The organism is Acinetobacter sp. WCHAc060033 (assembly GCF_004209125.1).
Classification (GTDB): Bacteria; Pseudomonadota; Gammaproteobacteria; order Pseudomonadales; family Moraxellaceae; genus Acinetobacter; species Acinetobacter wuhouensis.
The window spans coordinates 1-57,671 of record NZ_SGSW01000002.1; the positions used below are offsets into that span (position 1 = coordinate 1).

Consider the following 57,671-nt stretch of genomic DNA (forward strand, 5'->3'; position numbering starts at 1 on the left):
CCTTTGAAGTCAAAATTTATTTTTTTATTGATGCTATGTAAATTAATTAAAGAAAAATTTTCAATATATTGTCCTTTCATGAAAATCTCCTTTAATAACGCAGTTCGTGCTTCTTTACTATATTCATTATTTAATAGTAGTAAGATGAAAATTGAAGAAATTATTGATTTTTTATTAGTATTAATAATGTCTGAATGTGTATTTCGATCTAATTTAATTAATTCCTCTAATAGAATTTGTAAATCTAATTTAAATTTCTCTATATCATCAATTCTGTCTTTTAAATCTTCTACAAAATCATTATCATAGTTGATGTAATCTTTTAGAATATCAATTAAATAAGAATCGAGGTTAGACAGCTTAACATCATTTTTCTCAAAAAATATACACAAGGATAACTCTTTAAAATATTCTTCAAAAAAGTCATATCTAAAGCTTAAGATACCATCTAATTCCTTTAATAGGGGATGTGCATTAAATTTAGTTAAGTTTTTTTGAGAGAATTTTTTTGATAGCAATTCTTTTAGTTGTAATTGATTTAAAGTTCCAGAATAACGAAGTGCCATATCCATGAATAATTCTAACTGTTCATCAATATTAGTATTATCCAATTTTTTGACTTCTCGTTCACAAACTTTTCCTATTAAAAAGTCATGTTTATTTCTAGAAGATTTTAATAATTTGCTATCAAAGCGGGCTTTACCTAAACCCTCCTCATCAGAAAAAATAATTTCTTTAATCATATCGAGTATGTAGGGGACATAGCTACCACCAATTTCATAATCATGAGCCATATTTATGGCTTTTCTTTGCTTACTAGCATCAGCAAATATTTTTTGAAAGTATTGTTCAGTAAGATCTTTATTAAAAGGTAATATTTCAATTTCACTGATATTATTTAATTCAACTAAGTCATTACTCCAAAAACTATCTCGGCAGGTAATAATAATTTTTGTTTTTCCTAAACTTCCTAAATATTCTGTTGTGATTGAATTCATTAGTTTTACTATATCAAAGTCACTGCCTTTTTTAGCAATAACTTCATCAATACCATCTAAGACAATGACTAAATTACCATTATCTGCTGAAAGGCTAAATGTATGCCTATTAAATCTTTTTTTAGTATTATGTACTTCTGCTAAGACCTGATAAAAGTCATATAAATCATTTATTTTTCCTGAGGACATTAATTCATTAATGATTCCATGTGAGTTAATGAATAAGTATTTAGTATCATTTTCATCCGATATTAAAGTTCTATTATTCTTATGAATTTTGTAGATGAATTGTCTAGCAACTGTTGTTTTACCAACACCGCCAGGACCTTTAATAACTAGAATTGGACTTTCATCATTTTTTATCCACTCATCAAAAAATAAATCTGATTTTATTTTTTCTTCGTTAGTTTTTTTTATATCAGGCGAAATATAAACATTATGAGATGAAGGTTTTTCAATGGAAAAAATCTCTTCTAATAACTCCTCTTTATAAATTCTACTAATAGAAAAATTTTCTAAGTATTCAACTTTTATAATTTTTTTACACTTCTCAAACTTGTCTTTAAATAATTTTTCTATTCTATCTAGATCAATAGTACCTCCAACCCTATTTTCTTTATCTACTAAAATAAAAATATTTGAAGCTTCTTGTAAGTTTTCTAAATAGTTGGAATGAATACTGTTGACTGTTTTTTCTTGGCTTGTGAAAGAGGTAATATAGATAAAAACTTGAGCAGGGTTAAATTCTGAAAGAACTTCAAATAGTTCAAAATATATACCAGATTTATTTCTATCTTCTTTTACTAACTGAACTGTAGCAGATGGAAAGTGTTTAGTTTGAAATGCTTGGACAATTCTCCTAATACTTCTTTTTTCTCGTTTTTGAATATTTTTACTATTTTTTTCAACGATTTCTATCAAATTATTAATCTGATTACTTGGTAATATTGAATTTCTTGGTGAACTTTGTTTAATAGAGCGTACTGGAATAACATTTTCTTTCATGCCATCTGATAAATCTCTTTTTAGCGTGATGTAGAATGGAGCATGATGTAATGTTAATAATAATAATATTTTCCCTTCAATAGTGATGGTTTCAAATTCAAAAAAATCTTCGATATTGATTATTGTGTCATCGGAGTTAGCTGAATAATTACATGTGTTTTCTAGTCGATTAATTAATTCTAATTTTAAATTTTCTAAATTTAATAATTCTGTTAAATCCATACCATCTTGGTTCGTGAAAAAATTATTTTTTTCTTTACTTTTTTCATCAAATCCAAAAATAAAATATCTAGGAGAGTCTTTACAATCATATGTGTTAAACATTGAAATGAAATCTTTTAAGAATTCATTCCAACCTCTTTGTTTTAAATTATCTTTTTCTAGCTTCCAATACCAAAATGATTTAAACTCTAAACATAAATTCTCATCTTCTTGCAATAGTTTTTCTACTAAATTTTGGTATTCCATTAATAAAATCCATTATAAAAATAAGGGTAGTCTTCTAATAAATAGTTAGACATAAAATTGAAGATAAAATTTGTGATGACTTATCTTCAATGGTTTGGCGTTAAGGTTTGTATGTAATTGTAACTCAAGGATTAATATTTTGCATTAACTTGTATCCTTGCTGATGCACTTGAAAGATCTTTATTTAGCCATAAGAAATATGCAACTACCTTATAATATAAAGATTGATGCTTTGTATGTTTGTTGAATTCATTAGGAAAGATTAAGAGTAAATTAGTCGGTTTTAGGAACTTATAAATAATTTTATACCTAAATATTAGCTGGATTCTAATTTTTTTATAATTATATCTGCAAATTTTTCGATAGTTCTATTTTTATGATGTCTTGTTGTTATACGTCGTAGCTCAGGCATTATGCTTGTTGAAGGCCAAGAGTTTTTTATAGCTGTAGCTTTTAAAAATTTTGATAATTCGAGCTCATCAAGTTTTATTCTTGTATCATTATATATTGTTAAAGTGCTTTGTCCCGTTTTTTGATCTCCACCATATTTTCTTTCAATTTCTATCAAATAAAAAAAACAGGTTAGAGTTTTAATTTCAAAGATAGCGATAGTTCGTGGTGTCATTGGCTCTTGTGTTATTAAATGCCAACTTGAGCAAGGTGGTAATATTTTTGGAAAAAAAGTCAGAAAATCATCGCTTTCATCTATTCTTTTTATGCGCCCATTAAATGCTGAAACTGATTGAATGTCCCATTGTTTTCTTTTTAATCTGATTAAATTAACCATTTTAAGAAACGTAATTAAATCTGTTTCAAGTTCTTCTGAATTAATGGTTTCGATTTCTACTCCTGTTTCATTTTCTTTTATTGAAAGTGCTCCTGTATTTGTTTCATTTGAATGCGTTCCATCACCTGTTCCAAATTGTTCAAAAGGAATTTTTTCAACTGGAATACGACTTGTAGTTTTATATTTCTGTGTTTGTTTTGGCTTTTCGTGAAGCCATTTGCTTTTTAGTGCTGTGAATCTGTCTTTGTAATTGATATTGAACTCTAGTGGGATTGAAAATTTTGGTTCCTCCTCATTTGTTACATTAGCTGTATCATCACTTTTTTCATCTACAATTGCTTCTTTTTGGTGGGGCGGCGGAACTTTTATTAAGGAAGGGTCGTTTGAATTATCCCCCTTTCTTGGGTCTAAATCTCTATCTATAGAAAGAAAATCAAATGGATACGGTGCAGAGCAAGACTCTATTCCGAGTACTAGATGAACCCATTTTTTTTGCTTGTTGCAAAGACTGGTTAACTGAATAGGCTTTGCATAGGCTTGTAATTCAGTGATGCCAAGAAAAGGAAAACTGATGTCTATGTGGTTTTCATATAAATTTTTTTGTGAAAATGACCCTGCATTATTAATGTTATTAGTAATTAATTTACGATGGAAATTTTCTATTTGTTTAGCGCAATTAGGGTCAAACAGCCATCTTGAAAAGAACCAAGCATCATTAGAGTCACATTTGTGCTTTAAGTTTAAGAAAGCTTCTCCGTAGGGTTTTAGTGAAGAATCATTCTTATCAATGTATTGAGAAAAATCATTTTTGAATACAGCTTTAGTTACTTTTGTTGAACATGAATAGTAAAACCTAAATAATTCGAAAGTTGGAATAATCAAGGTTTGATCTGAAGTTAGGCTATTAATTATTATAAGTTGTCCTTTAGCGCACTCTTTAAAGTTAGTACCAATGTCAAAATAGATTTTGGGTATAGGTTTGTAAACAAAATTATCTATATTAATTTGACCAGAAAAAGTTGTTTTTCGAACAGTATTTGTATCAATTGTGACTTTGATTGATTTTAATGGTAATTGTGAAGGAAACCGTGGTGATTGATAGCCTGGATAATTTAGACAATAACCTTTGTGCCAAATAGAGCCAATTCTAAATAGTGGGAATTGTCCTATTCCTAGCCAAATTTTTTCTGTATTTCCTGTTCTTGATTTTGAGTGAAGGGCATTTCCTTCGTAACTAGTTAGTTCGCTAAAATGAACTAGAACTTTCGGCTCACTATCAATATTTTCATTTCTTTCGACGGTTGAAACCCAGTCTAATCTCCAAAAGCTTTCATTTTGTGGAAATTTTTTGAATTTCACATATGTGATTTTTGCCATATTATTATTTAGTTATTCGCAATAATTAACTAATAATCGCATTTATTTATGTATATTCGCAAATATTTTTATTCTTTACAGGTAACATCAGTTGGTGTTTTGCCATTTGACATGCCATGGCAATAGTAAGTGTTCCTGTGACAGGTCTTAAATGACCATCAAGTGCCAATTCACCAATAAATTCAAAATCATCAGTCACCCCTTCAGGCAGTTGACCTGTGGCAATCAATATTCCTAGTGCAATAGGTAGATCTAAGCGTGAACCATCTTTAGGCAGATCTGCGGGTGCAAGGTTGATCGTCAGGCGTTTGGTTGGAAACTGATAACCGCTATTGATGATGGCAGATCGAACACGATCCTTACTTTCTCGAACAGCAGCTTCCGCCAGTCCAACAATGGTTAATGAGGGAAGACCAGCACTAACATGGACTTCAACTTCAATGAGTGGCGCATGCAACCCGAGTAGTCCTCGGGTATAAATTTTGGCTAAAGACATTCTTATTGTTCCATTTTGCTTTATTTTTAATCATTATTTGTGGTTTTTGCACTAAAAATGTGCAAATTTGGATTATTTTTTATTCTTAATCAATTCTTCTAAAGCTTGAACCTGTTGTTGAAGTTCAGTGAGTCGAAGATTGGCATTATTTAGTGCAGTTTTTTGACGCTCAATTTCATCTTTGGACACAATATCCATTTTTGCGACGGCTTCATTTAATAAAGCACGTAAGTTGTGTTCAATGTCTTTCTTAGGTTGGTCGATTTGTTCCAAAATTGCTTGTAGTAGTGTTTCAATCATGAGGAATCCAAAGGGTTTAGTTGCTTGGGTTAGTGTAACATCCTGTCTTTATTTTTACTCAAGTTAATTTAGCTGATCATCGGCAAAGGATACCGATAGAAATAAACAATTAAAGTTAAAAATTGATGATTATTGTGAGTTTTTTTAGCTGGCAACTTCACCTGAGTATATACAATAGGTTATAAAGGCATTACATGCGAATTGATTTAACAACCCCAACCGTTAATGAAATTGGCATGAAAATTGAACATAAAACCTTACTGGTGAAATAAGCCGAAGGAAAACAATATGAAGCTCGTAACTGCAATTGTAAAACCGTTTAAATTGGATGACGTGCGTGAAGCACTTTCTGATATAGGCGTTCAAGGGATTACCGTAACCGAAGTGAAAGGTTTTGGTCGTCAAAAAGGGCACACTGAACTGTATCGTGGTGCTGAGTATGTGGTTGATTTTTTACCTAAAGTAAAAATTGAAATCGCAATCAGTGATGACATGGTGGATTCAGTGATTGAGTCGATTACTCGTGTTGCGAGTACTGGCAAAATCGGTGATGGCAAAATTTTCGTAACGAATTTAGAACAAGTGATTCGTATTCGTACAGGTGAAACAGGCCCAGACGCTGTTTAACTTGGCACGAAGGTTGCTAGTTATGTATATCGATACATAACTCAAAAATTTGGTTGGGGGATACGAATGAAAAAAATGCTATTAGCGCTCAGCCTGTCTGGCGCACTTCTTGGCGGATCAGTTGCGTGGGCAGAAGAAAACGTAGCTGAACCTGCTTCTTCAGTTGTAGCAACAGCACACGAAGCTACAGCTGTTACGACTGAACCAACTGCAACAGTGGCTCCTGTAGAAGAGGCTGCACCTGCGCCTGCCGAAGAAGCTAAGGCTGATACAGGTGATACGGCTTGGGTTTTAGTGTCTACAGCACTGGTTTTATTGATGACCATTCCAGGTTTGGCTTTGTTCTACGGTGGTATGGTACGTAAGAAAAATGTTCTTTCCACAATGGCACACAGTTTTACAGCTGCGGCGATTGTGAGTCTTGTTTGGGTCGTGATTGGTTATTCACTTGCATTTGGCTCTGGTAATGCTTTTATCGGTGGTTTAGATAAAATCATGCTCTCAGGGATTACCACAGATGCACTCAGTGGCACGATTCCTGAAATTCTCTTTGTTATTTTCCAAATGACTTTTGCGATTATTACCGTTGCCATCATCAGTGGCTCTGTGGCTGATCGTATGAAGTTTAGTGCTTGGATTGCCTTCATTACCATTTGGGTGGTTGTGGTTTATGCACCAATCGCGCACTGGGTATGGGGTGGTGGTTGGCTCATGAATGATGGTGCGCTTGATTTTGCAGGTGGTACTGTGGTTCATATTAACTCAGGTGTAGCAGGTCTTGTCGCTGCATACTTACTGGGTAAGCGTATGGGGCTAGGCAAAGAATCTATGGCGCCACACAACTTAACTTTAACTGTATTGGGTGCAAGCCTTGTATGGGTCGGTTGGTTTGGTTTCAACGGTGGTTCTGCTTTGGGTGCAAATGGTTCAGCAGCCTATGCATTGGTGACTACACAAGTGGCAGCAGCTGCGGCAGCGATTGCATGGCTCGTGGTTGAAAAGATTGTTCGTGGTAAAGGTTCAGTCCTCGGTGCTGCATCAGGTGCTGTAGCAGGCTTAGTGGTGATCACACCAGCAGCAGGTTTTGTGACTGTCGGTGGCGCACTTATCATGGGCTTAATTGGTGGTGTGGTATGTTTCTGGGGGATCTCAGGTCTTAAACGCATCCTTAAAGCAGATGATTCTTTAGATGCTTTCGGCTTACATGGTGTCGGTGGTATCGTCGGTGCAATCTTAACAGCGGTATTTGCAAGCTCATTCATCATGGGAGACAAAGCGCCTGCAAGCATGACCCACCAATTATGGGTACAAGTAGAAGGTGTCTTGGCAACGATTGCTTACTCAGCTGTAGTGACCTTCATCCTACTTAAAATCATCGATGTAGTAATCGGCATCCGCGTGGAATCAGATGATGAGCGTATGGGGCTAGATTTGAGTCAACATGGCGAACGCATCGAATAATCAAATGGATATGAAAATTTAAAATCAGAATAATAACTATATATAGTATGAAACAGCCCATAAGGGCTGTTTTTTTTCCATATCTTGCGAAATGCTCAACAAAATCTAGTTTTTTTGCTACACTAGGTAAATTCATCAATTTTGCTCAATTAAACCACTATGCATTGTCCATTTTGCAACGCCGCAGATAGTAAAGTGATTGATTCGCGTTTGGCTGCCGAAGGGAGTCAGATTCGTCGACGTCGTGAATGTATTAGTTGTGGTGAGCGTTTTACCACATTTGAAAGTTATGAGGTGGTGATGCCTCGTGTGACCAAGTCTGATGGTAAAAATGAACCGTTTGATGAAGCCAAATTACGTCGTTCATTAATGCATGCTTTGCAGAAAAGACCAGTCACGCAAGAGCAGATTGAAACAGTGATTAATGATATTCAACTACAAATTCGCCGTTTAGGGGAGCGTGATGTTCGCTCACGTACCATTGGTGAGATTGTCATGAAATCATTGTTTGCATTGGATCATGTGGCTTATGTGCGTTTTGCTTCGGTGTATCAAGATTTCCAAGATATCAATGCGTTCCGTGATCAGATCGAACAAATGCAAGATCATGGTAAAGATCATTGATGTAGGAAATTATTGTTAATATTGCCCTTTACGATTGTTGATCGATATTCATTAGGAATTATATGTCTGAGTATGCGCTAGATTCTAAACACAATGATGCCTTAAGTGAGGATCAGGTTTGGATGCGTCAAGCCATTGCTGAGGCTGAGAAAGCAATTTATCGAACTCGCCCTAATCCTGCTGTCGGTTGTGTCATTGTTAAAGATGGTGTGATTGTTGGACGTGGTGCAACAGCCCCTGTCGGTGGCTCACATGCAGAAGTGTTTGCGATGTGTGAAGCAGGTGAATTGGCTCAAGGTGCGACTGCTTATGTGACTTTAGAGCCTTGTGCGCATTATGGGCGTACGCCGCCATGTGCCAAAGGTCTGGTTGAAGCAGGTATAGCTAAAGTTGTGGTGGCATGTGCAGATCCAAATCCGCTTGTTGCAGGAAAAGGCATCGAAATTTTGCGCCAAGCAGGGATTCACGTTATTACAGATGTGTGTACTGCCAAAGCAGAAGTGCAAAATAAAGGCTTTTTAAAAGCGATGGCATGTAATATGCCTTATGTGCGCTTAAAAGTTGCATCAAGTTTAGATGGTCGTACTGCAATGGCTTCTGGTGAATCTAAATGGATTACAGGTGCTGAATCTCGTCAAGATGTGCAACATTGGCGTGCAATTTCAGGGGCAGTCATTACAGGAATTGAAACTATTCTTGCAGATGATCCATTACTCAATGTCCGTTCATTGTTTGATGCTGATGGAAAAGTAATTGATCTTGACACTATTGTTCAGCCGAAAAGGGTGATTTTAGATCGTCAAGGACGTTTGCCTTTAACAGCACAAATTCTCAAGCAACCTGATACAGTGATGGTCATGGGACCATTTCGTCAGGAACTGGCGGAATTAGGCGTGGTACAATTAGAAGTCCAGTCGTTACAAGATTTGCTTCGAACTTTAAAAGATTTTCAAATTTATGATGTGTTGGTTGAAGCAGGTGCGACATTATCTACTGCATTTTTGCAGGAAAAACTGGTCGATGAATTGATCAGTTATGTTGCACCTACCCTATTGGGTCAATCGGCACGTGCTATGTTCAATGCGCAATTTGAAAGCATGGCACAACAATTACGTTTTAAGCTTGCAGATGTACATCAGTTTGGTGATGACATTCGCTTAAGACTTATCCCGTCACAAGAGTCAGTATGAATTCAGAGTCACCTACATCGGTTTATCACAAACGTCGTCATGCTGCACGTACGACAGATGAATACCTTTTTCATCAGCTTGTTCCTTATTTAGGAAATAAGCGCCGTTTGTTGCATCTGATTCTGGAAGCCTTGGAAATTACGGGGACGTTGAATCCGAAAGGGAAACGTGCGCCAATTTTCGCTGACTTTTTTGCAGGTAGTGGCGTGGTATCACGTCTAGCGCGTCAAAATGGTTATCGTGTAATTGCCAATGACTGGGAACCCTATAGCCATGCATTGAATCATGCCATTCTTGCATGTACTGATGCGCCTGCATTTAAAGAATTAGGCGGTTATCAAAAAGCGATTGATTATTTAAACCGCTTACCTGAAGTTAAAGGTTGGGTGACGCATAATCTTTGCCCGCGTAATGATGAAATCTACGATCCTGCACGTGACCGTTTATTCTTTAAACGTCGTAATGGCATGCGGATTGATGCGATTCGCCAACAGATTGCAACATGGCAAGCTCAAGGCGCAATTGATGATGTCGAAATGAGTGCTTTACTTGCGCCATTGCTCTATTCAGCCAGTTTTGTCAGTAATACCAGCGGTGTATTTAAAAGTTTCCATCATGGCTGGGGTGGCAAGACCCAAACTGCTTTAGAACGGATTGAATCTTTGTTGTGGTTAACCCCAAGTCGTTTTAGCGAAGTCGGTGATACCAAACAAAAAACACCGATGGCGGAAATGTGGTGTGTAGATGCACAGCATTTGACGAATCAAATGAGTGGTTTTGAAGTCGATGTTGCATATCTCGATCCACCATATAACCAACATGCCTATAGCAGTAATTACCATGTGCTCAATTCTCTAACTTTATGGGATCAAGTCGATTTACCAACACCTGATACCAAAGGCTTTAAGAGCGGAATTGACCGTGCATGGCGTAAAGAGCGCCCAAGTCCATATAACTCATCTAAGCATGCGCAAGAGGCTTATGAGAGTTTATTGGAAACCATCAATGCACGTTATATTCTCACTAGTTATTCAACTGATGGAAATATTGAAGCCAAAGATTTGTTGGCGGCCAATTTAAAACGTGGCAAGGTCACTTTATTGACTCAAGATGTGCCACGTTATCGAGTGAGTAAACAGCGTCAATCTGAGCGAGCACGTGTACTTGAGTTTATTGTGATTACGGATACTCATGCTAAGTCTGGACCACCATTGCGACAGTTACTTGGTCAGCTTTATCATTTTGCTGAATTGGGTGGTGTAGATACGTCTGGTGTGAGTACGCAGTTGGCATTGTGGTAATATTTCTTCTGTCTAATCGGGCAGATTCATCAGACACAGTAAAATAGAAACATTGGCTAAAATTCCTCAATGATTGAGGGCAGGATAAAATTATGTTCACGGGCATTGTTGAAAGTTTAGGTAAAGTTGAAAGCTTGCAAAGTGTAGGCGGTGATGTTCGTCTGCGTATTCAAACTGATCTTGATATGTCTGATGTGCATTTGGGTGATTCGATCGCAACCAACGGAATTTGCCTGACGGTGATCGACTGGGGTGAAAACTGGTATGCGGCAGATGTATCGCGTGAAAGCCTGAATCGCTCAACTTTAGCGAGTTGGAAAGTGGGTCAGTCTGTCAATGTTGAAAAAGCCATGTTGCCGACCACGCGTTTTGGTGGGCATATCGTCAGTGGTCATGTCGATGTAGTGGGTGAAATTACTGTGGTTCGCTCAGATGCACGTTCGCTTTATTTTGAAGTCACCGCACCTGCTGAAATTGCCAAATACTTAGCGGAAAAAGGTTCAATTACTGTAGATGGGATTAGCCTGACCATTAACCATTTAAATGGTAATGTGTTGAGCTTAAATTTAATTCCACATACCGTTGAACGTACTAATATCGGCACATGGAAAGTTGGTACGAAGGTGAACTTAGAAGTTGATGTATTAGCCCGTTATATTGAGCGTTTATTACTGGGTGATAAGGCAGCTGAACCCAAAGCAGAGTCAAAATTAAGCATGGAATTTTTGGCTGAGCATGGCTTTTTAAAATAATAAATTCATTTCATTCTGAGTATTCTGTGTAGAAAAAGCCTAATTTATTTAGGCTTTTTTAATATTTATTGGCGAATTTTAAGCTAATATAGGCTCGATATTCACAATGAGCATTGGGTTTGATTGATTTTCTACTTCACTTAGAACAATTACTTCCTACGATTTTAGAAAATTATGGGCTGTGGATTTATGCCATTTTGTTTCTGATTATTTTTGCAGAAACAGGCTCAGTATTTATGTTTTTTCTACCTGGGGATAGTTTGCTGATCGCCATCGGTGCGTTGTGTTCGACTGCTGATGATGTGCATTTGCATTATATGGGCGTGTTACTGATCATTGCTTCCATTCTTGGCTATATGGTGAATTATTATACGGGTCGTGTTTTAGGTTTTAAATTTTTCCATGCACATTCACGTTGGTTTAAACCTGAATATATTCAAAAGACCAATCATTATTTTAAAAAGCATGGTGGTAAAACCATTCTAGTCGCACGTTTTGTTCCCTTTGTTCGTTCTTTTGCACCTTTTGCAGCAGGTGCAGGGCATATGAAAATGCCTGTATTTATGCTGTATAACGTCCTGGGTGGGTGGATTTGGATTGCTTTATTACTCGGTGTTGGTTTTGGTGCTGGGAATTTATTTTCACTCTTTCTCAATTCGATTTAAGTCTTTGAAAGCTCGTTTGAGCGACATCATATTTTTATGACAGTTTTTTTACGCACTGACACAAAAAAATAGCCAGAAAGTGAAAACAGAAAAAGCTTTCAAATCGCCAAAGTGCTAACATTTTGCAAGTTTTAAAATCTGAATGCTGGTGGGCAAAAATGTTAATACAACGTGGTGGTTTAAAAGTTGTGGCTGGACTTGGAATTTCGGGTGTTTCAGCTGTAAATTTTCTACATGAAAAAGGCTACCGTGTTGCAGCCACTGACTCTCGTGATGTTCCGCCAGGGCATGACAAAATCCCTGCTGATGTGCAAACCAGTTTCGGACATTTTGACCAAGAATTATTATTACAAGCTGAAGAAATTATCATCAGCCCTGGGCTAGATCCAAAACTTCCTGAAATTCAAGCTGCGATTGCCAAAGGCATTCCTGTTATTAGTGAAATTCAGGTTTTACGCCGTGCAACAGATAAACCGATTGTGGCAATTACAGGCTCAAATGCGAAAAGTACTGTGACGACCTTAATCGGTCTAATGGCACAAGAAGCAGGTGTGAATGTTGCTGTCGGTGGGAATTTAGGTCGTCCTGCTTTAGATTTAACTCATGATCATCCTGATGTTTATATTTTAGAACTTTCAAGCTTCCAACTTGAAACCACATCGAATCTCAATGCAGAAGTGGCTGTGGTTTTAAATATGAGTGAAGACCATTTAGACCGTCATGGTGATATGTTTGGTTATCACACTGCAAAACACCGTATTTTCCAAGGTGTTAAAAAAGTGGTGTTTAACCGTGATGATTCACTGACACGTCCACTTGTACCTGATGTTACACCGATGCAAAGCTTTGGCTTAAATGCACCTGATCTCAATCAATTTGGGGTTTTAAAAGATGATGATGGTACGATTTGGTTAGCGCGTGGTCGTGAGCGTTTACTGAAAAGCTCAGAGATGTATATTCAAGGCACACATAATGTTGCCAATGCCTTAGCGTGTTTAGCATTGGGCGAGGCGATTGGTTTATCTTTAGATAAAATGCTTGAAACATTAAAAACCTTTAAAGGTTTAGAGCACCGTTGTGAGTTTGTCAAAGAAGTAGATGGTGTACGTTATTATAACGATTCCAAAGGGACGAATATTGGGGCAACTTTAGCTGCGATTGATGGTCTTGGTGCTGCGATTGAAGCACAAGGTGGCAAAGTTGCTATTATTCTCGGTGGTCAAGGTAAAGGGCAAGATTTTACGGCTTTGCGTGATTCACTACAAAAATATGCCAAAGTTGCCATTTTAATTGGTGAAGATCGTCCTATTATTGAAAAGGCAATCGAAGGAACAACGACATTAATTCATGCAGAATCATTGCAAGAAGCAGTTGAACTTTGTCGACAAAATACGCATGCACAAGATGTAGTGTTATTATCACCCGCATGTGCAAGTTTTGATATGTTTACAGGTTATCCTCAGCGTGGTCATCGCTTTGTTGAATATGTAAATGCTTTAGAGCAAAAAGAATCATAAGGAATGTAAGTATGGCTGGGTTAGCTCAGACGACTATAAGTAAAATTAATCAAGTTTATGACCGCTGGCTGCCTAAAGTGCCAGCGGAAATTACCCCACGGAATGTACTTATTTTCTGTGTGATTTCGCTGTTATGTATTGGTACGGTGATGGTGGCTTCGGCCTCTATGCCTTATGCAGAAAGAATGCATGAAAATGAATTCCATTACGTGATTCGTCATGCAATTTCAATCGTCGTCGCACTGGTCGCAGCAGTGATTACTTATCGGGTATCTTTAAATATTTGGTTCAATAATACATTCCCTTTGTGGTTAATCACGATAGGATTATTGCTTGCAGTGTTGCTGGTGGGAACCGAAGTTAATGGTTCTACCCGTTGGATACGGGTTGGTGGTTTTACACTACAGGCAACCGAAGTCGCCAAAGTGATGATGACGATTTTTACTGCGGATTATGTTGTACGCCGTGCTGAAGAGGTTCGAAACAATGTTAAAGGTTTGATTCGACTGGGTGTGGTGATGCTATTGACGGTGGGGCTAATTATTGCTGAACCCGATTTAGGGGCTACTGTGGTGATTGCAGTTTCCATGCTGGGTGTATTCTTCTTGGCTGGCGCACCGATGATTCAATTCGGTTTTGCTTTTGGGGCGATTCTGATTGCATTTGTCTTCTTAATTGTATTTGAACCTTATCGCTATGAGCGTTTGATGTCATTCTCAAACCCATGGGCAGATCCTCTAGGGTCAGGCTATCAGTTGTCCAATGCATTGATGGCATTTGGGCGTGGTGAATGGTTTGGAGTTGGACTCGGGCATAGTATTCAGAAAATGTCTTATCTTCCAGAGGCGCATACCGACTTCATGTTGGCAATTCTTGGTGAGGAGTTTGGCTTTTTCGGGATTAGCACCGTTTTAGTGTTGTCTTTTGCGATGGTGATTAGCTGTATTAAAATTGGTCAGCGTGCGTTGAATCATCAATATTTACGTGCAGGCTATTTGGCTTATGGCATCAGTATCATTTTCTTGCTACAAATTTTGGTGAATGCAGGAATGAATATGGGGATGCTCCCAACCAAAGGTTTGACTTTACCATTTATTAGTTATGGTGGTTCATCTTTGATTATGTGTGCAGTGATGATTAGTTTAATTTTAAAAATTGATGCATCGACCAAAGTTGCCAATCCATCAAGAGAAGAGTCTAGTTTCTAATTTTTATTGATTAGACGTAGAAAATGTAAAAGCCATTTGTTCGCAAATGTTTTTTTTAATGGGAAAATTTATTTATAAATTGCAGGAATCTCAGTCCCTTTTGGAATACGTGAAATATCCCATTGTGCGATTGCTTGAGCAAGCATTTGATTTGGCTGATCAAGATCAACAGGTGCTTGCCCAAGTGCTGTAATCGCTTGTAAAAGCAATTCTGGGGCATGTTGAGGATCAATGGCTTGAGCAAGGTTCTGTTTTGATAGTTTTTGCCCTTGGTCATTCATGGCGAGTGGTAAATGCATATATTCCAGTGGAGGATAACCAAGACATTGTCCAAGCCATATTTGTCGTTCAGTATTATCTAGTAAATCTGCACCACGTACCACATGGGTCATGCCTTGCAGGTAATCATCGACCACTACAGCCAGTTGATAGTTGATAATGCCATCACGTCGTTTTAAAACGAAATCACCTAAGTCATGTTGAAGATTAGAACAATGTTGCCCTTGTAAGTGATCTTCAAAACAAATCAATTGATCATCGACTTTGACACGAATAGCTTGGTCTTGAAAATCTAAATGTTTCTCTCGACAAGTCCCTGCATAAATATGATTTGAACCGAGCATTTTTCGGGTGCATTCACATGCATAGACTAAATTTTTGTGTTGGAGTTGTTCGATAACTGATTCGTAGATGTCTAAGCGTTGACGTTGATAAATGATTTCAACATCAGATTCAAATTCAAATGCTTCTAAGCATTGCAGAATGTGTTGTTCACTATTGGGATAGATTCGAGGAATATCGGTGTCTTCGATACGAACGATCCATTGACCGTTGTGTGCTTTGGCATCGCAATAACTGGCAACCGCAGTGATCAGTGATCCAAAATGCAAAGGGCCGGTTGGCGATGGCGCGAACCGTCCCTTATATGAGCAGCGATTAAGCAAAGCATCGCTTTGCCGCTGCGCAAGAGCCAAGCTGTGCTTGGCTGAGATATCATTAACAGTCACAATTAACCGTTATTTTGCTTCTCTTTGATCTCTGCAAGTGTTTTACAGTCGATACATAAAGTTGCAGTTGGACGCGCTTCTAAGCGGCGTAAACCGATTTCGATACCACACGTTTCACAGAAACCGTAATCATCATTTTTAATCGTTTCAATTGATTGCTCAATTTTACGAATGAGTTTACGTTCACGGTCACGGGTGCGCAGTTCGATTGCAAATTCTTCTTCTTGTGTCGCGCGGTCATTTACATCAGGCAAAGATGAAGATTCGTCTTGCATGGTGTTTAAAGTACGATCTACTTCAGACATCAATTCTGCTTTCCACGCCAATAAAATTTTGCGGAAATGCTCGAGTTGCCCCTCAGACATGTATTCTTCATTTTTCTTAGGCTGATAAGGCTCGATGCCAAATAGACTTGCTGTAGATCCACCTTCAGTTGTCTTTGGCTTGGTTTTACGCGTACGTTTTGCAGACTTGTCATCTACAAGATCAACTTGTTCGTCCAATACTTGATTTTGGTTGTCATTCGCCATAAAGGGCATTCCTCATCATATACGTACTATCTATACGCAAAAAATATGGTGATATGCAAGTTTTTTTATCACTACCAATAGAACGGATCTATTGGGGGCGTCATCATATAGATTTTTTTACAAAGATGAAAGTCACCTAGCCCCTAATTCGACTTTCTGCATATCTTATCGGACGAATAACTTAATGGAAAAAAAACAAAATGAAAAGCTAGTAACCTGAAATTTCTTCATTAATTGTAACTTTAAAATTTTTTAAACGGTGCACAACTGTCTCAAATTCACCAGAAGCTTTTAAATGTAAGCAACGGTAACCAGGAGCAATTTGGTCAAATGCAAATTCTTGGCTCAAAGGCTTAAATTGCACACATGTTGCAGGTGTTGAAATAAAGGGAATCCAATTCCACTCATTCAAGGATTCTTGATGGACATGACCATGAATCAATGCCTTGATATTTTGAAATGGTTCAAGCACGGCTTTGAGTTCATCGGCATTTTTTAATTTATGCTGATCTAACCATTTTGACCTCATTTCAAAAGGATTGTGATGGCAAGCGATGATGACAAAACAATCTTGTAATTGTGCTAAGATTTTTTTCAATTCAAGCAATTGCTCATTTTGAATACGGCCATCCGTCTGCCCACTCACCGCACTATTGAGTAAAATGATGCGCCATTGTCCAATACTGACTACGGCAGGGCTAGGTTCTGGTGTATGAAAAGGGAAAAAACGCAAGTTATCGTGATTGCCCGGAATATGATAAAAATCGACACCAAATGCTTTCATATAATTGATGTAACGGTCATAGGTTTCAGGAAAAGCTGCCTGCGCAAGATCGCCTGTATGTACAATCGCATCAATATGAGGATATTGTTGTTTGATATCGTCCATAACAGCATGAAAGTTTTCCTCAGGATTAATCCCGACAAATTCAGCTTCAGGTCGATCCATGAGGTGTGTATCCGTAATTTGGATAATCACTCTATCTTTATGAAATTCGGTCAGTTGTAATTTCTCTGCGTTCATGTCTTTCCCCTAGACATTCTCTACAGTATGCAAATGTTGCTTTAACCATTGTAAAGCCATGATCACAGGTGCATTTCGTAAACGGTCACTTTGTAATAATAAATTTAAATCAATATAGTGAATAATATGTAGTTTGATGTTTTCACCTTCATCTGGCATGCCAAAGATTCCACCTTCTTCTGGCAGTTCTGCTTGAGCGACATAAAGATGGAAAATTTCATCACATGCACCTGCAGATGGATAAAAGCTAAATAACAGCTCAACATGATCTAATTCACATCCTGATTCCTCAAGGCTTTCTCGACGAATACAGGTCTCTGGCGATTCATCCCCATCTAAAACACCTGCAATAATTTCAAGTTGCCAAGGTGAAATAGAGTCGTTCATTGCACCGACACGGAATTGTTCAATCAATGCAAACTTTTGTTGTTGATCATTGTAAATTAACACGCCAGCAGCTTCTTTGCGACGAATCAACTCACGATGGATGACAGGTGTATATTCTGTTTGATTAAATAGTCGATGTCGCAAGCTCACTTTTTCAACCTGAACAAAGCCTTTAAAAACATGTTCACGGGATTGAATGTCTACATCGTGATGGGTGTAGGTTGCTTGCTGAATAATGCTCATATGAAGTAGTTAAGATGAAACATATTCATTTCATCCTAACTGAGAAATATTGAAAGGCAATAGTTTTTTTAGTCTTTACACTTTATGGTACAACTTTTGCCCATGTTCCTGATAAACGGTTTTCATAGTTTTGAGACCATCTTCTATAACAGATTTATTATTTATAGAATGTTCTGCATTCTGTTGATTTTGTGCATAATCTCGCACGTTCTGAGTGATTTTCATAGAACAGAACTTAGGACCACACATTGAACAGAAGTGCGCTGACTTGTGCGCTTCTTTGGGCATGGTTTCATCGTGCATTGAGCGTGCAGTGTCTGGATCTAAACTTAAATTAAATTGATCTTCCCAACGGAATTCAAAACGTGCTTTAGAGAGCGCATTATCACGAACTTGCGCACCTGGATGACCTTTAGCAAGATCTGCCGCATGTGCTGCAATTTTATAAGTGATAATACCGTCTTTGACGTCTTTCTTATTCGGTAAGCCCAAATGTTCTTTTGGTGTGACATAGCAAAGCATTGCAGTACCGTACCAACCGATCATCGCTGCACCAATTGCAGAGGTAATATGGTCATAACCTGGTGCAATATCTGTTGTTAAAGGACCAAGCGTGTAGAATGGTGCTTCCTGACAGACTTCAAGTTGCAAGTCCATATTTTCTTTGACCATGTGCATTGGCACATGTCCTGGACCTTCGATCATCACCTGGACATCATGTTTCCAAGCACGATGGGTTAATTCACCTAAAGTACGCAGTTCAGAGAATTGCGCTTCATCATTGGCATCCTGAATACAACCTGGACGTAAACCATCCCCCAGACTGAAAGACACATCATAGGCTTTCATGATTTCACAGATTTCATCGAAATGGGTATAGAGGAAGTTTTCTTCGTGATGTGCTAAACACCATTGTGCCATGATTGAACCACCACGCGACACGATCCCTGTCAGACGATTTGCAGTCATTGGTACATAACGCAATAACACGCCTGCATGAATGGTAAAATAATCCACACCTTGTTCAGCTTGTTCGATCAACGTGTCTTTGAAAATTTCCCATGTTAAATCTTCCGCCACGCCATCAACTTTTTCCAAAGCTTGGTAAATCGGTACTGTACCAATTGGCACTGGTGAATTACGGATAATCCATTCACGGGTTTCATGGATATTTTTACCTGTCGATAAATCCATGATGGTGTCTGCGCCCCAGCGGGTTGCCCATGTCATTTTCGATACTTCTTCATCAATGCTTGAGCCGAGTGCAGAGTTACCAATATTGGCATTGATTTTTACTAGGAAGTTACGCCCAATAATCATTGGCTCACATTCAGGGTGGTTAATGTTGGCAGGAATAATGGCACGCCCTTCAGCCACTTCTTTACGAACGAATTCAGGTGTAATTTCCATCAGATTCCGTGCGCCAAAGTTCTGTCCTGCATGTTGACGCATATCTACGCCTTCACGTTGACGTTGATTTTCACGAATCGCAATGTATTCCATCTCAGGAGTAATAATGCCTTGTTTTGCATAATGCATTTGCGAGACGTTTTTGCCAGTTTTAGCACGACGTGGTTTTTGAATATGGGCGAAACGGATTTCAGCAGTACGAATATCTTTTAAGCGTTCTTGACCAAAAGCAGAAGTGAGCGTGTCTAAGCGTTCAGTATCTTCACGTTCCGCAATCCATGTTTCACGGACATTTGGCAAACCTTTATTCAGATCAATTTGCACATTCGGATCTGTATACACGCCAGAAGTATCATAGACCATGATTGGTGGATTTTTTTCACCACCTAAGCCTGTAGGTGTATCCGTGAGTTCAATTTCACGCATCGGCACTTGAATATCTGGGCGTGAACCTTGGATATAGACTTTTTTAGATGCAGGTAAAATTCGAGTGAGATCTTTAGCTTCTTGTTCATGTTGAGCGAGTTGATCAACAGGGGATAGATTCGTTAATTGGTTCATTGCAATGATCCTTATGAATGACATCAACGAATCAAGCACGACCAAAAACGATGGCGATTTAGTCTATTATCTGGCATTTATTCACAGTTTTATGGAGTGAATAAAAGGTATTTCTACAAAAATAGCTAAATATGGAGCGTTCTGTTTTTAGACTGGCTTGATTCCTACGCAGGTTTTAACCTGATCAGGTTCAACGGTACTCATCTTCATTAGATGATCTCAGCGAGGGAATACTCGCGCTCCGTCAAGCGATGTCACGATACTATCATGAGATGTCGATAAAAACATCTCTATTCAATGGATCAATAAATGGATTAGTAAGAGATGTCTTCACATAAAACATGATGATGACAATCACGTTGATCATTGCGAGATTCTAAGCTCATGTATTGTTTGACAAAATTATAGGCATCTTGCTCATCATTTAACTTGGGTGCTAACTCTGCCAATGCTTCTCGATAAAATTGTCCAGTCAGAACAAGTTGTGTATCAGGTTGTGTCTCGAGCCAATCCAGTGCTTGTTGGGTGTCTGGTTGAATGGTAAAGCGATGGTTGTAGAAGCTAAATGCTGGTGAATTTTCCGAACCGATAAAGATGAGATATTTGTATTCATTGAATAATAATTCTGCATCTTTACGGTACTTACTCTTTGGATACTGCTTAATATAGTTTTCCCAAAATAATGCACGTTCAGCAAGCGCTTGACCTGAAATCGCAATCGCTGAATCTGAATATAAAATATTTGCATTGTCTTTTGCCATGCGTTGTATAAACACAGCTTCATCTTTAGGTAAATATGCTGTGAACATGTCTACTGCATATTGCGGATGCTGTTTCAGCTCAAAATAGCCCTCACCAATATCTAAAAATTGGATGTATCGTTTTCCGACTTGGTCCATTAAATATTGATCGCGTTGTGGCAAAGTTTTTTTGATGGTTGCAGCATCGCCTTGCCCTAAATTTTGCGCATTTTTAGGATAATCTTTTGCATAACCATAGGCGTTTAAGCCCTGCATTGCCTCATCACCTGAAGTGGTGGTTAAAAAGCGTTGATACATCAAATGGGAATGATCAAGTAACTGATAAATTTGTGCATGATTCAATTCAGGCACACATTTTTTGAGGGCAGTATTGGCAGCAGTCAGTTGTTGAATCGAGCTTTTTTGGTCAATTTTGGATAAAATATCTTTGGTATCGGAAAAACAATTCAGTGCTTTGGTCGGTGTGGGCTGAGTTTTTTCTTGTGATTTAGATTGTTGTTTTGTGGAATTGTTTTTTTGATGACAAGCACTCAAAGTCAGGCAACTTAAAAGAGCCGTCACCGCCAGTGTGTTTTGAAATAGATTCATAAAATTGCTTTTGTTATCAGTTTAATTTGGCGTTAAGCCTAATAAAAATAAAGCGTCAAAACAAGCCTAAGTACAAACAGCGTCACTAAAACAATCTTTCTTGGTTTGTTTTAGATTGATCGGCGTTAAATTTAAATACTGATTGATTTGAGATAAGGCTAAACCTTGAGGGTGATCCGCAAGTTTATTTTGTTCCTTTGCGCTCAGTTGAATTTTTTCTAGCCTCTGTTCAGCACTCATATTGACGAATTGAACAAATTTTTTAGCTTGTCTGGAAAGTTCCCCATCTTCATTTTTAGCAAGCTGTTCAATCACCGACCAATTTGCCACATCAATATCTGCAGGTGATTCAAAATTAATGGCAATAGGAGATGCTTCTGAACCTAAAAATAATAGACTACTATAGGTATTTCTTAAAAATACAGCATCTCTTAGGTAAGTGCTGTCTGGGGAGTTTTGTACATAGTTCTGCCAAAATTGAGCACGTTTGGCAATTTCGATCGCATCAATATTCAATTTATTATTTTTAAACAATGGTTGGGTGTTTTGATCCGCCAGACTTTCAATAAAAAGTTTATCTGAACTAGACAAATAGGGCGCAAAAACTTTTGCCAAATATTGAGGGCTGCGACGATAGACAATTTTATTATCTGCTTGCTCAATTAATTCAATATATGCCTGACCTTTATGACGTAATAAATATTGATCTCGAATATGCAGTTGCTCAAATTGACTTTGTTGAATGGTTGGATAGGTCGTTTGATCTAAAACATAATTTTCAAATGCTTGCTGTTGTTCGGAACTGCGCTCAATGTGCAAAAATTGTTGATACATTTTTTTTGATAAAGCCATTAACTCCTTTTGCTCAGTAGGCTTCATGAGCGGTAAGCACATACGTATATCTTGATTGACTTGCTCAATCGCCAAAGTTGTTCTTTGTGCATTAATCGCAAGCATTTCCTTTTTTAAGTTTTGGCAAATTTGGGTTAAATCGGGAATAGGCTTTGTTTCAGCTTGAGGTTTTTTGGATTCATGTACAATATCCGCAGCAGGTTTTTGACACGCGACAACTACAATCCCACTCAATACAATGAGTAAGCTACAGAGCAAAAAACGGGTAATATCGCGTGGAAATTTCATCTATCAGGCATTAACAAAAACCGAGTGGAGAACGAGAGTATTGTCGCTGAAAAGATTCTAAATGAATGAAATGTTTTGTAGTTTTCTGATAATGAATCGTTACGGTTTTAGCGGAAAGTCGTATTTTTTTAAAGAAATTTGATCAATATATTGGTTCAATTCAGATTTCCAGAACAAAGTGTATAACAACAGATTTTAACTAAGCACTTTGAGATGGAAGAATGCTTAAAACTAGAATCAACACTGTTTTGGAACGACTGAATTGATTTGGTTTTATCTAAAGTGAATTTAAAATTCATCTAAAAGAAAACCCATTGTCATAAAAGATTCATAATTGATATGGTTTAATAGTAAGCCTAATAAAAAATGCGTTGTAGTCTGTGGAGTATCTGCTTTGAGCCCAAGTAATCCTGTATTAAATCATCACATTTCTTCTCAATTCAATGAAGATTTGCAGGATGTGAATACCAAATTTATGACCATGGGTGGCTTGGTCGAGCAACAAGTGGCAAATGCTGTACATGCTTTATTAGATACCAATGCGAACTTAGCGATTGATGTACAATTTCAAGACAATACAGTCAATCGTTATGAACGTGAAATTGACGAAGCTTTAACGCTGATTCTTGCACGTCGTCATCCTGCCGCAATTGATTTACGTATGGTGATTGCCATGAGTAAAGCCAATACCGATTTAGAGCGTATTGGTGATGAAGCCGCGAAAATTGCCCGTATCGCGCAAACCTTATGTGAAGAAGGTGAGTCACCACGTGGCTATATGGAAACACGTCATATCGGTAACCAAGTGCGTGTGATGATTCATGATGCTTTGGATGCTTTTGCACGTGTAGATGCGGAACAAGCGCTGAAAGTACTTTTAGCAGATGCTGATATTGACCGTGAGTATCAGTCGGCAACACGTACTTTGATGACTTATATGATCGAAGATCCTCGCCATATTAGCCGTGTCATCAATGTCATGTGGGTATTACGTTCTTTAGAGCGTATTGGCGATCATGCACGTAATATTTCTGAACAAGTGATTTATATGGCGAAAGGTTTTGATGTACGTCATACCAGTGTTGAAGAAATTGAACAAAAAGTTCAAAGCAAATAAGTTTTCAGCATATTGAATCTAGTAGCATATAGAATATTGAAAAAGACCTAAATTTAGGTCTTTTTTTATGATTGATCTAAATTTTACAGTAAGTAATAAACTTTAAGTATTGTGTAGCGTTTCTATAATAAGTCTGTAGAAAACGCGGCCACATCGATATGATTATGATAAAAATAATACATAAAATTGATATGAATCAATAAGCAATAACAAAATATATAGGGTGTTTTATTTTATGAAATTGACGATTTCAGATGAAGATGGCTTTATTGCTATTGTAAATAATGAGCGATACCAAACTTTTGTAGATGAGGATTGGCAATTTGAGCAATTGATTGAGCATTTCAAAAAACAAATTCAACAACAGCACTTAATCCTATGGCAAACCAATGAATGGGGCGGTGGTGTTTGGAATATTGAAGTGATTCAGGATGTAAACCTGTTAGAAGGTCAGCATCAATTCAAACAGTTGATTCAAGTTAGCAATCAAAAATTATATCTCAGCAATTACACAGACTTAACCATGGCTGCTCAATTTGTGGATGAACGCATTCCAAGTAAGGATAATCAACAGTTATTTGTTGAACTCGCCAATGGTTTGTATCAGGTCACAGTGAGTAATCTATTTGAAAAAGATGATGCAGACTCGGTAGAGGAATTTGATGAAGATGCGATTCATTTTCAAATTTGTATAGCGCCTTATTCTGGTGATCTTTCTGTTGAGCAAACCGCAATGATACATTGGTTCGAAGAAGAAATTTAGATTGATCTTTAGAAAAATTAAAAGCCAGAATCACTGGCTTTTAATTTATAAATACATTTTTAAATCAGTTGCTTAAACTTGAGCCAAAGCTTGTTCCAAATCTGCAATCAAATCATCAATGTGTTCGATACCAACAGATAAACGCACCATATCAATGCTGACACCTGCTGCCTTTAACTCATCTTCATTGAGCTGACGATGGGTCGTTGTTGCAGGATGACATGCCAAACTTTTCGCATCACCGATATTCACCAAACGCGTGAAAAGTTGTAAGGCATCAATAAAGCGTGTACCGCCTTCACGACCATCTTGTACGCCAAAAGATAAGATTCCTGATGGTTTACCTTTGACATATTTCTGTGCCAAAGCATGTTGTGGATGATCTTTTAAGCCTGCGTAATTCACCCATTTTACTTTTGGATGGGCTTTTAAATATTCAGCGACTTTTTGCGCATTTTCAGTATGACGCTCCATACGCAAATTCAAGGTTTCTAAACCCTGTAAGATTAAGAACACGCTGAGTGGACTGATTGCAGCACCTGTATTACGCAAAGGCACGACACGTGCACGTGCGATGTATGCAGCTTCACCCAAAGCTTCCACATAATTCACACCGTGATAGCTCGGATCAGGTGTGTTCAAGACTTTGAAACGTTCAGGATATTTACCCCAAGGGAATTTACCGCTATCGACAATCGCACCGCCGATTGAATTACCATGACCGCCAATATATTTGGTCAATGAGTGCACCACGATGTCTGCACCATGCTCGAAAGGTTTAAGCAGAGCAGGGGTTGCAACAGTATTGTCTACGATCACAGGTACGCCGTATTCGTGAGCAATTTTTGAAATCGCTTCAAGATCAATGATATTGCCCAGTGGATTACCGATAGACTCAACAAAAACCAATTTGGTTTTGTCATCAATCAGATCACGTAAGCTTTCAGGTTGTTGATAATCAAAGAAACGTACTTCAATACCTTGTTTCGGTAAAGTATGGGCAAATAAGTTATATGTGCCACCATACAGAGTAGAAACAGAAACGATATTGTCACCCGCTTCAGCAATGGTTTGAATCGAATAAGTAATGGCTGACATGCCTGATGCTAAAGCCAATGCACCAATACCGCCCTCAAGCGCTGCCAAACGCTGTTCTAATACAGCAGTCGTTGGGTTCATGATACGGGTATAGATATTGCCCTGAACTTTGAGGTCAAACAGGTCTGCACCATGTTGGGTATCATCAAAAGCATAAGAAGTGGTTTGGTAAATCGGCACAGCCACAGCTTTGGTGGTGGCTTCAGGCGAATAACCTGCATGAATGGCGAGCGTTTCATCCTTATACGTCATAGTTACGTCATCTTCGTGAGTTAAATTTAAAATCAGTTTAGCATTTATGAATATGAAATAAAGCGCAAAAATAATTAATATTTATCTAAAAATTTCATATAGATGGTTTTAATTCACTGAATAGTGAAAAGCGTTTATTTATCAGTGTTTACAGGTTAAATGTGTCTGAGAATGACAACAGTTGTTATTGTGATTTTATGTGATAGGGTTAATTTGAATTCACTAAATTGCTGTAAGATTTACAAAAATAATTTAAAAATTGAATTGATGAATATGTGATGATTAAAAAATTCAATGACATTGTGTTTAAACGGACAGGTAAAAATAACTCATACAAATTGGATGATTCTAAACAAATGTATCTCATTTCAGCGTATAATTAGTACCATTTAGCTATTTATTTGTTGTTCGCATTTTGCGGACTTTTATTCTTTATAGAGGAGTCCTACGTGGCCCAATATATTTACACGATGAACCGTGTGTCGAAAATGGTTCCGCCGAAGCGCGAAATCTTAAAAGACATCTCTTTATCATTCTTTCCAGGTGCGAAAATTGGTGTGCTTGGTTTAAACGGTGCAGGTAAATCGACCTTACTCCGTATTATGGCTGGCGTAGATAAAGATTTCTCTGGTGAAGCGCGTGCGCAACCTGGTATTAAAATCGGTTATCTAGAGCAAGAACCTCCTCTAGATGAAACAAAAGACGTTCGTGGTAACGTTGAAGATGGTTTACGTGAACCATTGGATGCTTTGGCACGTCTTGACGAAGTATTTGCTGAATATGCAGCAGAAGATGCTGATTTTGACGCGCTTGCAAAAGAACAAGAGAAGTTAGAAGCAATTATCCATGCTTGGGATGCACATAATATTGTCAACCAAATGGATCAAGCTGCTGCTGCATTGAATTTACCTGCTTGGGATGCTGATGTTTCTAAGCTATCTGGTGGTGAGCGTCGTCGTGTAGCATTGTGTCGTTTATTGCTTTCTAAGCCTGACATGTTGCTTCTTGACGAACCAACGAACCATTTAGATGCTTCATCTGTATCTTGGTTAGAGCGCTTCTTGAAAGACTTCCCTGGTACAATCGTTGCGATTACGCATGACCGTTATTTCTTAGATAACGTTGCGGAATGGATTCTTGAGCTTGACCGTGGCATGGGTATTCCATATCAAGGTAACTATTCTTCTTGGTTAGAGCAGAAAAATGCTCGTTTAGAACAAGAGAATAAGCAAGAAGAATCTTTTGCTAAAGCATTGAAAAAAGAACTTGAATGGGTTCGTTCAAATGCGAAAGGTCAGCAAAAGAAAAACAAAGCGCGTATGGAGCGTTTTGAAGAGCTTAACTCGCGTGAATTCCAACAGCGTAACGAAACTTCTGAAATCTACATTCCACCTGGCCCACGTCTAGGGAACAAGGTTGTAGAAGTTGAAGGCATCAGCAAATCGTTTGGTGATCGTACGCTTTATAAAGATTTATCATTTGTTGTACCACCTGCTGCGATTGTTGGTATTGTTGGTGAGAACGGTGCAGGTAAAACGACACTATTCCGTATGATGACGGGCGAACAACAACCAGATACAGGTACTGTAGTGCTTGGTGAGTCGGTTAAAGTCGCTTATGTCGGTCAGATCCGTGACACTTTGGATAACAATAAAACGGTTTGGGAAGAAGTTTCTGGCGGTTTAGATATCTTAAAGATTGGCGAATACGAAATTGCATCACGTGCCTATATCGGTCGCTTTAACTTTAAAGGTCAAGATCAACAAAAGCGTGTAGGTCAATTGTCAGGTGGTGAGCGTAACCGTTTACAACTTGCGAAAATCCTGCAAATGGGCGCGAACGTGATCTTACTGGATGAGCCATCGAACGACTTGGATATCGAAACTTTACGTGCGCTTGAGGATGCAATTCTTGTATTCCCAGGCACTGTGATGGTGATCTCGCATGACCGTTGGTTCCTTGACCGTATTGCAACGCACATCTTGTCATTTGAAGGTGAAACACCAGAATTCTTTACGGGTAACTATGCTGAATTTGAAGCATACCGTCAAAAACGTGATGGTGATGACCTTGTTACGAAGCGTCAAAAATACCGCAAAATTGGTGTTTAATTACATCTAAATAAAAACCAGCTTACGAGCTGGTTTTTTTATTGCTGATAAAGACGTTCTAGTTGGTTTTGAGCGTCTACATGCCCTTGATTAGCTGCCAATAATAACCATTTTTGTGCGGTGGCTTTATTTGCATCTAAACCGAGTTGCCCCTGTAAATACAGCATGCCTAATTTATATTGTGCAGTGCTATAGCCTTTTAAGGCAGCATGTAAAAAATACCAAATCGCATTACGTTGATAGTTATTTATTTGATCACTCAATCGGTGATCAAAATTAATTTCATAAAGTCGGTTGAGTGCTAAATGCTCATAGCCTGTAGCACGATGGTAAATATGCATGGATTCAGATAGATTGAAGACATGAGCTTGCTCTGGGCGATGGAAATGTTCTATCACTGAGCTTCTAAGCCTCCGTATTATTTTTATTAAATCCATTTGCCTTTACTCTATTGACCATAAAGCATTTATTGAAGACTAATTTAATTAAATGAAATTTAAAATACCTGATAATAGTGATTTTTGATAATGATCAATTAAAAAAGTAGAAACACTTTTTCTGTGAGTATTTTTTAAGGAAATTATGCTATCTATTTAGTTTTATATTTTAGTGTTGTGATATTTATCACTATTTTTATATTTTTAATATAAATTTTCCTTTGGATTTAATTGTAAGAAGTTATTTGAAAATAACTTCAATGATGTTTTTGAGATATTTAGTTGAAAGCGTTATTCAATAGAAACTGTATTTAACTTATCCAATAAAAAAGAGTGTCATAAAACACTCTTTAGTATCTATTTTGATTGAGAACAACTTATAAGCGCATTTCAATGCCTTGTTCTGCTAAATATTTTTTCGCTTCAGGAATGGTATATTGACCAAAGTGGAAAATAGAAGCAGCCAATACTGCATCCGCACCACCTTGTAAAATACCATCTGCTAAATGTTGTAAATTGCCGACACCACCTGATGCAATCGTTGGGATGGTCACACGGTCATTGATTTGACGCATTAGACCAATGTCATAGCCTGCTTTAGTTCCATCAGCATCCATTGACGTGACAAGTAACTCACCAGCACCGAAGTCAGCCATTTTCACAGCCCATTCAATCGCATCAATGCCTGTTGGTTTACGACCGCCGTGGGTGAAAATTTCCCACTTATTCTCACCTGTTTTTTTCGCATCAATCGCCACGACGATACATTGTGCGCCAAAGCGTTGTGAAGCTTCTTGAACAAATTCAGGATTAAATACGGCTGCTGAGTTGATGCTAACTTTATCTGCACCTGCATTAAGCAACATGCGAATATCTTCAACTTTACGTACACCGCCACCGACAGTTAATGGAACAAATACGCTTTCTGCCATACGTTCAACTGTACGGTAGGTGGTATCACGACCATTTGATGTCGCAGTAATGTCTAAGAAGGTAATTTCATCGGCACCTTGCTCATTGTAGCGACGTGCAACTTCAACAGGATCGCCTGCATCACGAATATCAAGGAACTGAACACCTTTCACCACACGACCATTATCAACGTCTAGGCAAGGAATAATACGTTTAGCAAGCATAATTTTTTCCAAAAATAACAGCCGATTATCAATCTGAGCGATCTAGGTGCTACACCTAAAACCTGAGAGAGGGTATTCTATCAAACTTATGTAAGTTTTTTCGCAGGTTTTGTATGTCGGTTTATACCACTTTGAGTTTACAGGAAGTTCAAGCTTTCGCAGCACCTTATGGATTGGAGGTGATTGAGCTGAATCCGATTCAAGGCGGTATTCAAAATACCAACTATTTTATCGTTTGCGCAGATGGTTCACAGTTCGTTTTGACACTGTTTGAAAATATGGATGCGCAAGGTGCAGGAGAAATTATTCCTGTATTGGAACGTCTAGGTGAGCAAGGTTTACCTGTTCCTGTTCCACTCAAATGTGATGGTCAATATATTCAAATTTTAAAAGATAAGCCTGCCCAAATTGCGCCACGGATGTCAGGTAAACATCCTATGCCATCTACGGTTGAGCAAGTGGAGCAGATCGCCATTGCCCAAGCCAAAATGCATCTTGCTTTGCAAGACTTTCCTTTACAACGTCAGTCTGCGCGTGATCATGCCTATTGGTACAACGTTGCTCGACAAATTAAACCGACTTTAGATGTTGCAGATACTGCATTATTAAACAATTTGTTGGGGCTGTATGAAGCTTTAACCATGATGTACCCAGATCGTCCAAAGGGTTTTATTCATTCAGATTTATTCCGTGACAATACTTTGTTTGAGGGGAATCAACTCAAAGGTATCTTAGATTTTTATGAATTGAATCAAGATGAATTGTTGTTTGATATTGCGATTACCTTAAATGACTTCTGTACTGAATATCCGGAAGTGACTTTGAATGAAGAAAAAGCGATGGCTTTTTTAAATGCATATAGCTCGATTCGTCCACTCACATCAGATGAAAAAGCGTGCTTAGAGTTGTATTTGGCAATGGCAGCAGGGCGTTTTTGGATGATGCGTTTACAAGTCGCACAAATGAATGCTGCGGAAGGACGTACTGGTGATGATATTTTGCAGAAAAATCCTTTAGAAATGCGTAATATGCTGGTTGAAAGACTTAAATTTGTAACTGCTTAATTTGTAGTTGCTTCAATAATATCAATGTGTAGGGTAGAACATGCGTGATCAAGGTCGTTTAGTGGAATGGTTGGATGATAAAGGTTATGGCTTTATTCAGCCCAATGATGAATCCAAAGGTCGCGTGTTCCTGCATATCAAAGACTTTGCGCAAAAAGGTCCACGTCCAATCGTGGGCTGTGCATTGGAATATGTAGTGCAATTGGATGGGCAGGGACGATACAAAGCCAAGCAAGTCACCTATTTAAAAGCCAGTCAGACTGTATCCAAATCAACGCGACCTGCTAAAAAATCAAATGCACAATCGACAAGTAAGTTACAACCGATGCAGATCCTGTGTGTTGTATACATTGTGGCTTTGGCAATCCTATCGGTAAGTGGTTTTTTAAATGGTATGGTTTTACTTTTTGTAAGTATTATCAATGTGATGACTTATTGGTTCTATGCGCAAGATAAAGAGTCTGCTCAAAATGGGCAAAGACGTGTCCCTGAAAATACTCTACATGTTTTATCATTCTTAGGGGGGTGGCCCGCTGCATGGTTGGCGCAACAACGTTTACGACATAAAACACAAAAACAACCTTTTAGAAAGATTTATTTCTGTACTATATTTTTTAATATTTTATTGATTTTATGGCTTATTTCTCCTTTAAATGTATTTAAAATTTAAAGTGGAAAAGCATGCAACAAATCGGGAGTGAGCATGAACAATTATAGCAATTCCAATAATAGTAAATCACTGACCTTGATTTTATATATCTTGTACATCGTGGCAATTTTTTCAGCGGGAATTCTTGCTGTGATTGCGTTGATCATCAACTACGTGAAGTTGGATTCTGTACGTGGTACGATTTTTGAAAGTCATTTTAAATGGCAAATTCGTACCTTTTGGTGGTATCTCATTTGGACTGTTTTGGCATTTGTACCTTATCTCTTTTTATTTTTTACTCTAGATAATCCCAATGCCTTTGCAGGCGTTGCATTTGCTGCAACAATATTTTGTGTTGCTGTTTTATTTATTTCTTGGATATGGATTGTGTATCGTGCGATTCGAGGCATTATTGCTTTGAATGATGATCAAGCTTTGCCTATTTAAATCTTAGAGTCATAGTCATGATCATTGAACATGTTCATTTACAGATCAAGCCTGAGCAAAGTCAGGCATTTGAGCAAGCTTTTCAAAAGGCGATGTCATTGATTCGTGTTTCCAAAGGCTTTAATGAAGTTCAATTGCTAAAGAATATTCAGGATGAGCACCGCTATATTCTAATGGTGGTGTGGAACGCGCTTGAAGATCATACAGAAGGTTTTCGCAAGTCTGCTGAATATCAGCAATGGAAAGCATTACTTCATCCATTTTATGATCCAATGCCAACAGTTGAATATTATCAACCGTGTATAACATTGAAGAAATAAGATTTAGAGATGTGCTATGTGGATTGATTATTTAGACGCTTAGGTTTCTTTAAAAACTTTGGCTTCCATTCACTGACAATCACACCTAAAACCACCAGTAAACCGCCAAATAGCGCAATGATCGGCAAGCGTTCTCCAGCAATTCTACCAAATAGTGCAGCCCAAACAGGCTCACCAGCATAAATGATCGCAGCTTGAGCCGAATCCACGGATTGTTGTGCCCAATTCATCACCAATTGAATACATGCACTGGCAATGCCTAAACCACACAGTACCGCGATGAGTTGCCATTGAAAATTAGGCAATTGAGTTTCACCTAAAAATGGTGTGAGGATAAAACAGAATAAAGAGGCAAAAGCCAATTGAATAACAGTGACACGTCGAACGTTGACCTTACCTGCAAAATAACCAATCAAAATAATTTCCAGTGCAATCGCAATTGAACCCAGTAAAGTCAGAACTTGTCCATAATTTAAATGAATTTGCTTGAAGCCATTTCCTGTTAAAAACACCAGCCCAATAAAGGCAAGTACAACCCCGAGCCATGTCATGATAGAAGGCTTTTGTAGAAATATGCCCCACAATAAAATAGGCACTAAGGGTACATATAAAGCGGTTAAAAAAGCAGATTCACTACTGCTAATCGTTTGTAGCCCAACTGTTTGTGTGCCATAGCCAATCGCAATCACCAAACCAATTAAAGCACCTGCGATAAATTCTTGGCGATTAAAATCTTTTAAGTATTTCCAAGAGATCAAGCTCACAGCAATTGCCGCTGCCATAAATCGAAAAGCGACAAATATGATCGGGCTACTAAAATTCAGACCATATTGCACGGTTAGAAAACTGCCACCCCAAATGATGGTAATCAGGATGAGCGCAATTTGAGGTGCTTTTGCACTTAAAATAGATTGAGAAACTGGTGACATAAATATATAACGATGAAAGGCGAGGACATTTTACGCCAAGCAGAATATTTATGTTGAATTTGTGCAATATCTACATCATTAAAATGTCATAGCATTACCGCTATAATTGTATTGGATACAGAGAGAAGGAAAATAAGCGATGGTGATCGAGCAAGCTGTATTTCATATTGTCGAAGGGCAAGAAAGTGCTTTTGAAAAGAAATTTTATGAATTGTCTGATATCTTTCGTCATGCAGATGCGTGTGAAAAATTTAAATTGATTCGTGGTATTGAAAATAAACAACAGTATATTTTACAAATTCATTGGACCAGTCTTGAAGCGCATACCGATGTATTTATGAAAACTGAAGAATTTAAACAATGGTTTTTAGCCATGAAACCATTTTTAGCAGAAAGAATTAGTATGCAACATTTTGAAAATACATTGGTTTAGCAATCATGATTTTTTATTTTCCAAGCAATAAAAAAGAGAACATTAAGTTCTCTTTCTATTTTAACTTTTAGATTTACAAGTCTTAAAGACCTTGCTCATCCAATAACAATTGTGCTTCACGAAGGTTTAATGTGCCTTCATAAATCGCACGACCTGTGATAGCACCTAAAATGCCATGTTTGCCTTTTAAGTTACGCACATCATCTAAATTGGTCACACCACCTGAAGCAATCACTGGAAGACCTGAGTATTCAGCAAGATGCACAGTTTGCTCAATATTCACACCTTGCATCATGCCATCACGCGCGATGTCGGTATAAACGATACTTGAAACACCTGCATCAGCAAAGCGTTTAGCTAAATCAGTTGCTTTAACGTCAGTCACATTTGCCCAACCATCGGTTGCCACCATGCCATTGATCGCATCGATGCCAACAATGATATGACCTGCAAATTTCTTACACGCTTCTTCAACAAATTCAGGTTCTTTAACCGCTTTTGTCCCAATAATGACAAAAGACACGCCTGCATCTAAGTAGTGTTCGATGGTTTCTAAAGAACGAATACCACCACCGATTTGAATCGGTAGATCTGGCTGTGCTTTGGCAATCGCTTCAACCACAGGCTTATGGATTGGCGTACCTGCGAAAGCACCATTTAAATCAACCAAATGCAAACGACGAGCGCCTTCATTTACCCAATGCTGTGCAGTTGCCACAGGATCATCAGAAAATACGGTATCGTCTTCCATACGACCTTGTTTTAAACGGACACATTTGCCATCTTTCAGGTCAATTGCAGGGATGATCAGCATGCTTTCGCTCCTTGCCTAATCTCATCAAAATTTATTGGGTGCAATCTTAGCAAAATATTGATCAATTTCTAAGTGATAGTTTTAGCTTTTATTGGGACGAATTCTTAATTTAAGCGATGTATTGGGAATATCGTGTGGAATTAGCCCTAAACGGAGTAATTCTTCAAAAATCAGTACAGGTGCATAAGCATCGGCAGCCGCATATTCGATTTGTGGAATGGTCAAGCTTTTACGTGCCCAATTTGAGGTACTTACCGATTTACTTTTAGGAAAATTCATTTGAAATAACAGAGCGATGGCATTTTTAATCCCTACAGGATTATTGAGCCCAAAACTGCCAAAGCATTTTGAAAGCTCAATCACGCTGTTGAGTTCAATGCCTTTTTTACGAAATAGATGTGCATCATTTTTTAAACCGAATCCAACTTTGATTTGATCGGGATTTTCGAAAATGGGTTTTAGAAAATTGAGAATATCTGGAGAAACTTGAAAGAGGTACGCTTTTTCAGCCGTTGCCAATTGGATTAAGTGAGGACCAGTTTGAACTTCACCTTTGTTAAATGTTGGTTTGGATTCCGTATCAAAACCGAGTAGTGCAGCTGTTTTTAATTCAGTCTCGATGGTTTGGCATTGTTTTAATTGGTTAATCACTATGATTTTGTCTAAGGGGAAATTAGGGAAGCGTGGGAAAGTCAGAATTTGTTCTTTACTTGGCAGATGTTGAGCTTGGTCGTTCACAAATTTTTCCCTAAACTTTCATGCAGACCTCATATCTGCAATCTAAATACTGTGTTTGAACTGAGATAAAAGCTCATATAAAAGCACAGAAAAATTTAACCATATTGTTATAACAAACTTTGGCGAAAAGATGGTAATTTTGTGGGATGAAAATAAAGGAATCGTTGCAATGGCTGATAAAGATGATGATCTTTTGATTGAGGGTGCAAAACGCCTAAAACAATTGATTCAGGATAAAAATATTAAAGCCAGTGATGTCGTCAATATTCTAGAAACGTCGAAAGGCACGATGACCAAATGGTTGCAAAATTCAACGCCATCGAGTGCACAAAGCTTAATTGAATTAGCCCGTTTGGTCGGGATGACCGAGCGTTGGAATAGTGAATCAAAACAACAAACACAACAAGATCAAGCAGATTTGGTCAATAAAGCTTATGTGGCATCTGAGGTGGATTTAAGCCAAGCGACGATGGAGCAGTTGATGGGGGAAATTAAAGATCGTTATGCCGCTTTAAATTTAAAAGCAGATATTAAAATTACGGTTGAGCCATTGGAAGGTGGTTTTGTGAGTAAAGAGTAAAGTAATCACGATACGAATATAGTGATTACTTGACGTAAAGTTATTCTGATTGCTGTTGCTGATTTTGTTGTTCAAGTAGTTGTTCAAACTGTTGTTTCTGAGCGCGTTCGACATAACTTTGGTATGCAGGAATTGAGATTGCCGCAAGTATGCCGATTAACGGAATAATTAAGATATTCATCCACGCCATAACTTTTTCCCAACCAGCTGTTGGACGCGGAGCGCCATAATTGTTTGCCCCTTGTGTACCCGGTGCGAACAATAAATATAATGCCAAGCCAATGTTTGCCAATGGCACTAGGAATAGTAACCATAACCAACCGCTTTGATTGAGATCATGTAAGCGTCGAACTGCAAAAATAATTGTAAAATACAAGAATGCGATATAAATAATCACAAAAACAATAATTGTAAAAGTAGAAATTGATGCAATGCTTTCAGGACTTGTACCTACAAGTACAACAACTGCAACTACTAGCATAACTAAAAAAACAAGGGTACTGAGAAATGACCACCCCAAATAAGAAAGTCGTCCAAAACGCCCACTTGCTTTTAACGCTGAATCATCAGACTGATAATTAGACATAATATTTTCCTGTTTTAAAAAATTTTTGAGTATGTTGTAAAAAGAATTGCGGTTTTTTTATTCAATTTGTTGCGATAATAATTAAGAGTGCTTCAGAAATAAAGAGAAATTATCAAAAAAAACCATTTAATAGACTTGGTTCTACATAGTAACGATGCACGAAGCAGAGCTTTGAAAGGTGTATTGTCGCTTAAAGACTAGCGATGCTGTGAGACTACACTCTGAGAGCCTTCAAATTCAATGATTGGCTGATTTGGAGGTGATATATGTAAAACATAAACACAGAATATGACGAGTAATGGAATACAAATGATTGAGAGTAGCGCAATCACTTTTTCCCAGGTCGGTGTTGTTCTTGGTTCACCATAGCTATTGGATTGACGAGATCCATTAAATAAAAGTAGATAGCAGAATAAGAATATTTGTATCACAGGAACGAGGAGTAAAATACTGAACCAACCTGAACGATTTAAATCATGAAGTCTTCGGATGGTAAAAATAAAAAACGTATATAGCGTGAAAATAAACAGCACAAATATCAAAAATGCTTCTAATAAACTGGGAGGTGTCGGTGCTTCATTTTCACCGATCTGAATATTAAAGAGTTTGAAGCTTAGATAAATATCCAAGGTGATGGTGGAAATACTGAGAAGCATTGTCCAAGCAATATAGGATAGACGTCCGAAACGACCTGAAAAGTTAAAAGGTTGATGACTGTTATTCGACAAAGGCGTGCTGAATTTGTTTAAAGTTGTTTTGAGCGAGAACATTATTTTTATTGATTCCTAAGTTCGTTTTGAGTGCTTGTATTTTTAATTTAAGATTTTGAATGAATATTTAAAGCAAGTTTGAATTGTGCCAATTTTAATGAAAAATGATCAATGAATCTACGAAAAATGGATTTAAAGCGTAAATAATAAAAAACCAAGCCCTTGATGAACTTGGTTTTTATGCAGTTTTAAATTTTACAAGTGGGTTAAATATCCCATTCCACAAAGTTTTTTAGCAACTGTAAACCTGCTGTATGACTTTTCTCAGGGTGGAACTGCGTTGCAAATAGGTTTTCTTTATGAATTGCTGTACAAAACTCTAAACCATAATCACAAGTCGCTGCCACTAAGTTTGTATCTTTCGGTTCTACATAATAACTATGTACGAAGTAGAAACGCGCATCTTGCTCAATGTCTTTCCACATTGGATGACTTGGATTAGCTTGATGCACTTGATTCCAGCCCATGTGCGGTACTTTTAAATTTTCGATTTCAGGAAAATGCTTCACTGAACCTTCAAAAATCCCCAGTGCTTCAGTACCGCCATTTTCTTCCGAAGTTTCAAGCAAAGCTTGCATGCCGACACAGATCGCAAGTACAGGCTTGTTGAATGCTGCATTGCGAATGACTTCATCAATGCCTGCTTCACGCATCCCTTGGATACAGTCACGCATAGCACCCACGCCCGGAAATACAATTTTATCTGCTTGAGCAATCAGCTTTGGATCATTGGTCACATCAACCGTTGCACCGACATGTTCTAGTGCTTTGGCTGCTGAGTGAAGATTTCCCATGCCATAGTCAAGAAGGGCAATACGGGTCATTACAATGTTCCTTTGGTAGATGCAACAGTATTCTCAGCACGAGGGTCGATTTCGCATGCCATACGAAGCGCACGTGCAAATGCTTTAAACACACTTTCAATTTGGTGGTGGCTATTTTTACCTTTTAAATTGTCGATGTGTAAGGTCATGAGTGCATGATTGACAAAGCCTTGGAAGAATTCTGAGAATAAATCCACATCAAAACGACCGATCATGGCACGAGTAAATGGAATATCCATGAATAATCCTGGACGACCAGATAAATCCACCACAACACGGCTTAAAGATTCATCAAGCGGTGCATAGAAATGACCGTAACGACGTAAGCCTTTTTTATCACCTAAAGCTTGTGCAAAGGCTTGCCCTAAAGTGATTCCGCAGTCTTCAACCGTGTGGTGATCGTCGATTTCTAAGTCACCATCACAATGAATATCAATATCAAATAAGCCATGACGCTTGATTTGATCAATCATATGGTCTAAAAAGGGAACACCTGTATTGAGCGTGCCTTGACCAGTACCGTCAAGATTCACACGAACTCGAATTTTAGTTTCGTTGGTGTTTCTTACCACTTCACTGATACGTTGAGCCATAGACACGTTCCTCAAAAAACGTCAAAAATTAAAAGTTTGATGTAAAGATGTTTCGCTGTGACGAAAGTGACAGCATATTAGATTGCTCAGGAGGGTTAATCAATGCCTATTACCGTACATGCTAAAACTTCAATAGAGAATCAAGAAGTTCGCGAGCAGCTTGAGCGATTATATGACACCAGTCCCGAATTTGGGGATGGTAAAGATGCCATAGAACAACTTGAGCAAAACTTAACACATTATACCCTACTTTATGTCGCAGAATTTAATACCAAAGTAATAGGTGCATTATGGTGTACGGGACAGGGAGAAAGCAAAGTTTTAGAAAACATTGTGGTTCATCCTGCAAACCGTGGACGTGGTGTTGCTGAACGCTTAGTAGAAGAAGTTTGTCGTATTGAAGAAGAAAAAGGTGTGAAAACATTTGAGCCTGGCTGTGGAGCAATCCACCGTTGTTTGGCACATTTGGGTAAAATTTAATTGATTTACTCAAACGGATGTTTTTAAGCAGTCTAAATAGGCTGCTTTTTTTATCATTGGATCATAGAATTGTTGAAAATAAATACAGAAAATCGTTGTATTTAAAATAAATTCGCTACTTTTGCTTTAAAAATAAACTATTGATCATTTTAAAGGAGTTCAATGCTTGACGACAAAAGCATTAAATTGTTTAATACGCCCCATCGGCGTGATAGCTCAGTAGGTAGAGCAACGGATTGAAAATCCGTGTGTCCCCAGTTCGATCCTGGGTCTCGCCACCATATTTAAAAAATTTTCAAGATTTCAATCCCTGATCCCATCAGGGATTTTTTTTGGGTAAAAAATACTCACTCGAATCAAGTTGCGTAAAAAAGTCATGATTTATATTGACTATTGCACTGAGATACGGCTTAATACACCGCATCGGCGTGATAGCTCAGTAGGTAGAGCAACGGATTGAAAATCCGTGTGTCCCCAGTTCGATCCTGGGTCTCGCCACCATATTCAAAAAACCTCAAACATTGTTTGGGGTTTTTTATTGCCTGTTTTTAAGATCAGATAAAGCCGTGGATCAGCGAATAAGCTTTGATGAGGTAAATGGATTGTCTTACAAAATAGGTTATTGAACTTTGTGAATGTCGTAAAATATAATCTTATTCAGAACAATAGATAGCTATAAAAACAATGAAAGATTTATTTTCATCGGGTAGTCAGCTTTATCAGCAAGCTCGACCCAGTTATCCGCCAGAAGTTATTCAGGAAATTTTAAATCATGTTCCTGCACGTGGTTTTGCGTGGGATTGTGGTGCGGGCTCTGGACAATTCACTCAGCTTTTAGCCCCTTATTTTGATCATATTGTTGCAACAGATATTAGTGCGCAACAATTACAACATGCACCATATTTTGACAATGTCAGTTATCAAGTCCAAGCTTCGGAAAAAACCACATTTCCTGCACTAGGATTTGACTTGATTACTGTTGCACAAGCGATTCATTGGTTTGATTTTGATGCATTTTATCGTGAAGTCTGCCGTACTTTAAAACCCGATGGTGTTTTAGCAGTCATCGGCTATGGTTTGATTCAAGTTGAAAATCAAGCAGTCAATGCTTTGGTTCAAAGGTTATATTGCGAGCAACTCAATGGCTATTGGGATGCTGAACGTCGCTTTATTGATGAAGAATATCAGACCATTCCCTTCCCATTTGAATTTGAAGAAATACAGGTCCCTGCATTTAAAATGCAGTATCAATGGACAGCAGCACAATTATTAAAATATTTATCGACATGGTCAGCGGTGAAACATTATTGTGAGAAAAATCCAAGTCAAGATCATCCTTTGGTGGCATTGGCTGAAGTATTGACTGCAGCACATGAGGATTTGATTTTAGAATTTCCGATTTTTCTCAGAGTGGGGAAATTGAAGCAGGTGAAGAAAAAACGCTTTATGAAAAAATAGAATAAGTATCGAATTTTATCTTGGATTACAAGATATATGATTAACAATATGCTTACTTATATATTATTTTTAAGTAAAATAAATTATGAACGCCTCACATAAAAAATTACCTCTGACTTTATTCCTTTCTTTATTAAGTACAACTTCGTTTGCAACAACGGGCTATTTTATGCATGGCTATGGTGTCAAAGCACAAGGCAGTGCAGGAACCTCAATCGCACAATTCCAGGATGCTTTGACTATTGCGAACAACCCTGCTGGCTTGAGTTGGATCGGTAGTCGTGTTGATGTTGGAGCAACTGTGTTTTCACCAGATCGTTCAGCACAAATCAGTGGCAATCAAATGCCACAAGGCTATCCCAATGCCAATGGCTCATATGATGGCAATGGACGTAAATACTTTGTTTTGCCTGAAGTGGCTTTGAATCATCAAATCAATGATCAGGTTGCTTTAGGTTTGGCTATTTATGGCAATGGTGGGATGAATACGGGCTATAAGAATAACCCCTTTGCAGCATTTGGTAATTCAGGTACTGCCGGTGTAGATTTAACACAAGTCTTTATTTCTCCTGCAGTGTCTTGGAAATATGCAGAGAATCAATCAGTTGGTATCGCCACCAATATTCTTTATCAACGTTTTGAGGCAAAAGGCATCACAGCCTTTGCAGGTTATTCGGCAGATGGTTCAAATCTTAGTAATCGTGGCAAAGATTCTGCCACTGGAATTGGCGCACGCATTGGCTGGGCGGGCAACTTTTTTGATGACCGTTTGACCTTAGGTGCAAATTATTCTTCAAAAATTAATGCCGATCGCTTTGAAAAGTATCAAGGTTTATTTGCAGAGCAGGGTGACTTTGATGTACCTGAAAGTTATGGCATTGGCGTGGCTGTTAAAGTAACGCCTAAATTAACCCTTGCTGCTGATGTGCAACGCATTAATTATTCGGATGTAAAAGCGGTTGGAAATCGATTTGATGCCGCTCAGTTACAACAAGGGCATGTTTTTGGTACAGATCAAGGTCCAGGTTTTGGTTGGGAAGATATCAATGTTTATAAATTGGGTGTGAGCTATCAAGCACATCCGAAACTGACCTTAAGAGCAGGTTATAGCCACAATGATCAGCCGATCCCATCCAGTGAAGCATTCTTAAATATTCTTGCACCAGGTGTGATTCAAGATCATCTGAGTGTCGGGGCAACCTATCATATTGATCAGCACCAAGAACTCAGTGTAGCGTATACCCATGCCTTAGAAGATGAGGTTAAAGGTCAGATTTCCCCTGCGTTTGGTGGTGGTGAAGCTAAACTGAAAATGAGTCAAGATATTCTCGGTGTATCTTATGGCTACAAATTCTAAAATTTAGCGCTATTCCATTTCAACGACTTCACAGAAAGGTTAGTGTTCACTGACCTTTTTTAAATCCTGAATCAATCGTTTACCTAGACAAACAACTTCTATTTCTTCATAGCCCAATTGCTCGTAGAAGCTCTGTACGTCGATATTATCCTTACGGATGAGAAGTTGTAGCTTTGGACAGCCAAGTGCGATTAAGCGCTTCTCTAGTTGCTGTATCAGTGCGGTTGCCACACCATTGCGCTGTGCATGCGGATGTACGGCAAGATAATTGACCCAACCACGATGCCCATCATAGCCACCCATGACGGAAGCAATCAATTGATCATCTTTGACTGCCAGTAAAAATAAGCCATCTTTTTGCGCAACTTTTCTAAAAATATCAATTTCAGGGTTATTCCACGGACGGGTTAGATCACAGATTTCCCAGAGTGCAATGACATCATCTATGTCTGTTTCTTGAAATTGTTTAATGATAAACATCGCTTTTTATCTCTTGTTTTAAAAGAATGTTTACAACAGATTAATATAAAAATGAAACAATGATAAGTTTATTTTTTAGCCAAATTTATGTTGTGGGATGTATTTTAAAAGTTGAACAATTTTTGAATAGTGATTTTTTATTCAATAAAAATATGCATAATGGTGAAAAGATAATTTAAAACAAGAAAAGGATTTTTACGTGAATCAACAGGAATTTGATTACATTATTATTGGTGGTGGTAGCTCAGGCTGTGTATTGGCAGGGCGACTCTCAGAAAATTCATCTGTATCTGTGTGTTTGCTTGAAGCGGGTGGCGCAGGAGATGGTTGGAAAGTCGAAGTACCTTGTGCAGCGGTGATTAGCATTCCCACCAAAATCAATAATTGGGCATTTGAAACTGTTCCGCAACGTGGTTTAAATGGTCGAAAAGGCTATCAACCGCGTGGTAAGTGCTTAGGTGGTTCATCTGCAATCAATGCCATGGTCTATATCCGAGGACATCGTCAAGACTATGATGATTGGGCTGCACTGGGCAATGAAGGTTGGTCTTATGACGAAGTCCTGCCTTATTTTATCAAATCAGAAAAAAACGAAAGAATAAAAGATCAATATCATGGCAATGATGGGCCACTCTCCGTGATTGATTTACACAGTGATAATCCACTCCAAGAAAAATACATCGCTGCGGCAAAAGAGCAAGGCTATAAAATTCTTGATGATTTTAATGGTGCTGAACAAGAAGGTTTAGGTGTTTACCAAGTTACGCATATCAATGGTGAGCGTTGTAGCTCTGCACGTGCTTATTTATTTCCACATCGTGAACGTAAAAATCTAACGATAGAAATCCATGCTCAAACCCATCGTATTTTGATTGAAAATGGCGTGGCTGTCGGTGTGGAGTATAAACAGAATGGGCAACTCAAACAGATTCGTGCGCGCCGTGAGGTTTTATTAAGTGCAGGCGCAATGCAGTCACCGCAAATCTTAATGCTATCAGGTGTGGGTGATCAGCAAGAGTTGATGCAACATGGTATCGAAGTGAAGAAGCATCTGCCTGGTGTGGGTAAGAATTTTCATGATCATCCAGATTTTATTTTTGCTTATAAGGTCAGTGAAATTCAGGGCACATTTGGTTTATCTATTGCGGGCTCAATTGATTTATTCAAGCAGATTGGGCGCTATCGTAAGGAGCGCCGTGGTTTAATCACCACCAATTTTGCAGAATGTGGTGGCTTTATTAAAAGCTCTGATGAGCAAACCGTACCAAACCTACAATTGCATTTTGTAGTGGCATTAGTCGATAACCATGCACGTACAATGCATACGGGACATGGTATTTCATGTCATGTTTGTCTGCTCAATCCGAAAAGCCGTGGCACCATTAAAATCAGTGGGTCAAGTATTGATGATCCTTTGCTGATAGATCCTGATTTTTATGGTGATGAATCTGATTTAGAGGAAATGGTTAAAGGGTTTAAGCTGACCCAAAAGTTAATGGAATCGAATGCTTTTAAAAGCATGATTAAAGAAGATTTATTTACATCTAATATTCAAACGGACGAAGAGATTCGGCAAATATTACGAGATCGTTCAGATACGGTTTATCACCCTGTTGGCAGTTGTAAGATGGGTGTGGATGATATGGCTGTGGTTGATCCACGATTGCGTGTTTATGGTATTCAGAACTTACGTGTGGTGGATGCATCGATTATGCCAAAAGTGGTCAATGGGAATACCAATGCGCCTGCGATTATGATTGCTGAAAAGGCAGTCGATATGATTCGTGAGGATCAGGCTGGTGTGGCGTTTATTGAGAAGAAAGTGAAAGATGGTGTTGCTTAGTTTAAAAAATCACTTATTAATCAATCAGTATTGGACATTCTCCCCCCTCATCCTAACCTTCTTCCACTACGTCTTGCACTTCAACAAAGCAATGCTTTGTTTCGCTCAGGGAGAAGGGACTTTACAGTGTGAATTAATATCAATTCAAAATCATTCTTAATCAATAAGTATTGAAGTCCTCTCTCCCTCAGGGAGAGAGTTAGAGAGAGGGGATTTTAAATTTCTCCTGCATCTTCTTGCGAAGTTATACCTTTCGATCAAAGTTAAATAATATAAAACTTAAAGGTTTGCACAGACTCGACATACATTGAAAAATTTAAATTGCTTTGCGTAGTCGATGCCTCACTTTTGAAGGATCAAAAGTGACAAAAATCCTTTGTTGGACAAAGGGGATATCCATATCGCCCTTGTCCAACAGCGACATCCATGTCGCCTCACGATAGCATCACCTCGTTTAAAGCAATTGGTGTAAAAAGGCAAAAGAGGTTAATTTATATAAAGTTGATTTAACAGATTGGCATTAGTTTCTCCTCCTGAGAGGAGTGATGTTCATTGCGAATCTTATTGATTAGACATAAAAAACGCCCTTACGGGCGTTTCTTATTTTTACAACAGATTTAAAATCTTATGCAGATTTCTTCTCTTGAGCTTGTGCAGTCAACATATGACCAGTTTCTTCAAAGTTAGAGTGCCAAGAAAGCGCTTCACGAAGAATATGAGGTGTTTGACCGCCTTTCTCACATGCACGATCAAAGTAATCGTTCAATGCATCACGGTACATTGGGTGTGCACAGTTGTCGATGATTGCACGAGCACGTTCACGCGGTGCAAGACCACGTAAGTCAGCAAGACCTTGTTCAGTTACAAGGATGTCAACATCGTGTTCAGCATGGTCAACGTGAGAAGCAAATGGAACAACAGAAGAAATGTCGCCGCCTTTTGCAATTGATTTCGTTACGAAGATTGCAAGGTGCGCATTACGTGCGAAGTCACCTGAACCACCGATACCATTCATCATTTTTGTACCACATACGTGAGTAGAGTTTACGTTGCCGTAAATATCGAACTCAAGTGCAGTGTTGATGCCGATGATGCCTAAACGACGAACCAATTCAGGATGGTTTGAAATTTCTTGTGGGCGTAATACAAGTTTGTCTTTGTATTGTTCAAGGTTGTTAAATACTTTTTCGCCATATTTAGCAGAAAGTGTAATTGATGAACCTGAAGCAAACTTCATTTTACCCGCATCGATCAATTCGAATGTACAGTCTTGAAGTACTTCTGAATACATGACTAAGTCTTCAAAGTTAGATTCTTTAAGACCTGTGAGTACTGCGTTTGCAATCGAACCAATACCTGCTTGTAAAGGACCTAAGTCTTTTGGTAAACGACCTTCTGCAACTTCTTTTTCAAAGAAAGCGATTAAGTGGTTTGCAATACCTTGAGTTTCATCATCCGCATCAGCAACGGTAGATGGAGAGTCATGCAATTCGCTGTTGATTACGATACCGACAATTTTAGCAGGATCGATATTGATCGCAGGTGTACCAATACGCTCATCCACTTTAGTCAATGGAATTGGTTGACGTGTTGGACGGTAAGTAGGGATATAAATATCGTGTAAGCCTTCGAAAGCAGGGCTTAAGTTAGTGTTGATTTCTACAATCACTTTTTCAGCAAAAATTGCAAAGCTAGCAGAGTTACCTACTGAAGTTGTTGGAATGATGCCACCATCTTCAGTGATCGCAACAGCTTCAATCACAGCTACATCAGGTTTTTTCAACTGAAGGTTACGCATTTGTTCAACAGTTTCAGACAAATGTTGGTCAATGAACATCACTTCGCCTTTGTTGATGGCTTTACGTAAAGTGTTGTCCACTTGGAAAGGTAAGCGACGAGCAAGTACACCCGCTTCAGTCAATTTTTTGTCAAGATCATTACCTAGACTTGCACCTGTGATTAATGTGATTTTTAACGGATTTTTTTCCGCTTGTGCTACCAATGCCAAAGGTACAGCTTTCGCTTCACCTGCACGGGTAAAACCACTCATCCCAACAGTCATGCCATCTTGGATAAAGGTAGCAGCTTGTTCTGCGCTCATCACTTTGTTGTGGAGTGATGCTAAACGAATACGATCTAAAGACATGGTTTACGCTCAATTCTTGTTCAAAACTAGACGGATTGTACCGCCCTAAATGTAAATTGTGCATGCCTCTAATGCTAAGGTCTAATTTTTTCAGTAAATGTGGGTATAAAATTTTGTGATGGTTTTTAAGTTATTATTTATTAACGAAATAATAGTGACTGTTTGATAAATAAACAAATTCAAATGTTGATTTATTGAGCGATCATTAGAAATGATCACTCAAAGTTTGTTTGATTTTTTGGATCGGATTTGTAGGTGTTGATTCTTCCTCAATTTTTATATGAAGTGGAAGAGAAATAACTGCTTGTAGTCCACCTTCTGGGCGGTTAGAAATTGACAATTCACCTTGGTGAATATCGACAATTCGCTTCACAATGGCTAAACCTAAACCACTGCCTTGCACAGTTCGTGCTGCATTTCCGCGCACAAAGGGCTGCATTAAATCTTCGATTTGATCTTCTGGAATGCCTTCACCATGGTCAGCTACACAGATTTTAATGTGCTCATCTTCAACAAAAGCACTCAATTCAATCGGTTCTGAACCATATCGTTTAGAATTATTAATTAAATTACCAATCAAACGCTTTAAAGAAAGTGAGCGAGCAGTAATAGTCGGGAGTTCTTGTGGTGTGAAACGAATATCCAATGGCTTAAATTGGATTATGAGCTCTTGTAACAATACATTGATATTGGTGTCTTGGACTTCCTCATCTGAACCATCACGCATATAGGAAATAAACTGGCTGAGAATCGCGTCCATATCATCGACATCATAAATCATGCCTTCTTTGAGGAAGTCATCATCCGCCATCATTTCAGCACTTAAACGGATCCGAGTGAGTGGTGTACGCAAGTCATGTGAAATCCCTGCGAGCATAATTTGGCGATCACGTTCAGTTTGTTCAAGTGTATAAACCATGTGGTTAAATGCTTGGTTTACTTCACGAATTTCCTGAGGTCCATGATTGGTTTCGAGGTAAGGAGCTTTACCTGTTTTACTATAACTATTGGCTGCATTTTGCAGGCGGAGTAAAGGGCGATTGAGTTGGCGTACAAGCGTCAGAATGATGGCTGCTGAGATGAAGGGAACACCCAATAACCACGCTAAAATCAATTCAGGGCTATAGTCTGCATAGGTTTTCAGTGGTTCACGTACCCAATTACCATTCATTTCAGGGGTTTGCACCCAAATGCGCGGGCTCGGCTTAAACTGGAAGTAGACGGTGACATTTTTGATATCAAGTTCTTTGGTCAATTGTTTTTCAATGCGACGGGTGAAAAAGTCTGCAATGATTTTCTCTTTAACATTGGGATAATCTTTGGGATCGGTAACATACTCAACCCCAACGCGTTGTCTCAGCCATTCATCAATATCTAATTGTTTTTCATCATGATAAATTTGCAAACGTGGGTTGTTGATCATTTCCAACTCAACCGCTAGAAAGCGTGCATGTTGTTGAATTTCTGGTAAATAGAGTGTTTTCCAAAAAAACCACAATGACATAAACAAGCTGAAGAACACCACAAATAAAACCAATACTGTGGTACGCATGGCTGCGGAACGAGGTTTGATTTTGTCTAGAAAGCGTTCCCAAGGAGTACGTTTTCTTTCCTGATATGCTTCAAAGTCTGTAAATGCTTGCGGGTCAATGGGTTCTAATTTCACAGATGAATCCTAATATTTGGTATATCGTGTGATTGGATGTTTTTTAGTTTAATGGATGATCGGGATATAGCAATATCAAAATATTGATCTACATTGTTTTGTTGTTATGCTTATTTTCAAATATTCCTTTGAATATTTCACGTTAAAAAAATACTGGCAATATTCCAATCAGAATATGCCAGTATTTTTAAAACAGATTCATTTTATAGAATCATCTTTAAGTTTATTCAGCACCATCTGGAACGAATACATAACCTACACCCCAAACAGTTTGGATGTAGCGTGCGCGCGCAGGATTTTCTTCGATCAAACGACGTAAACGAGAGACTTGTACATCGATCGAGCGTTCCATGGCACCCCATTCACGACCACGTGCAAGATTCATCAGCTTATCGCGAGTCAATGGTTCACGCGGGTGTTGTACTAATGCTTTTAGAACCGCAAATTCACCAGTAGTCAACGTTACTACTTGCCCTTCACGGGTCAAAGTACGTGTAGACAAATCAAGTGACCATGGGCCAAATGACACCACTTCCACGTTTTGGCTTGGTGCGCCAGGCACTTCACGAACTTGACGACGCAGTACTGCGCGGATACGTGCCAATAACTCATTAGGATTGAACGGTTTTGGTAAATAATCATCCGCACCCGCTTCTAGCCCTGCAATACGATCAGAGTCACTACCACGAGCGGTGAGCATGATCACAGGTGTATCAATGTTCGATGAACGTAAACGTCGGCAAATGCTTAAACCGTCTTCTACGGGTAACATGAAGTCTAAAACGATCAGTGAAAATAGTTCACGTTGTAATAGACGATCCATTTGAGTGGCATCGTGGGCTGTTTTGACCACAAAACCTTTGTCTTCCAAGAAGCGCTGCAAAAGGGTACGTAAACGCACATCATCATCGACGACTAAAATGCGTTCGACACGGTCAGTTTCGTTTTGTACGACATCTGTATTTTCAGCAGGTACAACTAAACTCATGATGCACTCCCTTAATGTTGTAAATTATAAATATTCGTTAATCTCAGTATACTGCCTAAGCTCTTGTTAAGACTATGTATCAAATTGCTCAAAAATACAATTTTCATGCGGTTTTGAAACCAAAAAACAACATCTACAAAGAAACGATAAAAATTTGAGACAATTCTATGGTTATAAATAAAAAACTATACCATTTGCAAATGAAACTTTGATGTATTTAGACAATAAGTTTTTGTTTAGGTAGATATATTCGTCATTGCTGTTATCAGAAATATTTGAACAGTGGATTGTGGGGTTCACAGCCAACTGGAGGTATTTCTGTTGCTACAAAAGCAAAGGTCAAAATCTGCTCGTAGTAATCAATATGGAGGTACTTTTATGTTTATTCAAGCGTATGTATATGGAGAAATCAAAAATCTATTTTCCAATTTAAAATTGACAATAGTGAAAAATATTTGGCTACAGCGCATATAAAAGTGCAAAAACTGATCTTAGAAAAACTATTTTACAAAGCTGTTTGAATGCTACTGATGAGAGCGAAATCGGGGTTTGCGTGATTAAAAACCAATAAAAATGAAGTTTAATCACTTTTTTCATTGTTAATTTGCAAAACAATTGTGGATTTTATGGTCTTGGTCTTTATAATCACTAACTTTTAGTCCTTATATCCTTGTGGAATTAAACACGATGACTGACTTAGTTCAGCAGTTGGCAAGTGAGCTTGCCGTACGTCCAAACCAAGTAGAAGCTGCCATTAAACTGATAGATGAAGGCTCTAGTGTTCCATTTATTGCACGTTACCGTAAAGAAGTAACGCAAGGCTTAGACGACATCCAATTACGCCAACTTGATACACGCTTAGTTTATTTACGTGATTTATTTGAACGCCGTGAAAAAGTAATCGAATCATTAAAAGAACAAAATAAGCTCTCTGATGACTTACTGGCTCGTGTCAATGGCGCTGAAACAAAAAATGCATTAGAAGAACTTTACGCGCCGTACCGTCCAAAACGTACCAGTAAGTCGTTTAAGGCGAAAGAAGCTGGCTTAGGACCGATTGCAGAAAAGATCATTGCTGAGCAAGTTGATCCAACTGAAGCATTGGCTGGTTTTAGTCATGAAGACTATGCCGATGTTGAAAGCCAGTTGGATGCGATTCAACACATCATTATTGATGATTGGGCACAAAATATTCCGTTGACTACAGATTTAAAAGCAACATTTGCCAAAACAGCAGTGTTAAAAAGTCTAGTGGCTTCAGATGAGAAAAAAGAAGTTGGTAAAAAATTCCGTGACTACTTCGATTTCTCTGAAAACCTCAATAAAGTGCCTTCACATCGTTTATTGGCGATGTTACGTGGTCGCCAAGAAAACGTATTGGGTTTAAAAGTAGATGGTGAAGATGAAGCACCATTGATTCGTATCGAAACAGAGTATGATCTTGAAACAGTTGAACCACAAGCACGTCGTGATTTCTTAAAACAAACTGCAAAGTTGTTCTGGCTCGGTAAAGTTCGTCCAACGATTGAACATTCTTTATTAACAGAAAAGCGTCTTGCAGCTGAATCAGAAGCAATGGATGTGTTTGCTGAAAACTTACGTCATTTGTTACTTTCAGCACCAGCGGGTTCACGTACTACGCTCGGTGTGGATCCTGGTATCCGTACAGGTGTGAAATTGGCTGTAGTGTCAAATTCAGGTGATGTCCTTGCACATAGCACAATTTACCCATTTGCACCGAAAGAAGACAAAGAAGGTTCAATTGCTGAACTTGCACGTCTTTGCCGTGAATTCAATGTCGATTTGATTGCCATTGGCAATGGTACTGCAAGCCGTGAAACTGAAGCAGTTGTCGCTGAAATGATGGCAGCCAATGCTGATCTTACATTAACACGTGTTTCTGTATCTGAAGCAGGCGCATCAGTTTATTCTGCATCAGAATTGGCTTCTGCTGAACTGCCTGAGTTAGATGTTGCGATTCGTGGTGCAGTTTCGATTGCACGTCGTTTACAAGATCCATTGGCTGAACTTGTGAAAATTGATCCTAAATCAATTGGTGTAGGTCAATATCAACACGATGTAAACCAAACTAATTTGGCGAAAACCCTTGATGCAGTGGTTGAAGACTGTGTGAACGCGGTGGGTGTTGATGTTAATACTGCCTCTCCTGCAATTTTGGGTTATATCGCAGGTTTGAATAAATCAATCGCACAACAAATAGTTGATTACCGTAAAGAAAATGGTCGTTTTGATAATCGTCAAGCTTTGAAAAATGTGCCTCGTTTAGGTGAGCGTACATTTGAACAAGCGGCAGGTTTCTTACGTATTCAAGATGGTTCAGAGCCTTTAGATGCGTCTTCTGTGCATCCTGAATCTTATGGTTTAGTGAATAGCATTGTTGCTGCAAAAGCAACGACAGTGAAAGATATCATTGGCAATACTGAAATTATTCGTCAAGTGAAAGCGGAAGAGTTTGTGAATGATCAATTCGGTCTTCCAACTGTTCAAGACGTATTGAGCGAACTTGAAAAACCAGGTCGTGATCCACGTCCTGAGTTCCGTACTGCGAAGTTCCGTGAAGACATCACAGAAGTCGGGCAGCTTACTGAAGGTTTGCAACTTGAAGGTGTGATTACCAATGTGACTAACTTTGGTGCATTCGTCGATGTGGGTGTACACCAAGACGGTTTAATCCATATTTCTGAACTTGCAAACGAGTTTGTATCTGATCCACATAAAGTGGTGAAACCTGGTCAAATTGTTCAAGTGCGTGTGTTAACTGTTGATGCTGAACGTAATCGTGTGAATTTGTCGATGCGTCCAGAAGGTTCTGAAGCGCCTGCAAAAGCACCACGTCAAAAGCGTGAGTTCAATAACAATGAACAACGTGGTGAACGTAAGCCTCAAGGCAAACGTCCTCAAGGTGATCGTCCACAGCATAATCGCCATGACAATAAGGACAAAGCACCTCGTCATGACAAGAAGCCACAGTCTGCTAAACCTCAAGAAAATAAAATCGGTGGTTTAGGTGCATTATTGCTACAAGCAGGGATTAAAGGTTCGAAGTAATCTTTGATTTGAAATAAAAAACCGCCGGAAGGCGGTTTTTTTATTGCAGCAGTAATCTTACCAATGCTCACCTGGGAACAAGCGTGCATAAGCACGTTGTACTAAATTCAACTTTTGTTGTTCGCCGACAGATGCAGTTGAGCTTGGGAATAAGTTAAAACCAATCGACATCAGTTTATTGTTAATACCAGGTGCGATTGAATAAGTAATCGAAGCCAAACGACCTAAATTCGTCGCAACTTTCTTCGGACGTTTTACGATAGCATACGCAACCAAATCAGCCGCTTGTTCAGGGGAAAGCGTTGGTACATATTTATAAATCTTGGTTGGTGCAATCATTGGTGTACGAACCAAAGGCATATATACAGAAGTGATCGCAATCTTGTGAGAATGAACTTCCGCAGATAAACAACGGCTAAACGCATCTAAAGCAGCTTTTGAAGCTACATAAGCAGAGAAACGGGTTGCATTTGCCAAAACACCAATTGAACTGATGTTGATGATATGACCATCTTTACGCCCCATCATTTGCGGTAAAATATTCAATACCAAACGTACAGCACCGAAATAGTTCAATTGCATGGTACGCTCAAAATCATGGAAACGATCAACAGATTCATGTACAGCACGACGGATTGAACGCCCCGCATTATTAATCAGAATATCAATATGATCGACAGATGCAATGATTTGCTTAGAGACTTCATCAATTGCATTCATATCATTCAAATCACACGGGAAAATATCCGCTTGACCGCCTTCAGCTTGGATCTCAGCTTGTACTTCTTTGAGTGTTTCTTCAGTACGAGATACTAAAAGGACGTGTGCACCAGTTGCCGCTAGTTTTTTTGCAACGGTTAAACCAATACCACTAGAAGCACCTGTGATAAGTGCGACTTTACCTTGAACCTTTTGCTGAAAAAGTTGCTCTAATTTTTGATTCATAGCTGTTTCCCTGATTAACTGAAATGAATATGTGCTGTATTTGTTGTTTCAAGCTGACCATGCATTGTATAAAAGATGATCATATTTGTTGGGCGCAATAATATACAAAAAAAATAAAAATACTAGTATTAAGTATCTGAATTTACAAAATATTTTTAGAGTAAATACTCTATTTATTTTTAACTAATTCAGTGATTTTTATCATATAACTGAGCCAGTTTAAAGTTAAATAATAGAAGTTCTGGACGGAAAATAGACAGTTAAATTTATGTGGATATAAAAAGAACAGAGAAACAAAAAAAACAGAGCTCTAATGAACTCTGTTTGTCGAAAAATTAGAATTTATCATTAGGATTTATGAAAAGGCGAGTTCGTCATAAACTTTTCTAAGTTGTTCTTGTGCTGAGATATGACCTTGATGTGCCGCTTGTTCAAGCCATTTTTCAGCATGACTATAACTACGATCTAAACCAAGTTGACCATTTAAATAACTGAGACCCATTTTATATTGAGCTTCTTGATCTCCACGTAATGCAGCTCGAAGATAACACCACATCGCATTACGATTGGTGATTTCATCCAAACTTAGATTTTGATCTTCAAAATGATGGGCTTGGGCTTTTTCGAGTGCAGCTTCGGAAGCATTTTGTTCAAATGCTTGGCGAGATGTTGAATCTCCTAAAAAACGGTTAAAAATATGTACCAACATATAAAACCTCCTTGCTAATCCATTAACAAAGTAAAAAGAGATTGCTAATCAGAAAAAATTGATTAGATATAATTAATTTAGCTTATTTTTTAAACTTTGCAAATAATATAATGTAATTTGTCAATTGCATTTTTTACGTATTGATGAATAAACATATTTTTTAACAATTTATTTGTGAAAATCTTAGAATATAGTCATGTAATTTTATTACATCAATGAAGTTTGTTATATTCACAAAATATTTGAATCAGGCAGCACCTGTGAAACGCTCAGGTATTTTTATTACAGTCTTATTGAGTTTGTTCATGTTCCAAAGTTTGTGGAATGTGGCAGCAGCTTTTTGCGACCATGAAAGTACCGTATCAACAACAGCGAAACTCATACCCTCGCATTTTGGACATCATGTTGCCCCGAATTGCACTCAAGATCAGCAACAGCATTCGATATCCTCTATTTTCAATGATGAATTATCGAAATCAATCATTCATGATCATATCAATGATGCCAAAGCACATGATTTTCTGAATCATCTTGAAGATGATCACAGTGATCATTTGCCTTCATTTGCGCATTTTATCGTGGCAGATGTGTCTCAACAGGCTGAACAACCCAAGTTTATTGCCTATCCTGAATCTGCCTTTATCGACTGGAAAAATCTGTACCAGTCGCCTGATTTATTCCTGCCCAATCCACCGCCCGCATCCGCCCCGCTATAAGGTGGGGTAGCCGAAAACATTGACCCACCACTGAATATTCATTTTAGTGGGGCATCATTATGTCTAAAAGTGTGTCTATAAAAAAAGCGATTCCTGTGTCTGAAACAGGATCAAAGGCTGTATTTAAAATACGGAATTCCATTCTCAGCACTGTTGTCATCAGTTTAATGTCATCGGTTGCATGGGCAGATTCATCTGTTCAAAAGCTGAGTTTGCAACAGGCAATTGAGAAAACAGCGCAGTATCAGCAGTCGCAAGGCGTGTGGCAAACTCAGCAAAAAATTAACGATGCGAATATAAAACAGTCAAAGCTGTGGATAAATCCTGAGTTGTCCATAGCGCAGACGGGCTTTGGTTCGGATGAAGAAAAAGAGCTTTCGATTGGTCTTTCACAGCGACTTGATCTGTTTGGTGAACGTAAATCTGCACAGCAATTGGCGCGACTTGCCAAAGATCATACTGTGCTGAATCAACGTATTTATCAGGCACAGCTTGAACTGGCAGTGAAATATCTGTGGTCACAACTGGCGATTTTTGAACTGGAACGCAATGTCGTGCGTGAACAGCTCAATGTCAGCGAAGAAAATCTGAATGCGATTCAGAAACGTTATCAGGCGGGCAGTGTGGCACAGGTCGATGTGGATCGTGCCAAGCTTAGCCATGCGGAAAATGTCCGTTTATACCGTCAGGCAGACTTGCAGTTACAGGTGGCAACACAGCAGTTGTCCAATGTCTGGGGCGATGCAGATAAGTCCATCCGTATCGGTTTAAGTCCACAGTCACTGTGGCCGAGTTCCACTCCGCAACAGGTGCAGACTTATCTTGCAGATAATCTGATGGAGAAATCACGTCAGTTACAGGTACTGCAAGCCAAAGCCACAGTTGATCAACTCAAGGCATCGGCACGTCCAAATCCAACAGTCAATTTAGGCATGAATCGAACCAGATCAGCTGAAACAGCGACTGACAATGCCTTGGTGGTGGGTGTTTCTATTCCCTTAATTTTCAACCGTCAGCAGTATGGGGTTGAGATTGCGCAGGCAAAGCAGGATTTACTGGGTAAGCAACAGGAATTTTATCTGAAACAGAATGCTTTGCAGATCGGAACCCTATTGACCGAGCTACAGGGCCTGGAAGTGCAGTTTAAAGAGGTTGATCAGTCTCAGATTCCACTCGCCACACAGGTTCAGCGTAAAACCCTGATGGGTTTCAGTGCGGGTAAATTTGCCGTGACCGATGTGCAACAGGCGACTTTGCAGTTGCAGGAGGTTCGTCTGCGTAAGGTGCAATTACTGAAAGATGGCTGGCAACGTGCGATTGAAGCAGAAAGTCTGAGTTTAGGTTTGGCACCAGATCAGATCATGGCAAAAGATGCGATTGCACAGATCAATCAGGCTTTGTGGCAGGACACGCAGGCATTGCCTGTGGTGGGTGGAATGAGTGAGGGAAATTAAAATGTTAAATCTAAAACACAATTTGAAAAATCAACATGGAAAAATCTCTCAGTCAGTGCTGATTATTATCACTCTGGTGATCACTGCTCTGGTTGCATTGGGGTTATTTATTTCAGGTAAAAATAAACCTGCCAAAACGGATGCGCATGGTCATGGTGAATCAGAAGCGCATGCCGAAGACGGACATGGCAAAGAAGCAGAACATGCCCATGAAGAAGGTGGTGATCATGCGCATGAAGAGGGTGCTGATGGTGAGGACGATCATGCCGAAGCCATCAGTCTAAGCGCACAGCAAATGGTGGAACAGGGGGTACAGCTTGCCAAAGTCGAAGTCGGTGCTGTGAGTAAATCAGCGTCTTATCCTGCCAAATTAACCGTGAATACAGACCGTCAGGCGCACGTTTCACCTGCATTCAGTGGTCATGTGCAATCAGTCAGTGTTGAACTGGGTCAGCATGTGAAAAAAGGGCAGGCTCTGGCAACCTTACTGGTGCCTGATCTGGTTGATCAGCAGTCCAGTTTACAGATTGCACAGTCCAATCTGCAACTGGCAAAGCAGGACTATGAGCGTGAGCGTCAGTTGTGGTCGCAGGGTATTTCTGCCAAGCAGGATTATCAGCGTGCTTATAACGCTTATCAGCAGGCACAGATACAGGTGCAGGCGACCAAAGCGCGTTTGTCTGCCTTTGGTGCTTCTTCAGGTTCAAATGGTCGTTATGTACTGACTGCCCCGATTTCAGGCGTGATCAGTAAGAAAGATCTGGTGGTTGGTGAAAATGTACAGCTGGCGGATCAGCTTTTCATTATTGATCAGCTGGATCAGTTGTGGCTTGAATTTATTGCGCCAAGTTCTGAATTTTCCACTCTGGCACCGAATCAGCAGATTGAATTTAAATCTTTGCAAACAGGCAATGTATTTAAAGCGCAGATTCAAACCCTGAACAGTGAAGCCGATGCACAGACAGGTCGTTTGCAGGTTCGTGCCAAAGTCCTGTCCAATGCAACTGAACTGCGTCCAAACTTAATGGTCAATGTACAACTGCAACAGGCAGGTTCGACTCAAGCGATTCGTGTGCTGAAAAGTGCAGTGCAGAAAATTGAAGGCAAAGATGCGGTTTTTGTGGCGCATGAACATGATAAGAAAATTGAATTCAGCCCACAGCCTGTGATTTTAGGGCAGGTTTCAGGTGATGGTCAGTGGATTGAAGTTCAGTCGGGTCTGACTCAGGGACAACAGTATGCGGCTCAAGGCAGTTTCCTGTTGAAGTCTGAACTGGAAAAAGGAGAAGCGAGCCATGCGCATTAATGATTCTCCTGAGGCTAAAACTGAAGATTTAAATACAGAATCGGCACTTCCAGAACCTGAGGGTCTGTTTGATCGGCTGATTCAATTTGCAATTAAAAATGCCATCTGGGTGATGCTGTTTATCGTCGCGTGGATCGGGGTTGGGGTTTACAGTTATCAGAAACTGCCGATTGACGCTGTGCCTGATATTACCAACACACAGGTGCAGATCAATACACAGGCGACAGGTTTTACTTCGCTGGAAGTGGAACAACGCATTACCTATCCGATTGAAAATGCGATGGCGGGTCTGCCAAAACTGGAAATGACCCGTTCGATTTCCCGTTATGGGCTGTCGCAAGTCACCATTATTTTCAAAGATGGTACGGATATTTACTGGGCACGTCAACAGATCAATCAGCGTTTACAGGAAGCGCAGACTGAATTACCTGATGATATTGCACCGACCATGTCACCTGTTTCCACGGGGCTTGGAGAGATTTATCAATGGGTGATCAAGTCTGAGCCGAATGCGAAAAAGTCCGATGGTACGCCTTATACAGCGATGGATTTACGTGAAATTCAAGACTGGATTGTACGTCCGCAATTGCAGCGTGTGGCAGGGGTCGCTGAGGTTAACTCGATTGGTGGATTCAACAAAACTTATGTGGTGACACCTGATTTAAGCCGTCTCCAACAGTTACAGATTCCATTGACGGATTTGCAGACTGCACTGACGGAAAATAATGAAAACCGTGGTGCAGGCTTCATTGAGACCAATGGTCAGCAACTTACAGTGCGTGTACCTGGTACGCTGAACAGTATTGAAGATATTCAGAATGTCACGCTGAGCAATAAAAATGGCTATCCGATCCGTGTTGCGGATGTAGCAACGGTGTCGATTGGACATGATCTGCGTACTGGTGGAGCAACTTACAATGGTGAGGAAGCGGTACTTGGTATTGCCATGATGATGATGGGTGAAAA

General features: G+C 38.8%; 53 protein-coding genes, 2 tRNA genes, 1 pseudogene and 1 riboswitch (1 of these 57 running past the window's edge). Of the genes and pseudogenes, 29 read left to right on the top strand and 27 right to left on the bottom strand.

All coding sequences use genetic code 11. From position 1 onward, the window contains the following. The 4 genes and pseudogenes from EXE10_RS00880 to EXE10_RS00895 all read right to left on the bottom strand — a co-directional run. A partial coding sequence (locus tag EXE10_RS00880; RefSeq protein WP_130112040.1) for an NACHT domain-containing protein occupies window positions 1–2,471 on the bottom strand: 2,471 nt, incomplete at its 3' end. A gap of 316 nt (window positions 2,472–2,787) precedes the next feature. Beyond that, the gene (locus EXE10_RS00885; protein ID WP_130112041.1) at window positions 2,788–4,635 is read right to left on the bottom strand and encodes a hypothetical protein; all 1,848 of its coding nucleotides are present in this window, start codon (window positions 4,633–4,635) and stop codon (window positions 2,788–2,790) included. 58 nt (window positions 4,636–4,693) lie between these two features. After that, window positions 4,694–5,131: pseudogene (locus EXE10_RS00890) on the bottom strand (magnesium chelatase domain-containing protein); the annotation flags it as partial. Window positions 5,132–5,203: 72 nt separating this feature from the next. Next, complete coding sequence (locus EXE10_RS00895) at window positions 5,204–5,431, bottom strand: accessory factor UbiK family protein (RefSeq protein ID WP_068974996.1); 228 nt, start codon at window positions 5,429–5,431, stop codon at window positions 5,204–5,206. A 288-nt stretch (window positions 5,432–5,719) separates the two neighbouring features. On the opposite strand from EXE10_RS00895, the gene glnK reads away from it, so the two are divergent. From glnK to ftsW, 9 genes are all read left to right on the top strand, one after another. After that, entirely contained in the window at window positions 5,720–6,058 is a 339-nt protein-coding gene (gene glnK, locus EXE10_RS00900) for a P-II family nitrogen regulator (RefSeq protein WP_004725283.1), read from the top strand. Between the two features lie 66 nt (window positions 6,059–6,124). Beyond that, window positions 6,125–7,519 (top strand): ammonium transporter, encoded by a 1,395-nt coding sequence (locus tag EXE10_RS00905; protein WP_130112043.1) that lies wholly within the window; start codon window positions 6,125–6,127, stop codon window positions 7,517–7,519. A gap of 159 nt (window positions 7,520–7,678) precedes the next feature. Continuing rightward, window positions 7,679–8,143, top strand: a complete 465-nt coding sequence (gene nrdR, locus EXE10_RS00910; protein WP_068974998.1) for a transcriptional regulator NrdR — start codon at window positions 7,679–7,681, stop codon at window positions 8,141–8,143. 62 nt (window positions 8,144–8,205) lie between these two features. Continuing rightward, window positions 8,206–9,333 carry a bifunctional diaminohydroxyphosphoribosylaminopyrimidine deaminase/5-amino-6-(5-phosphoribosylamino)uracil reductase RibD gene (ribD, locus tag EXE10_RS00915; RefSeq protein WP_130112044.1) on the top strand — a complete coding sequence of 376 codons (1,128 nt, stop codon included), beginning with the start codon at window positions 8,206–8,208 and terminating at the stop codon, window positions 9,331–9,333. Then, on the top strand, window positions 9,330–10,634 hold the full coding sequence (locus EXE10_RS00920) for a DNA adenine methylase (protein ID WP_130112045.1): 1,305 nt from the start codon (window positions 9,330–9,332) through the stop codon (window positions 10,632–10,634). The genes ribD and EXE10_RS00920 overlap by 4 nt, the downstream gene beginning before the upstream one ends. A gap of 92 nt (window positions 10,635–10,726) precedes the next feature. Further along, entirely contained in the window at window positions 10,727–11,386 is a 660-nt protein-coding gene (locus tag EXE10_RS00925) for a riboflavin synthase (protein WP_130112046.1), read from the top strand. Window positions 11,387–11,505: 119 nt separating this feature from the next. Further along, the gene (locus EXE10_RS00930) at window positions 11,506–12,051 is read left to right on the top strand and encodes a VTT domain-containing protein (RefSeq protein WP_130112047.1); all 546 of its coding nucleotides are present in this window, start codon (window positions 11,506–11,508) and stop codon (window positions 12,049–12,051) included. Between the two features lie 158 nt (window positions 12,052–12,209). Then, entirely contained in the window at window positions 12,210–13,568 is a 1,359-nt protein-coding gene (gene murD / locus EXE10_RS00935) for a UDP-N-acetylmuramoyl-L-alanine--D-glutamate ligase (protein WP_130112048.1), read from the top strand. A gap of 11 nt (window positions 13,569–13,579) precedes the next feature. Further along, complete coding sequence (gene ftsW / locus EXE10_RS00940; protein WP_068975003.1) at window positions 13,580–14,776, top strand: putative lipid II flippase FtsW; 1,197 nt, start codon at window positions 13,580–13,582, stop codon at window positions 14,774–14,776. Window positions 14,777–14,844: 68 nt separating this feature from the next. Here the strand turns inward: ftsW and gluQRS are convergent, their stop codons facing one another. The 7 genes from gluQRS to EXE10_RS00975 form a co-directional block, all read right to left on the bottom strand. Further along, window positions 14,845–15,783, bottom strand: a complete 939-nt coding sequence (gene gluQRS, locus EXE10_RS00945) for a tRNA glutamyl-Q(34) synthetase GluQRS (protein WP_130112049.1) — start codon at window positions 15,781–15,783, stop codon at window positions 14,845–14,847. A gap of 2 nt (window positions 15,784–15,785) precedes the next feature. Further along, complete coding sequence (gene dksA, locus EXE10_RS00950; RefSeq protein ID WP_068975004.1) at window positions 15,786–16,313, bottom strand: RNA polymerase-binding protein DksA; 528 nt, start codon at window positions 16,311–16,313, stop codon at window positions 15,786–15,788. Between the two features lie 208 nt (window positions 16,314–16,521). Next, window positions 16,522–17,337, bottom strand: a complete 816-nt coding sequence (gene cpdA, locus EXE10_RS00955; protein WP_130112050.1) for a 3',5'-cyclic-AMP phosphodiesterase — start codon at window positions 17,335–17,337, stop codon at window positions 16,522–16,524. 9 nt (window positions 17,338–17,346) lie between these two features. After that, a complete protein-coding gene (locus EXE10_RS00960; protein ID WP_130112051.1) occupies window positions 17,347–17,967 on the bottom strand; it encodes an NUDIX domain-containing protein in 621 nt (206 codons plus the stop codon). A 75-nt stretch (window positions 17,968–18,042) separates the two neighbouring features. Continuing rightward, entirely contained in the window at window positions 18,043–19,938 is a 1,896-nt protein-coding gene (thiC, locus tag EXE10_RS00965; RefSeq protein ID WP_130112052.1) for a phosphomethylpyrimidine synthase ThiC, read from the bottom strand. A gap of 144 nt (window positions 19,939–20,082) precedes the next feature. Further along, window positions 20,083–20,192, bottom strand: a riboswitch (TPP riboswitch). A 60-nt stretch (window positions 20,193–20,252) separates the two neighbouring features. Then, window positions 20,253–21,287 (bottom strand): hypothetical protein, encoded by a 1,035-nt coding sequence (locus EXE10_RS00970; protein WP_130112053.1) that lies wholly within the window; start codon window positions 21,285–21,287, stop codon window positions 20,253–20,255. A 66-nt stretch (window positions 21,288–21,353) separates the two neighbouring features. Continuing rightward, the gene (locus tag EXE10_RS00975) at window positions 21,354–22,427 is read right to left on the bottom strand and encodes a hypothetical protein (RefSeq protein ID WP_130112054.1); all 1,074 of its coding nucleotides are present in this window, start codon (window positions 22,425–22,427) and stop codon (window positions 21,354–21,356) included. A gap of 394 nt (window positions 22,428–22,821) precedes the next feature. Here EXE10_RS00975 and phoU point away from each other — a divergent pair, with 394 nt between their 5' ends. Both phoU and EXE10_RS00985 read left to right on the top strand, forming a co-directional pair. Further along, on the top strand, window positions 22,822–23,544 hold the full coding sequence (gene phoU, locus EXE10_RS00980; protein WP_068975009.1) for a phosphate signaling complex protein PhoU: 723 nt from the start codon (window positions 22,822–22,824) through the stop codon (window positions 23,542–23,544). Between the two features lie 235 nt (window positions 23,545–23,779). Beyond that, window positions 23,780–24,307 carry a hypothetical protein gene (locus EXE10_RS00985; RefSeq protein ID WP_130112055.1) on the top strand — a complete coding sequence of 176 codons (528 nt, stop codon included), beginning with the start codon at window positions 23,780–23,782 and terminating at the stop codon, window positions 24,305–24,307. Window positions 24,308–24,379: 72 nt separating this feature from the next. On the opposite strand, the gene EXE10_RS00990 is transcribed toward EXE10_RS00985, so the two are convergent. Then, a complete protein-coding gene (locus EXE10_RS00990) occupies window positions 24,380–25,657 on the bottom strand; it encodes an O-acetylhomoserine aminocarboxypropyltransferase/cysteine synthase family protein (protein WP_130112056.1) in 1,278 nt (425 codons plus the stop codon). Window positions 25,658–26,106: 449 nt separating this feature from the next. On the opposite strand from EXE10_RS00990, the gene ettA reads away from it, so the two are divergent. Beyond that, on the top strand, window positions 26,107–27,768 hold the full coding sequence (gene ettA, locus EXE10_RS00995) for an energy-dependent translational throttle protein EttA (RefSeq protein ID WP_068975012.1): 1,662 nt from the start codon (window positions 26,107–26,109) through the stop codon (window positions 27,766–27,768). A gap of 38 nt (window positions 27,769–27,806) precedes the next feature. Here ettA and EXE10_RS01000 read toward each other — a convergent pair whose 3' ends face one another. Both EXE10_RS01000 and hisF read right to left on the bottom strand, forming a co-directional pair. After that, entirely contained in the window at window positions 27,807–28,166 is a 360-nt protein-coding gene (locus EXE10_RS01000) for a tetratricopeptide repeat protein (protein WP_228256758.1), read from the bottom strand. 416 nt (window positions 28,167–28,582) lie between these two features. Further along, window positions 28,583–29,344, bottom strand: a complete 762-nt coding sequence (hisF, locus tag EXE10_RS01005) for an imidazole glycerol phosphate synthase subunit HisF (RefSeq protein ID WP_213071525.1) — start codon at window positions 29,342–29,344, stop codon at window positions 28,583–28,585. A 110-nt stretch (window positions 29,345–29,454) separates the two neighbouring features. On the opposite strand from hisF, the gene EXE10_RS01010 reads away from it, so the two are divergent. Genes EXE10_RS01010 through EXE10_RS01025 form a run of 4 tightly spaced genes read left to right on the top strand, consistent with a single transcriptional unit; the run spans window position 29,455 to window position 31,821 of the window. Beyond that, entirely contained in the window at window positions 29,455–30,405 is a 951-nt protein-coding gene (locus EXE10_RS01010; protein ID WP_130112058.1) for a homoserine kinase, read from the top strand. Window positions 30,406–30,445: 40 nt separating this feature from the next. Next, a complete protein-coding gene (locus tag EXE10_RS01015; protein ID WP_087552804.1) occupies window positions 30,446–31,075 on the top strand; it encodes a DUF1294 domain-containing protein in 630 nt (209 codons plus the stop codon). A 33-nt stretch (window positions 31,076–31,108) separates the two neighbouring features. Beyond that, complete coding sequence (locus tag EXE10_RS01020; RefSeq protein ID WP_068975017.1) at window positions 31,109–31,501, top strand: DUF4870 family protein; 393 nt, start codon at window positions 31,109–31,111, stop codon at window positions 31,499–31,501. 17 nt (window positions 31,502–31,518) lie between these two features. Beyond that, window positions 31,519–31,821: an antibiotic biosynthesis monooxygenase family protein gene (locus tag EXE10_RS01025; protein ID WP_130112059.1), complete on the top strand. Its 303-nt coding sequence runs from the start codon at window positions 31,519–31,521 to the stop codon at window positions 31,819–31,821. Window positions 31,822–31,835: 14 nt separating this feature from the next. Here the strand turns inward: EXE10_RS01025 and EXE10_RS01030 are convergent, their stop codons facing one another. Further along, a complete protein-coding gene (locus EXE10_RS01030; protein WP_130112060.1) occupies window positions 31,836–32,750 on the bottom strand; it encodes a DMT family transporter in 915 nt (304 codons plus the stop codon). A 139-nt stretch (window positions 32,751–32,889) separates the two neighbouring features. Here EXE10_RS01030 and EXE10_RS01035 point away from each other — a divergent pair, with 139 nt between their 5' ends. Beyond that, a complete protein-coding gene (locus EXE10_RS01035; protein WP_068975020.1) occupies window positions 32,890–33,183 on the top strand; it encodes an antibiotic biosynthesis monooxygenase family protein in 294 nt (97 codons plus the stop codon). A gap of 82 nt (window positions 33,184–33,265) precedes the next feature. Here EXE10_RS01035 and hisA read toward each other — a convergent pair whose 3' ends face one another. Further along, entirely contained in the window at window positions 33,266–33,997 is a 732-nt protein-coding gene (gene hisA / locus EXE10_RS01040) for a 1-(5-phosphoribosyl)-5-[(5-phosphoribosylamino)methylideneamino]imidazole-4-carboxamide isomerase (protein WP_068975021.1), read from the bottom strand. 81 nt (window positions 33,998–34,078) lie between these two features. Then, entirely contained in the window at window positions 34,079–34,735 is a 657-nt protein-coding gene (locus EXE10_RS01045) for a 3'-5' exonuclease (RefSeq protein WP_130112061.1), read from the bottom strand. 169 nt (window positions 34,736–34,904) lie between these two features. On the opposite strand from EXE10_RS01045, the gene EXE10_RS01050 reads away from it, so the two are divergent. After that, on the top strand, window positions 34,905–35,315 hold the full coding sequence (locus EXE10_RS01050; RefSeq protein ID WP_087552838.1) for a helix-turn-helix transcriptional regulator: 411 nt from the start codon (window positions 34,905–34,907) through the stop codon (window positions 35,313–35,315). 40 nt (window positions 35,316–35,355) lie between these two features. Here the strand turns inward: EXE10_RS01050 and EXE10_RS01055 are convergent, their stop codons facing one another. From EXE10_RS01055 to hisB, 4 genes are all read right to left on the bottom strand, one after another. After that, window positions 35,356–35,901: a DUF805 domain-containing protein gene (locus EXE10_RS01055; protein ID WP_410169809.1), complete on the bottom strand. Its 546-nt coding sequence runs from the start codon at window positions 35,899–35,901 to the stop codon at window positions 35,356–35,358. A 197-nt stretch (window positions 35,902–36,098) separates the two neighbouring features. Continuing rightward, window positions 36,099–36,671: a DUF805 domain-containing protein gene (locus EXE10_RS01060; protein ID WP_130112062.1), complete on the bottom strand. Its 573-nt coding sequence runs from the start codon at window positions 36,669–36,671 to the stop codon at window positions 36,099–36,101. Window positions 36,672–36,877: 206 nt separating this feature from the next. Further along, window positions 36,878–37,495 carry an imidazole glycerol phosphate synthase subunit HisH gene (gene hisH, locus EXE10_RS01065; protein ID WP_130112063.1) on the bottom strand — a complete coding sequence of 206 codons (618 nt, stop codon included), beginning with the start codon at window positions 37,493–37,495 and terminating at the stop codon, window positions 36,878–36,880. Next, the gene (hisB, locus tag EXE10_RS01070; RefSeq protein ID WP_068975026.1) at window positions 37,495–38,088 is read right to left on the bottom strand and encodes an imidazoleglycerol-phosphate dehydratase HisB; all 594 of its coding nucleotides are present in this window, start codon (window positions 38,086–38,088) and stop codon (window positions 37,495–37,497) included. The genes hisH and hisB overlap by 1 nt, the downstream gene beginning before the upstream one ends. Before the next feature lie 102 nt (window positions 38,089–38,190). Here hisB and EXE10_RS01075 point away from each other — a divergent pair, with 102 nt between their 5' ends. From EXE10_RS01075 to EXE10_RS01095, 5 genes are all read left to right on the top strand, one after another. After that, the gene (locus EXE10_RS01075) at window positions 38,191–38,568 is read left to right on the top strand and encodes a GNAT family N-acetyltransferase (protein ID WP_068975027.1); all 378 of its coding nucleotides are present in this window, start codon (window positions 38,191–38,193) and stop codon (window positions 38,566–38,568) included. Window positions 38,569–38,773: 205 nt separating this feature from the next. Beyond that, window positions 38,774–38,849, top strand: a tRNA-Phe gene (locus tag EXE10_RS01080). Between the two features lie 144 nt (window positions 38,850–38,993). After that, window positions 38,994–39,069 (top strand) — tRNA-Phe (locus EXE10_RS01085). A 183-nt stretch (window positions 39,070–39,252) separates the two neighbouring features. Then, the gene (locus EXE10_RS01090; RefSeq protein WP_130112064.1) at window positions 39,253–40,026 is read left to right on the top strand and encodes a class I SAM-dependent methyltransferase; all 774 of its coding nucleotides are present in this window, start codon (window positions 39,253–39,255) and stop codon (window positions 40,024–40,026) included. 85 nt (window positions 40,027–40,111) lie between these two features. Next, a complete protein-coding gene (locus EXE10_RS01095; RefSeq protein WP_130112065.1) occupies window positions 40,112–41,383 on the top strand; it encodes an OmpP1/FadL family transporter in 1,272 nt (423 codons plus the stop codon). Window positions 41,384–41,422: 39 nt separating this feature from the next. Here the strand turns inward: EXE10_RS01095 and EXE10_RS01100 are convergent, their stop codons facing one another. Further along, window positions 41,423–41,863 (bottom strand): GNAT family acetyltransferase, encoded by a 441-nt coding sequence (locus EXE10_RS01100; RefSeq protein WP_130112066.1) that lies wholly within the window; start codon window positions 41,861–41,863, stop codon window positions 41,423–41,425. Window positions 41,864–42,062: 199 nt separating this feature from the next. Between EXE10_RS01100 and EXE10_RS01105 the strand changes: the two genes are divergently transcribed. Next, window positions 42,063–43,706, top strand: a complete 1,644-nt coding sequence (locus tag EXE10_RS01105) for a GMC family oxidoreductase (RefSeq protein ID WP_130112067.1) — start codon at window positions 42,063–42,065, stop codon at window positions 43,704–43,706. A 625-nt stretch (window positions 43,707–44,331) separates the two neighbouring features. Here EXE10_RS01105 and EXE10_RS01110 read toward each other — a convergent pair. The 3 genes from EXE10_RS01110 to ompR form a co-directional block, all read right to left on the bottom strand. Then, window positions 44,332–45,852, bottom strand: a complete 1,521-nt coding sequence (locus EXE10_RS01110) for an acetyl-CoA hydrolase/transferase family protein (protein WP_068975032.1) — start codon at window positions 45,850–45,852, stop codon at window positions 44,332–44,334. A 205-nt stretch (window positions 45,853–46,057) separates the two neighbouring features. Next, on the bottom strand, window positions 46,058–47,518 hold the full coding sequence (locus EXE10_RS01115; protein WP_068975033.1) for an ATP-binding protein: 1,461 nt from the start codon (window positions 47,516–47,518) through the stop codon (window positions 46,058–46,060). Window positions 47,519–47,741: 223 nt separating this feature from the next. Further along, window positions 47,742–48,506: a two-component system response regulator OmpR gene (gene ompR / locus EXE10_RS01120; protein ID WP_068975034.1), complete on the bottom strand. Its 765-nt coding sequence runs from the start codon at window positions 48,504–48,506 to the stop codon at window positions 47,742–47,744. 687 nt (window positions 48,507–49,193) lie between these two features. On the opposite strand from ompR, the gene EXE10_RS01125 reads away from it, so the two are divergent. Next, on the top strand, window positions 49,194–51,575 hold the full coding sequence (locus EXE10_RS01125; protein ID WP_130112068.1) for a Tex family protein: 2,382 nt from the start codon (window positions 49,194–49,196) through the stop codon (window positions 51,573–51,575). 57 nt (window positions 51,576–51,632) lie between these two features. On the opposite strand, the gene EXE10_RS01130 is transcribed toward EXE10_RS01125, so the two are convergent. Further along, window positions 51,633–52,520 (bottom strand): SDR family NAD(P)-dependent oxidoreductase, encoded by an 888-nt coding sequence (locus EXE10_RS01130; RefSeq protein ID WP_130112069.1) that lies wholly within the window; start codon window positions 52,518–52,520, stop codon window positions 51,633–51,635. A 355-nt stretch (window positions 52,521–52,875) separates the two neighbouring features. Continuing rightward, window positions 52,876–53,229, bottom strand: a complete 354-nt coding sequence (locus EXE10_RS01135; RefSeq protein ID WP_068975037.1) for an SEL1-like repeat protein — start codon at window positions 53,227–53,229, stop codon at window positions 52,876–52,878. A 260-nt stretch (window positions 53,230–53,489) separates the two neighbouring features. Here EXE10_RS01135 and EXE10_RS01140 point away from each other — a divergent pair, with 260 nt between their 5' ends. The 4 genes in view from EXE10_RS01140 to EXE10_RS01155 are tightly spaced (at most 59 nt apart) and all read left to right on the top strand, a layout consistent with a single transcriptional unit that may run on beyond the window. After that, window positions 53,490–53,945 carry a cation efflux protein, CzcI-like gene (locus tag EXE10_RS01140; RefSeq protein ID WP_130112070.1) on the top strand — a complete coding sequence of 152 codons (456 nt, stop codon included), beginning with the start codon at window positions 53,490–53,492 and terminating at the stop codon, window positions 53,943–53,945. A gap of 59 nt (window positions 53,946–54,004) precedes the next feature. Beyond that, window positions 54,005–55,399 carry a TolC family protein gene (locus EXE10_RS01145; RefSeq protein WP_130112071.1) on the top strand — a complete coding sequence of 465 codons (1,395 nt, stop codon included), beginning with the start codon at window positions 54,005–54,007 and terminating at the stop codon, window positions 55,397–55,399. Between the two features lies 1 nt (window position 55,400). Further along, window positions 55,401–56,705, top strand: coding sequence for an efflux RND transporter periplasmic adaptor subunit (locus EXE10_RS01150; RefSeq protein ID WP_130112072.1), 1,305 nt, complete (start codon window positions 55,401–55,403; stop codon window positions 56,703–56,705). Then, window positions 56,695–57,671, top strand: the 5' end (the start) of a protein-coding gene (locus tag EXE10_RS01155; protein ID WP_130112073.1) for an efflux RND transporter permease subunit. It continues 2,203 nt past the right edge of the window; only the first 977 of its 3,180 coding nucleotides appear in the window; it begins with the start codon at window positions 56,695–56,697; its stop codon lies beyond the right edge, outside the window. Before EXE10_RS01150 ends, EXE10_RS01155 begins: the two co-directional genes overlap by 11 nt.

What these genes read in the sequence shown, in the direction of transcription:
- EXE10_RS00975 (WP_130112054.1), bottom strand. Translation starts at nt 22,427, where the DNA reads ATGAAATTTCCACGCGATATTACCCGTTTTTTGCTCTGTAGCTTACTC.
- glnK (WP_004725283.1), top strand. Translation starts at nt 5,720, where the DNA reads ATGAAGCTCGTAACTGCAATTGTAAAACCGTTTAAATTGGATGACGTG.
- thiC (WP_130112052.1), bottom strand. Translation starts at nt 19,938, where the DNA reads ATGAACCAATTAACGAATCTATCCCCTGTTGATCAACTCGCTCAACAT.
- EXE10_RS00970 (WP_130112053.1), bottom strand. Translation starts at nt 21,287, where the DNA reads ATGAATCTATTTCAAAACACACTGGCGGTGACGGCTCTTTTAAGTTGC.
- EXE10_RS01110 (WP_068975032.1), bottom strand. Translation starts at nt 45,852, where the DNA reads ATGTCTTTAGATCGTATTCGTTTAGCATCACTCCACAACAAAGTGATG.
- hisH (WP_130112063.1), bottom strand. Translation starts at nt 37,495, where the DNA reads ATGACCCGTATTGCCCTTCTTGACTATGGCATGGGAAATCTTCACTCA.
- ribD (WP_130112044.1), top strand. Translation starts at nt 8,206, where the DNA reads ATGTCTGAGTATGCGCTAGATTCTAAACACAATGATGCCTTAAGTGAG.
- EXE10_RS00885 (WP_130112041.1), bottom strand. Translation starts at nt 4,635, where the DNA reads ATGGCAAAAATCACATATGTGAAATTCAAAAAATTTCCACAAAATGAA.
- EXE10_RS01130 (WP_130112069.1), bottom strand. Translation starts at nt 52,520, where the DNA reads ATGAATCAAAAATTAGAGCAACTTTTTCAGCAAAAGGTTCAAGGTAAA.
- EXE10_RS01055 (WP_410169809.1), bottom strand. Translation starts at nt 35,901, where the DNA reads ATGTCTAATTATCAGTCTGATGATTCAGCGTTAAAAGCAAGTGGGCGT.
- EXE10_RS00925 (WP_130112046.1), top strand. Translation starts at nt 10,727, where the DNA reads ATGTTCACGGGCATTGTTGAAAGTTTAGGTAAAGTTGAAAGCTTGCAA.
- EXE10_RS01050 (WP_087552838.1), top strand. Translation starts at nt 34,905, where the DNA reads ATGGCTGATAAAGATGATGATCTTTTGATTGAGGGTGCAAAACGCCTA.
- EXE10_RS01135 (WP_068975037.1), bottom strand. Translation starts at nt 53,229, where the DNA reads ATGTTGGTACATATTTTTAACCGTTTTTTAGGAGATTCAACATCTCGC.
- hisB (WP_068975026.1), bottom strand. Translation starts at nt 38,088, where the DNA reads ATGGCTCAACGTATCAGTGAAGTGGTAAGAAACACCAACGAAACTAAA.
- EXE10_RS01145 (WP_130112071.1), top strand. Translation starts at nt 54,005, where the DNA reads ATGTCTAAAAGTGTGTCTATAAAAAAAGCGATTCCTGTGTCTGAAACA.
- cpdA (WP_130112050.1), bottom strand. Translation starts at nt 17,337, where the DNA reads ATGAACGCAGAGAAATTACAACTGACCGAATTTCATAAAGATAGAGTG.
- EXE10_RS01075 (WP_068975027.1), top strand. Translation starts at nt 38,191, where the DNA reads ATGCCTATTACCGTACATGCTAAAACTTCAATAGAGAATCAAGAAGTT.
- EXE10_RS01025 (WP_130112059.1), top strand. Translation starts at nt 31,519, where the DNA reads ATGATCATTGAACATGTTCATTTACAGATCAAGCCTGAGCAAAGTCAG.
- dksA (WP_068975004.1), bottom strand. Translation starts at nt 16,313, where the DNA reads ATGGCGAATGACAACCAAAATCAAGTATTGGACGAACAAGTTGATCTT.
- murD (WP_130112048.1), top strand. Translation starts at nt 12,210, where the DNA reads ATGTTAATACAACGTGGTGGTTTAAAAGTTGTGGCTGGACTTGGAATT.
- EXE10_RS00895 (WP_068974996.1), bottom strand. Translation starts at nt 5,431, where the DNA reads ATGATTGAAACACTACTACAAGCAATTTTGGAACAAATCGACCAACCT.
- EXE10_RS00960 (WP_130112051.1), bottom strand. Translation starts at nt 17,967, where the DNA reads ATGAGCATTATTCAGCAAGCAACCTACACCCATCACGATGTAGACATT.
- EXE10_RS01100 (WP_130112066.1), bottom strand. Translation starts at nt 41,863, where the DNA reads ATGTTTATCATTAAACAATTTCAAGAAACAGACATAGATGATGTCATT.
- EXE10_RS00920 (WP_130112045.1), top strand. Translation starts at nt 9,330, where the DNA reads ATGAATTCAGAGTCACCTACATCGGTTTATCACAAACGTCGTCATGCT.
- EXE10_RS00985 (WP_130112055.1), top strand. Translation starts at nt 23,780, where the DNA reads ATGAAATTGACGATTTCAGATGAAGATGGCTTTATTGCTATTGTAAAT.
- EXE10_RS01010 (WP_130112058.1), top strand. Translation starts at nt 29,455, where the DNA reads ATGTCGGTTTATACCACTTTGAGTTTACAGGAAGTTCAAGCTTTCGCA.
- ftsW (WP_068975003.1), top strand. Translation starts at nt 13,580, where the DNA reads ATGGCTGGGTTAGCTCAGACGACTATAAGTAAAATTAATCAAGTTTAT.
- EXE10_RS01060 (WP_130112062.1), bottom strand. Translation starts at nt 36,671, where the DNA reads ATGTTCTCGCTCAAAACAACTTTAAACAAATTCAGCACGCCTTTGTCG.
- EXE10_RS01150 (WP_130112072.1), top strand. Translation starts at nt 55,401, where the DNA reads ATGTTAAATCTAAAACACAATTTGAAAAATCAACATGGAAAAATCTCT.
- ompR (WP_068975034.1), bottom strand. Translation starts at nt 48,506, where the DNA reads ATGAGTTTAGTTGTACCTGCTGAAAATACAGATGTCGTACAAAACGAA.
- EXE10_RS01035 (WP_068975020.1), top strand. Translation starts at nt 32,890, where the DNA reads ATGGTGATCGAGCAAGCTGTATTTCATATTGTCGAAGGGCAAGAAAGT.
- EXE10_RS01125 (WP_130112068.1), top strand. Translation starts at nt 49,194, where the DNA reads ATGACTGACTTAGTTCAGCAGTTGGCAAGTGAGCTTGCCGTACGTCCA.
- EXE10_RS01015 (WP_087552804.1), top strand. Translation starts at nt 30,446, where the DNA reads ATGCGTGATCAAGGTCGTTTAGTGGAATGGTTGGATGATAAAGGTTAT.
- EXE10_RS00990 (WP_130112056.1), bottom strand. Translation starts at nt 25,657, where the DNA reads ATGACGTATAAGGATGAAACGCTCGCCATTCATGCAGGTTATTCGCCT.
- nrdR (WP_068974998.1), top strand. Translation starts at nt 7,679, where the DNA reads ATGCATTGTCCATTTTGCAACGCCGCAGATAGTAAAGTGATTGATTCG.
- EXE10_RS01020 (WP_068975017.1), top strand. Translation starts at nt 31,109, where the DNA reads ATGAACAATTATAGCAATTCCAATAATAGTAAATCACTGACCTTGATT.
- EXE10_RS00905 (WP_130112043.1), top strand. Translation starts at nt 6,125, where the DNA reads ATGAAAAAAATGCTATTAGCGCTCAGCCTGTCTGGCGCACTTCTTGGC.
- EXE10_RS01030 (WP_130112060.1), bottom strand. Translation starts at nt 32,750, where the DNA reads ATGTCACCAGTTTCTCAATCTATTTTAAGTGCAAAAGCACCTCAAATT.
- hisA (WP_068975021.1), bottom strand. Translation starts at nt 33,997, where the DNA reads ATGCTGATCATCCCTGCAATTGACCTGAAAGATGGCAAATGTGTCCGT.
- EXE10_RS01095 (WP_130112065.1), top strand. Translation starts at nt 40,112, where the DNA reads ATGAACGCCTCACATAAAAAATTACCTCTGACTTTATTCCTTTCTTTA.
- EXE10_RS01090 (WP_130112064.1), top strand. Translation starts at nt 39,253, where the DNA reads ATGAAAGATTTATTTTCATCGGGTAGTCAGCTTTATCAGCAAGCTCGA.